The organism is Actinorugispora endophytica (genome assembly GCF_004363075.1).
GTDB classification, from domain to species: Bacteria; Actinomycetota; Actinomycetes; order Streptosporangiales; family Streptosporangiaceae; genus Actinorugispora; species Actinorugispora endophytica.
In genome coordinates, this window is sequence record NZ_SNYN01000006.1 from 227,691 (window position 1) to 274,043 (window position 46,353).

Consider the following 46,353-nt stretch of genomic DNA (forward strand, 5'->3'; position numbering starts at 1 on the left):
GGACACCCCCGGCACACCGAGGTGTTCAGCGCGGGCACCCGGCTGACCAGGCTCACCGGCCCCATGCGGCTGCGCGACCCCGACGCGGCGCTCGGCGCGGCGGGCGCGGCCATACCCGACTGGAGCGGGGGGACCCGGCTGGGAGAGGAGCTCAAGGAGTTCCTCGACCTGCACGGCCGGCGGGGCATGGCGCGCGGCGCGCTCGTGGTCATCGCCTCGGACGGCTGGGAGCGCGGGGACGCGTCGCTGCTGGGAGAGCAGATGGCGCGGCTGTCCCGGCTCGCGTACAGGGTCGTCTGGGCCAACCCGCACAAGGCCCAGCCCGGTTACGAACCGCTGGCGGCGGGGATGGCCGCCGCACTGCCGCACATCGACGACTTCGTGTCCGGGCACAGCCTGGGCGCGTTGGAGGAACTGGCCGCCGCCGTCATCGGCGGCCGGATCGGGAGAGGGAGTCCGTATGCGTGACATCCGCGACGCGGTCGCCGAACTGTACGCCACAGGGGAGACGTTCGCGCTGGCCACCGTGGTCGACACCTACCGCAGCTCACCCAGGGAGGCGGGGGCGGCCATGGCGGTCGGCGCCTCGGGAGAGGTCGTGGGCAGCGTGTCGGGAGGCTGCGTGGAGGGCGCGGTCTACGAACTGGCCCAGGAGGTCATCGCCACGGGGACCCCGGTGCGCCGACGCTACGGCGTCAGCGATGACGACGCCTTCGCCGTCGGCCTGACCTGCGGGGGAACCCTGCACGTCCTCGTCGAGCCGATCGACCCGGCCCGCTGTCCGGGCCTGGACGACGTCGTCGCCGCGATCAACGGGCACCGGCCCGTCGCGGTGGCCACCGTCGCCTCGGGGCCGGAGCTGGGCGCGCGCCGCGTCGTCTGGCCGGACCGGGGCGAGGGGAGCCTGGGATCGGAGCGGCTGGACGCCGCGGTCGACGACGACGCGCTGGGCCTGCTCGCCCAGGGGCGCACCGGCATCCTCCGGTACGGGGCCGACGGCCAGCGGCGCGGCGACGAGCTGGAGGTGTTCGTGCAGTCCTTCGCCCCGGCCCCGCGCATGCTCGTCTTCGGCGCCATCGACTTCGCGGCCGCGGTCGCCGACATCGGCGCGTACCTGGGCTACCGGGTGACCGTGTGCGACGCCCGGCCGGTGTTCGCCACCGCCAAGCGCTTCCCCCGGGCGGACGAGGTCGTGGTGAAGTGGCCGCACGTCTACCTCGGCGAGATCGCCGCGGAGATCGACGAGCGGACCGCGGTCTGCGTGCTCACCCACGATCCCAAGTTCGACGTGCCGGTGCTCAAGGCGGCGTTGTCCACCCGGGCCGGGTACATCGGGGCGATGGGCAGCCGCCGCACCCACGAGGACCGCCTGGAGCGGCTGCGCGAGGTGGGGGTCACCGAGGAGCAGGTGGCCCGGCTGCGCTCCCCGATCGGGCTGGACCTGGGCGCGCGCACCCCCGAGGAGACGGCCGTGTCCATCGCCGCGGAGCTGGTCCAGACCCGGTGGGGCGGCAGCGGGCGCCCGCTCACCACGGGTTCGGGGCCCATCCACCACGCGCCCCTGGCGCGCAGCCTCATCTGACGCGCGGCCGCGGGCGGGCCGGAACCGGAACGGGAGGGGAAGACCCTGGCCGGATCCGGCCAGCACGGCCTGTGGTGTGAGCGGCCCGATGGGGTAAGGCTTCGCCTTCTCGGATAGATACGTTGCTTATGGGCGGTTCAGGGCGGAGGACGGGCTGATGGGACCGCCGACCGATGCGTGGCATCATCGCGGGATGAACACCACGCGCGCGCAATCCCCCGACCGCAGTGTCATCGCTGGTCTGCTGCTGGCCGCGGGCCAGGGCAGCCGACTGGGCGTTCCCAAGGCGCTGCTGGAAGTGGCCGGCGAGCGGCTGGTCGACCGTGGCGTGCGCACCCTGCGTGAGGGCGGATGCGACCCGGTCTACGTGGTGACCGGGGCGGCAGAGGTGGCCGTGGACGGCGCGTCCGGGGTGCACAACCCCGACTGGGACAGCGGGATGGGCTCGTCGCTGCGGGCCGGGCTGGACGTCCTGTCCGAGGAGGTCGAGGCCGTCGTCATCGCGCTGACGGACCAGCCCCTGGTGTCTCCGCCCGCGGTGCGCAGACTCGTGGACGCCTTCGACGGCGGCGCCCGCGCGGTCGTGGCGACCTACGCGGGGAACCCCCGCAACCCCGTGCTGCTGGCCCGCGAGCACTGGCCGAGCGTGCACGCCCTGGCCGAGGGCGACGTCGGCGCGCGCCCCTTCCTGCGCGCCTACTCGCACCTGGTCACGGAGATCCCCTGCGACGACGTGGCCCGTCCCGACGACATCGACACCCCCGAGGACCTGGCCCGCCTCCGGGAGCTCTGCGAACCCCGGCAGTAGGGACCGGGCAGAAGACCCCTGTGGGGACTCCCGTTGCTCTCGGCCTTCCCGGGGTCCCCACCATCTCCGAGGCCCCGGAAAGGTCACGATCAGCGAGGAGAACGAGCACCTCCTACGGAGGTTCCGGCGCGGGGGTGGATTCGGGCACCGGTGGTTTTGTTGACGGTCGTGGGCTTTCTGCCCGTTTCGGGGCCGGGAAGGGCAGAAGGCCCAAGGCCGTCAACGGAACCCTCACGCAACGGACGTCGTGGGCGCGGCCCCGACCCGCACCCGCCGTCGCCGCCCGCCGTGACAGGCCCCGAGCGGACCCCGACCCGACAGAGCCCCGACCACCCCCGCGCCGAAGGTCCCCTAGCGCGGCGGGGTCGAGGTGATGCCGTAGGACGACCCGGTGTGCTCGCCCGGGGCCAGGGCGATGACGTCGGTGCCGGTCGCGAAGGCGTTGGGAGGGCAGGTCATCGGCTCCACCGCCAGGTGCCGCCGGCGTTCGGGGCCGGGGCGGTCGGCGCTGAAGACCTGGATCCACGGGTAGCTGTCGTCGCACCACAGGCCCACCGCCGAGGACTCGTCGCTCAGCACCGTCCAGATGCGGCCGTCCCCACTCGTGCTCAGCCCGGTGAAGGCGGTGTCCAGCACGGTCTCCCCGACACGGCGCGCGGAGCGGAAGTCGTACCCGGTGCCCGCGACGGACCGCGCCGGGCCCGTGGGCAGCAGCCGGTCGTCGGTGGGCAGCCACTCCGAGGCCGGGAGCAGCAGGGTGGTCTCGTCCACCGGCCGGTCCAGGGTGAGGAAGTTGTGGGTGCCGTGGCCGTAGGGCGCGGTCCGGTCGCCGGTGTTGTGCGCCTCGATCCGCGTCGTCAGGCCCTGGTCGGCGTCGAGCGCGTAGCGCACCGAGAGCTCCAGCTGGAACGGGTAGCCCGCGGAGCCCTCCAGGTGGAGGGAGAACACCGCGGAGGCCGGCGTGATCTCGCTCGGCTTCCAGGGCAGGGACCGGGTGAGGCCGTGGATGGCGTTGTCCAGGGCGGGCTCGTTGAGCTCCAGCTGGTACTCGGCGCCGTCGAAGGCGTACCGGCCCCGGTCGATCCGGTTCGGCCAGGGGATCAGGACCTGGCCCTGCGAGAGCTGGGGGCGGCCCTCGGGGTACCCCCAGACGAGGTCCCGCCCGTCCCGGGACAGGGTGCGCAGTGCCGCGCCGAGCGGGTCCACCACGGCCCGGTATCCGCCGGCCCCCAGTTCGATCGTCGGGTGTTGGTTCCCGCTCATTCCTACCGCCGTTCTAGATGTTTGGCGCCCAGCGGGCCGTTGGTGAGAACAGCCCGGTTCCGCTCTTCGGAAACTACTACGGTAAGGGCTTTCCCTGCGCTTCCCGTGCTTCTTCGAGAGCTCCGGGTTCCCCGGCCCTCCTCGTCCGCGGTCTGCTCCGCGAAGGGGCCGGGGATCAGCCCGTCAGCATCGTGTACGGGATCAGTGCCCCCATGAACAGGAAGAACACCCCGTTGGCGAGCAGCCGGACACCGACCAGGACGCTGCCCGCGACCGCGAGGCGGTACGCGACGAGCCGGGTCCGGGCCTTGCGGTGCGCGTTGGCCGCGACGCGGCCGAGGAAGAGCAGCCCCAGGCCCAGCAGGACCGGGAACCACCACACCAGGCCGACCCCGCCCGGGATCAGGCCCAGCAGCGAGGACGCCAGGTCCGCCAGCGCGCTGATCGGGGCGCTGTCGCGGAACGTCTGAAGGCCGGAGAGCGTCCCCGCGACCCACTCCTGGTCGCTGAACAGCCCGCCCCCGGACTCCCACAACCACAGCCCCACGCCGTCCAGGACGCCCGCGAACGCGGCGGGGCGGGCGAAGCGGCGGCAGTTCCCGGCCTTCATCGCGCGCTGCACCTGGTCCATGCCGCGCTGGACGCGGCGGGCCTCGCGCCGGCGCCTGCGCTCGGCGCGCGCCGCGTCGCGCTGGTCGCCCGGGCCGGGGCGGCCCCACGGCGAGTAGGGCGGGACGGCGCCGTCCCGCCGACCGGACGCGTCGGCGCGGCGCTCGTCGATCATCCCCGAGACCCGGCTTCGGGTGCCGGTCCAGCCCTCGCCGACCGCGGTGGTGAACCGCGTCCAGCGGTCCTGCCGCCGCTCGCGGGCGGCGGCGCGGTCGCGGTCGCGTTCGGCGGCCCCGGCCTGCACCGCGCTGGGCAGCAGCAGCACCGCGGTGACCAGGGCCGCGTTCGTGGCCTGCGCGCCCTTGGCGCCGCGCAGCGCGGTGTCGCGCTGCCCGCTCCACCACTGGGCGCGGGGCGCGTCGCTGCGCTGGCCCGGACGCCAGGACTGGGCCCGCAGCAGGGACCTGTACCGGCCCGTGGCCTCGGGGTCCAGCACGAGCTCGGTGGCGCGCGCCCAGGCCGCCTCCCAGTGGTGCTCCTCGGGGCGGGTGAAGCCCGCGGTGCGCGCCAGCCGGTCCACGGTGGAGCGGGCCTCGCGCATGATGAGCGGGACCTCGTGCTGGACCCGCTCCAGCAGGACGCACCGGTTGGTGCCCTGGGCGCGGCACTCGGCGTGGTCGCACCAGTGCCGGGCCGCCGACCCCAGCGCCCCGAACTCGACCGCCTCGCGCAGCGCCGCGTGCCTGCTGCCCTCGCCGACGGCCAGGGCCAGGACCCCCTCGGCGCTCACCTCGTGGCCGCGGTAGCGGGGGGCCAGGCCGGGGACGAACTGGGCGGCCAGCGCGCTGATCGCCGCGTGCGCGCGCTCGGGGTGGTCGTTCACCTGGGTCAGGTGGGCACGGTCGAAGGTGAAGTCGCGCACCTCCCGGTCCAGCCAGGTGCGCAGGATCTGGTTGTGCGTGCGCAGCCAGACGGCGCCCTTGTCGGAGCGGTCCATCAGGTCGAAGGCGAGGCTGGGCGGGTCGTCGTGGGAGACCCCCGCGAAGGTGACGGGGGCGTGCCGCCGCGGCCGGGACACCTGCGGGCGCTCGCCCCGCAGCCACTGGCGCACCTCGGCGTCGCCCCAGCGCGCGTCGGGGACGGGGGTGAGCAGGCCGCGCACGAGCAGCCGCCAGTGGTCGTCCGCGACGGCGGAGACGTCCAGCTCGGTGTTGCGCGCGGTCAGCCAGTTCTCGCCGCGCGGAGGGCGGCGCCCGGTGACCATCTCGTGCGCCATGACGCCCAGCGACCACCACGCGGCCGGGGCCTCCCGGCGGCCCTCGATGACCTCGGGGGCCGCGTAGTCCTCGGTGACGGCCAGCCCGCCGTAGACCCGGCTCATGGTGGCGCGCACCGCCCCGCCGAAGTCGGTCAGCGCGAACACCGGCGGGTCCAGGCTCCGGACCAGCAGGTTCTCCGGCTTGACGTCGGTGTGGTTGTGCTGCAGCGACTCCTGCCAGTGGTGCAGGCAGTCGGCGACGGCCTCGACGACCGCGCGGGCCCGCTCGTCGGGGAGCGGGGCCTGGTCGATGAGCGCCCGCAGGGAGCCCTCGGCGAAGTACTCCTGGGCCTCCCAGGCGATCTCTTCGCCCCAGGAGGTGCGCGCGCGGCCGTAGCCGTGGATGGCGGGGGTGTGCGGGTCGGTCGAGCCGCGGGCGCGCAGGCGGTCCAGCAGTTCGCGGTTGATGTCGTGGCCGGGCCGGTACAGCTTCAGGGCGATCCGGCGCCCCGTCTCGCCCTCGGCCACCGGTTCGGCCAGGTAGACCACTGCCTCGCCGCCGTTGCCGATGTAGCCCTGGACGTTGTAGACCGCCCGCAGCTCGGCGGGGATGGCGTACTCGAGCTCGCTGGCCGGGCCCTCCACGACCCGCCAGGTCAGCCGGGTGAACCAGCGCAGGAGGGGGCCCAGGAGCCGTTGCCACCAGGGCGCCCGACCGGGCCCGGCGGGACCGGTCCCGCCGAGGCGCCGCGTGCGCGGCTCCAGGACGGCGGTGCGGGTCGGGTCCCCGCCGGCCGGGGACACGCCGGGCCGCAGCAGGGCGGTCATCCGGCGGGTCAGCCCCGCGCCGGGGGCGATCCTGGTGGTCGGCCCGGTGGGGTCGATCCTGCGGGTGCGCGCGTTCGGGTCGGTCGGTTCGGGAGCTGCCATCGTGGAAGCGATGTCTTTCCGGTGGTCGGTGGGTCGGCTGATACGCCGGGCCCCTCTCAGCGTAGGCGACGGGCGGTCGGCGCACCGGTCGGGAAGACCCTGGTGTTTCCCTTAGATCCCCATCAGGCCACAAAGGTTCCCGGACGGTAGCCTCCCCGCAGCGGGCGGGGGCTTGTCCGCTTTCGGCCAACTGGCTAGATTGGCCCAGTGGCTAGTCCAATGGCGGAGTGGTTGAGGTGAAGGAGGCGCCCAGTGGTGGGTGAAGGCGGACCGCTGGCCGGTGTCGTGGTCCTGGATCTGTCCCGGGCCCTCGCCGGTCCGCACGCGGCGATGATGCTGGGCGACCTGGGCGCGCGGGTGGTGAAGGTCGAGCAGCCCGGGACCGGTGACGACACCCGGGGCTGGGGGCCGCCCTTCGTCGGTCCCGACGACGAGCCCGTCAGCACCTACTTCCTGTCCTGCAACCGCAACAAGGAGTCCATCGAACTGGACCTGAAGTCCGAGGACGGCAGGACCCAGCTGACCCGGCTGGTCCGGGCCTCGGACGTGCTGGTGGAGAACTTCCGGCCGGGGGTGCTGGACCGGCTGGGCTTCTCCGTGGAGCGGCTGCACGAGCTCAACCCGCGCCTGGTGGTGTGCTCGATCAGCGGGTTCGGCCACGACGGCCCCGAGGGGGGCCGGGCCGGGTACGACCAGATCGCCCAGGGCGAGGCCGGACTGATGAGCATCACCGGGTCCTCGGCGGCCGAGCCCACCAAGGTCGGCGTGCCCATCGGGGACCTGCTCGCCGGGCTGCACGGCGCGTACGGCACGCTCAGCGCCCTCTACGAGCGCGAGCACACGGGCAGGGGGCGGGTCGTGCGCACCTCGCTGCTGTCCTCCATCGTCGGGGTGCACGCCTTCCAGGGAACCCGCTACACGGTCGCGGGCGAGGTGCCCCGGCCCATCGGCAACCACCACCCGTCCATCGCGCCGTACGGCGCGTTCGCCTGCGGCGAGGAGATGCTCCAGGTGGCGGTGGCCAGCGAGGGGCAGTGGGCCAAGTTCGCGGGGCTGCTCGGGCTGGACGCGGAGGACCCGCGGTTCGCCCGCAACGCCGACCGGGTCGCCAACAGGGACGCGCTGACCGGCCTCATCGAGGCGGTGCTGGCCACCGGGGACAGGGACGAGTGGCTGAAGCGCATCGGCGCGATCGGCGTCCCGTGCGGCGCGATCCGCACCATCGACCAGGTCTACGAGTGGGAGCAGACCCGCTCCCAGGGGCTGCTGCTGGAGGTGGACCACCCGGTCCTGGGCCCGATCGAGCTGCCCGGCCCGCCGGTCCGCTTCGACGCCCACCCCGGCGAGGCGGCCGCCGGCCGCGTCGGCCACCGGCCGCCGCCCGGCCTGGGCGAGCACAACGAGAGCGTCCGCGCCTGGCTGGACGAACTGGACGCCGGGAGGGGTTAGCGCTCCGGCCGGAGGCGTCTGTTCTCCCTGCTGATCTCGGCCTTCTCGGGGTCTCGACCGCCTCCGAGGCCCCGGAAACGTCAAGACCAGAAGGGGGACCACCACGAACCGGAGGCCGCCGACGTGCTGGTCGGCGGCCTCCGGGGACGCTGGAGGGGTCCTCCTGGGGTCAGCCCTGCTGGAGGGTGAACTCGGCGTCGATCTCGATCTTGATCTTGTCGCCCACGACCACGCCGCCGCCGTCCATCGGCATCTCGATGTCCACACCGAACTCCTTGCGGCTGATCTCGGTCTCGGCGTGGAAGCCGGCGCGGTTCATGCCGTAGGGGTCGATGGTGGAGCCGTTGAACTCCAGGGCCAGCTCCACCGGGCGGGTGTTGCCCTTGATGGTGAGGTCGCCGGTCAGGACGAAGTCGTCGCCCTTCCGAGCCGCGCCGGTCGAGACGAAGGCGAACTCCGGGTAGGTCTCGACGTGGAAGAAGTCCGCCGAGCGGATGTGCTCGTCGCGCTGCGGCTGGTTGGTGTTGATCGAGGTGGCGTCGATCGTGGCGGTCACCGAGGACTGGAACGGGTCCTCGGCGACGGTCAGAGTGGCGTCGAACTTCTCGAAGCGGCCGCGGACCTTGCTGACCATCATGTGGCGCACGGAGAAGCCGACCTCCGAGTGCGCGGCGTCGATGGTCCAGGTGCCCGGAAGGAGCTTCTGCTCGGCCATGGTGTCCCCCAGCGTGTGTCGTCTCAAGGTGGATCGGGGGCGGCGTGTCCGGTGTCGGCCACCGCATCCCCGAAAGAATCTTCCTTGGAAGAGAATTTAGCGCCGAATCCGGAAACACGCAAGTACGATTGCCGCCATGAACGCGGTCAACTGGCTCGACGCGAGGGAGCAGCGCGTCTGGCGCGGTTTTCTCGCCGTCAACTCCCTGCTCCAGGAACGTCTCGACCGGGATCTGCAGCGCCGGGACGGGTTCACGCTCGTGGAGTACGCGATCCTGGTCCACCTCTCCGAAGCCGAGGGGCGGCGCATGCGCATGCGGAGTCTCGCCGACACCGTGATCGTCTCCAAGAGCCGCCTGTCCCACCAGGTCACGCGTCTGGAGAAGGACGGGTACGTGCGGCGGGAGAGCTGCGAGGAGGACCGGCGCGGCTCCTGGGCGGTGCTCACCCCCGAAGGGCTCAAGGCACTGCGCGGGGCCGCGCCCGGCCACGTCTCCGAGGTCAGGGCGAACCTGTTCGACCGGCTCACCGACGAGCAGGTCGACTCCCTCGGCGAGATCATGGCGGTCCTGGAAGAGGGGCTGCGCGGCGACTCGACCGCTTGAGGGCCGAAACACCGGTTTTCGGCGGGAGGAGCTCGGCTCCGCGGGGGTGGAGCAAGTAGAGTCACGCACGTGACCGGACCGACCATCATTGGCGCCCAGAGCTTCCGTGACGACGACGGAAGCGTCGACCCCGACGTGCGAGAGAAGCTCGACGCCTACGCCCAGGGGAGTATCGGCGACCGCCAGGTACTGGCGGCGCTGGGGCCCGCCCGGCTGCTGGTCCCGGTCGTCGCGATGGCGACCGAGGTCGAGGAGGGCGAGGACGGCCTCCGGCGCGACAAGAAGAGCGAAGTCGTGATGCCGGTCCTGGTCGGCAAGGACGGGCGCCGCGGCGTGCTCGCCTTCAGCTCCGTGGACACCGTCAAGCGCTGGCGCGAGGACGCCCGGCCGATCCCGGTCACCACCCTGGACGCCTGCCGCGCCGCCATCGACGACGGGGCCGACGCCGTCGTCGTGGACGTGGCCGGGCCCGTGACCTACGCGATCCAGGGGCGCTTCCTGACCAGCCTGGCCGAGCACGGACGGGTGCCCGAGCCCAAGGAGGACCCCCAGATCCTCTCGCTGATCTACCGCGTCACGCACACCGAGTTCGGGATCGAGCGCGTCCGCATCCACGACTCCAAGCACGCCGACATCGGCGTCCGGCTGGAACTGGACCGGCGCGACGACGAGTCCATCCGCCGCGTGGCCGAGCGCCTCGCCGCCGAACTCGCCGTCATGCTGCCCGGCGGCGTCGAGCTGAGCGCCGTGGTCCGCGCCCGCCGCGAGGGCTGACGGGCCCCGGCCGCCGCGGCCCACCGGATCGCGGCATCCCGCCGGCGACCTCGGGAAGCTCCGGCGCGGGGGTGATTCTTGTACCGGTGGTTCGGGGGGCTTCCGGCCTCACGTCACGCGGATCACAAGATGACAGCAGGCGGCGACGGCGGGTGCGGGTCGAGGCCGCGCCCACGACGTCCGTTTCGCGTGGTTTTCGTTGGTGATCTTGCGGTTCCCCCCCCCGAAGTCAAGGTTTCCGGAGGGGGGAACAGCAAGATCACCGGACATTCGAGGGCCGGTTCCGCCCTTGCTCGGAATGATCATGGGCTTTCCGCCCTTCCAGGCCCCGAAACGGGCGGAAAGCCCACGACCGTCAACGGAACCCTCACGCAACGGACATGATGGGCGCGGCCCCGACCCGCCCCCGCCGTCGCCGCCTGCCGTAACAGGCCCCGAGCGGACCCTGCTCCAACAGAGCCCGAACCACCCCCGCGCCGGAGACTCCATAGAGTTCACCTCATGCCCCCCTCCTCGGATCTTCTTCTCGGCCTCGGGCTGGCGCTGTCGGGTGCTGCCCTGGCCGTCTTCGTCGGGCGGACGGTTCCGCTGTTCCAGGCGTACGAGCCCGATCCGGACAGCGAGTCCGGGCCGCCTCCCCCGACCTTCCCCGGATCGGGGCGGCGGGTGCCGTGGGCGCGCTGGTCGCCGCTGCCGTGGCGGCTCGTGGCGACCGGGCGCGCCCCCGACGGGGAGCGGGTGCGCGCGCCGCTGGACGCGGTGCTCGGCGCGGCCGCCGCGTTCGCCGCGGTGGGCGCCTCCTCGGCGCAGCGATCGGCCGCCGAGGTCGCGGCCCTGGCCTTCCTGGCGCTGTGGGGGGCGGTGCTGGCCGCTATCGACACCCGCACCAGGCGTCTGCCCAACCCCCTGGTGCTGCCCGCCTACCCGGTCGCGCTGGCCCTGCTGGCCGTCGCCGCCCTCACCACCCCGGGCGGCCTCGACCAGGCCGCGGACGCGCTCGTCGGGATGGCCGGGCTGTGGGCGTTCTACTGGCTGCTGTGGTTCGTCTACCCGGCGGGCATGGGCTGGGGCGACGTCAAGCTCTCCGGCCTGCTCGGCCTCTACCTGGGCTGGTCGGGCCTCGGCTCGGTGGTCAGCGGCACCTTCGCGGCCTTCCTGCTCTCGGCCTGCGTCGGCCTGGTGCTGATGGTGCTCGGCAGGGTCGGACGCGGGACCCAGATCCCCTTCGGGCCCTTCATGGTCGTCGGGGCTCTCGCCGTGATCGTCGTGGGGGACCCGCTTCCGCTGCTCACAGGGTGAGACCGATGTCGGCTCCGGGCGCCGGGCATGGAAAGATCTAGGGCATGTTGCGCTGGCTGACCGCTGGGGAGTCCCACGGACCGGCACTCGTCGCGATCCTGGAGGGCCTTCCGGCCGGTGTGTCCGTCTCCTCGGACGACATCGCCGCCGCGTTGCTCCGCCGCCGCGCCGGGTACGGTCGGGGAGCCCGTATGAAATTCGAGCAGGACGAGGTCTCCGTCATCGGGGGCGTCCGCCACGGCCGCACCCTGGGCGGACCGGTGGCCATCGAGGTGGGGAACACCGAGTGGCCCAAGTGGGAGAAGGTGATGTCTCCCGACCCGGTCCCCGCCGAGGTGCTCGACGGGATCGCGCGCAACGCGCCGCTGACCCGTCCCCGGCCCGGGCACGCCGACCTCGTCGGCATGCAGAAGTACGGCCACGACGAGGCCCGCCCGGTCCTGGAGCGCGCCAGCGCCCGGGAGACCGCGGCCCGCGTCGCCGTCGGCGAGGTCGCCCGGCGGTTCCTCCGCCAGGCCCTGGGCATCGAGGTCCTCAGCCACGTGGTCTCCATGGGAGAGGTCGCCGTCCCCGAGGACGCGCCGCGGCCCGGTCCCGAGGACCTGGACCGCGTGGACTCCGACCCGGTCCGCTGCTTCGACCCCGGGACCAGCGCCCGCATGGTCGCCGAGGTCGACGACACCCGCAAGACCGGCGACACCCTCGGCGGCGTCGTCGAGGTCCTGGCCTACGGCCTGCCGCCGGGGCTGGGCAGCCACGTCCACTGGGACCGCCGCCTCGACGCGCGCCTGGCCGGAGCCCTCATGGGCATCCAGGCCATCAAGGGAGTGGAGGTCGGCGACGGCTTCCGCACCGCCGCGCGGCGGGGCTCCGCCGCGCACGACGAGATCGAGCCCGGCGAAGGCGGCGTGCGCCGCCGCACCAACCGCGCGGGCGGCGTCGAAGGCGGTATGAGCACCGGGGACCCGCTGCGCGTGCGCGCGGCGATGAAGCCCATCGCCACCGTGCCGCGCGCTCTGGACACCATCGACGTGGCCACCGGCGAGACCGCCCAGGCCCACCACCAGCGCAGCGACGTCACGGCCGTCCCGGCCGCGGGCGTGGTCGCCGAGGCCATGGTCGCCCTGGTCCTGGCCGAGGCCGCCATCGAGAAGTTCGGCGGCGACTCGGTTCCCGAGACCGCCCGCAACCTGCGCGGCTACCTGGAATCGCTGACCATCAGGTAGTCGCGCCCAACCACACGGGCAGAGGAGTCCTCCGATGAGCGGAGCCATCGCGGTCCTGATCGGTTCGCCCGGTTCGGGCAAGTCCACCGTCGGCCGGGCGCTGGCCGAGCGGCTCGGCGTCGAACTGGTCGACACCGACGCCGAGATCGAGTCGCGCGCGGGCAAACCCGTCAGCGACATCTTCGTCGAGGACGGCGAGGAGGCGTTCCGCGCGATGGAGCGCGAGGTCGTGGCCGAGGCGCTCGCCGGGGCCACCGGTGTCGTCGCCCTGGGCGGCGGCTCGGTGCTGGACGAGCGCACCCGCGCGGACCTGGCCGCGCACCACGTCGTCTACCTCCAGGTGGAGTTCGCCGACGCGGCCAAGCGCGTGGGCCTCGACGCCGCGCGCCCGCTCCTGATGGGCAACCCGCGCGCCCGGCTCAGGGCCCTGCTGGAGGAGCGCCTGCCCGTCTACCAGGGGCTGGCCACGACCACCGTGTCGACCAGCTCCCGGCACCCCGAAGAGGTCGTCGACCGGATCGTCGAGGCCGTCACCGCGGAGGACCGGCGATGAAGCCCACCCGGATCGGTGTCGGCGGCTCCTCCGCCCCCTACGACGTGGTCGTGGGCAGCGGCGTCCTGGGCGAGCTGCCCGGGCTGGTGGGGACGGGGGCGCGGCGGGTCGCGGTCGTGCACCCGGCCTCGCTCGAGGGGGTCGCCCGGCCGGTGTGCGCGGTGCTGGGCGCGGCCGGCTTCGAGACGCACCCGATGGCGGTCCCCGACGGCGAGGCCGCCAAGGACGTGTCGGTGGCCGCGGACCTGTGGTCGCGCCTGGGACGGGCCGCCTTCACCCGCACCGACGTCGTCGTGGGCGTGGGCGGGGGCGCCACCACGGACCTGGCCGGGTTCGTGGCGGCGAGCTGGCTGCGCGGCGTGCGCGCGGTCCTGGTCCCCACCACCCTGCTGGGCATGGTCGACGCCGCGGTCGGCGGCAAGACCGGCATCAACACCGCCGAGGGCAAGAACCTCGTCGGCGCGTTCCACCCGCCCGCCGGGGTCCTGTGCGACCTGGGAACGCTGCCCACGCTGCCGCGCGCGGACTACATCGGCGGGCTCGCCGAGATCGTCAAGGCCGGGTTCATCGCCGACCCGGTCATCCTCGACCTGGTCGAGGCCGACCCCCAGGGCGCGACCCGGCCCGAGGGCGAGCACACCCGGGAGATCATCGAGCGCGCCATCGCGGTCAAGGCCGAGGTCGTCTCCTCGGACCTGCGCGAGAGCGGCCGCCGCGAGTTCCTCAACTACGGGCACACCCTGGGCCACGCCATCGAGCGGGCCGAGAACTACACCTTCCGGCACGGCTACGCCGTCTCCATCGGCATGGTCTTCGCCGCCGAGCTGGCCCGCCTGGACGGCCGCATCGACGAGGCCACCGCGCTCCGGCACCGCCGGGTCCTGGAGTCGGTCGGCCTGCCGGTGCACTACGCCGCGGAGGCGTGGCCCGCCCTGCGCGACACCATGCGGGTGGACAAGAAGACCCGCGGCGCGACGCTGCGCTTCGTGGTCCTGGACGGGATCGCCGAACCCGCGATCCTGGCCGGTCCGGAGGCCGGGCTGCTGGACCGGGCGTACCGCGCGGTGAGCGGCACAGCGCCGGTCGCGCCCGACACCCACTAGACTGGCCTCTCAGGGCGTGTTCCGGCTCTTCGCGACATAAGAGGCCCGCCCGGCTCGCGCCGGGAGCGGCGTGCGCCGGAACACCGAGACTCCTGCCGCGTGCGTCGCGGCGCCCCGTAGGGCGCGGGCGGCCGCGGCACGCGGATCACCGAATTTTTCGCCTTACTGCTTGGAGAGACGACCGAAGTGGCGACGACGAACGACCTCAAGAACGGCATCACTCTGAAGCTCGACGGCGGCGAGCTCTGGAGCGTCGTTGAATTCCAGCACGTCAAGCCGGGCAAAGGCGGCGCCTTCGTGCGCACCAAGCTGAAGAACGTCACGTCCGGCAAGGTCGTGGACAAGACCTTCAACGCGGGCGTCAAGGTGGAGGTCGCCAACGTCGACCGCCGCGACATGCAGTACCTCTACGCCGACGACGAGTCCTACGTGTTCATGGACACCGAGACCTACGACCAGCTCTACATCCCGCGCGAGGTCGTCGGCAAGAACGCCGACTACCTGCTGGAGAGCGCCACCGCGGTCGTCGCCGTCAACGAGGGCAACCCGCTCTACATCGAGCTGCCCGCCTCGGTCGAGATGGTCATCTCCCAGACCGACCCCGGCCTGCAGGGCGACCGCTCCACCGGCGGCACCAAGCCCGCCACCCTGGAGACCGGCGCCGTCATCCAGGTGCCGCTGTTCATCAGCACCGGCGAGAAGATCAAGGTCGACACCCGTTCCGGTGATTACCTGGGCCGCGTCAACTGATGAGCGGAGCACGACGAAAGGCCCGCCGGCGCGCGGTGGAAGTGCTGTACGAGGCCGAACTCCGCGGGGTCACCGTCGAGAAGGTGATCCAGCGCCGCCGGATCCAGACCGAACCGCCGATCAACGAGTTCACCGAGCGGCTCGCCGCCGCGGTGGACGAGCGGCGCGGGCGGATCGACGAACTCCTCGACGCCTACGCCATCGGCTGGACGCTGGAGCGCATGCCGGTGGTCGACCGGAACATCCTGCGGATGGGCGCCTACGAGCTGCTGTGGGCCGAGGACATCCCCGACGGGGTCGCGATCGCCGAGGCGGTGGCGGTGGCCAAGGAGCTGTCCACCGACGAATCGCCCACCTTCATCAACGGCCTGCTCTCGCGGCTGATGGAGAACAAGGCCTCGCTCGCCCTGTAGGGCGGGGGCAGGGAAAGGACCCGTTCGTGTCAGACCCGCTCGGCGCCGTCGCCGCCGCGTCCACCGGTTCCAGGCGCGCCGCCAACGTCGCGCGCACCGCCGTGCTCTGGGAGGTGCTGAGCGCCGAACTGGCCCGGGCCGGCGAGGGGGCCGACGGCCCGCTGGAGATCGTCGACGCGGGGGGCGGCACCGGCGGTGCCGCCGTTCCGCTCGCCGCCCTCGGGCACCGCGTGACCGTCGTGGACCCCAGCCCCGACTCACTGGCCGCGCTGGAGCGCCGCGCCGCCGAGGCGGGGGTCCGGGTGCGCGGGGTCCAGGGCGACACCCGGGACCTGCGCGACCTGCTTCCCGGGGACCACGCCCACCTGGTCCTCGTGCACAACGTCCTGGAGTACGTGGACGACCCGCTCGCCGCGCTGCGCGACGTCGTGGCCGTCACCCGGCCCGGCGGGGCGGTCAGCCTGCTCGCAGCCAACGCCGTGGCCGCGGTGCTGCACCGGGCCCTCGCCGGGCACCTGGCCGACGCGCTGGCCCTGCTCGACTCGCCCGACGGCCGGTGGGGGCGGGGCGACCCGATGCCGCGCCGCTTCACCGCCGAGGGGGTCGTCGCGCTGGCCCACGAGGCGGGGCTCCCCGTGGCGGAGCTGTGCGGGGTCCGGGTCCTGGGCGACCTGCTGCCCGGCCGGGTCTTCGAGGACCCGCAGGTCCCCGACACGCTCGTGGCGCTGGAGAGGGCCGCCTCGGCCCATCCGGAGCTGTCCGGCATCGCCACCCAGCTGCACGTGCTGGCGCGTCGGCCGGACTGACCGGAATCCGCCGTCGCGGTGTCCGCGCCGCTCGGTGGAACGGCGGGGTGGGAGCGGTTCGGGTGGGAAGTCCAGGAGGTGTCCCATGAGTCGGCGGCAGCTCGAGCGCGGCCGGGCCGTGCGCGGGACGGTGACCGCGGACGGCATCGCGCCCCTCGGCCGGGCGGACCCCGACGACGCCGACTGCGTCGTCCTGCACATCGACATGGACGCCTTCTTCACCAGCGTCGAGGAGCTGCGCAGCCCCGGGCTCCGGGGGCGCCCGGTGATCGTCGGCGGCACCGGACCGCGCGGGGTCGTGGCCGCCGCCAACTACCCGGCCCGCGAGTACGGCGTGCACTCGGCGATGCCCATGTCCAGGGCCCTGCGGATGTGCCCGGACGCGGTCGTGCGCCCGCCCGACGGCGCCGCCTACCGGCGGGTCTCCGCGGCCGTCATGGACATCCTGCGCTCGGTCACCCCCGAGGTGGAGCAGCTGTCCGTGGACGAGGCGTTTCTGGACGTGTCGGGCGCGCGCCGCCGCCTCGGCGGCCCGGTGCGGATCGCCGAGCTCATCCGCTCCCGCGTCCACGGGGAGCAGGGCCTCACCTGCTCGGTCGGGGTCGCGGCCACCAAGTTCGCCGCGAAGCTCGCCTCCACCCGGTGCAAGCCCGACGGACTGCTGCTCATCCCCACCGCGCACGTCGCCGCCTTCCTGCACCCGCTGCCCGTCGGGGCGCTGTGGGGCGTGGGGGACAAGACCGAGCAGGCCCTCAGACGCCTGGGTCTGCGCACGGTCGGCGACGTCGCGCGCACGCCGCCCGAGACGCTGCGCCACGAACTGGGCCAGGCGCTGGGCGCGCACCTCGCCGAACTGGCGTGGGGGCGCGACCCCCGCCCCGTCACCACCGAGACCGCCGACAAGAGCGTCGGCGCGGAGGAGACCTTCGACAGCGACGTGCGCGATCCCGAGACGATCCGCCGCGAACTGCTGCGCCTCACGGAGAAGGTCGCGCGGCGGCTGCGCGCGAGCGGGCAGGCCGGGCGCACGGTCGTGGTCAAGCTGCGCCGCGCCGACTTCCGCACCGTCACCCGGTCGCGCACCCTGGGCGAGCCCACCGACGTGGCCCGGGAGGTCTTCACCGCGGCCGGGGAGCTGTACGAGGCCTCGGGGCTGTCGGGGGTGCCGCTGCGGCTGGTGGGGGTGCGGATGGAGGGCCTGGTGCCCGCCGGGCAGATCCACCACCAGTTGGCGCTGGACGAGCCGGACCAGGGGTGGCGGGCCGCCGAGCGGGTCCAGGACGAGGTGATCCGCCGGTTCGGCGCCGGGGCGATCGGCCCGGCGGCGTTGGCGTTTCGTGATGAAGACGACGTATGATCCGGCATCTTTCCGCGCCGGTTCGCGTTGCACGTGTCAGGGACGACCGGGGAGCCACCCCGGTCCGCGACGGTTCCCCAGGTCCAAGGGGAGAGAAGGACGGAGGTCCCGTGAGAGCCGGTGTAGTCGGGGGTACTGTGGTCGATGTGGGTGGTCCAGGCGCGCATCTTTTCTTTTCACCGAGCGCTAAGTCCCCGTATTCTGGGCATACCACTGGCCATCAGATTGTTGTTCAGCACCCGTTGCCCCAACCGGGGACTGTTTTTGGGAGGCGCCGTGCCGCTCTCTGAACATGAGCAGCGCATGCTCGAGCAGATCGAGCGGGCGCTGTACGCGGAGGACCCGAAGTTCGCGAACACCGTTCGGCAGACGAACCCGCAGGTCCACTACAAGCGCCGGCTAATCAAGGCTTCTATCGGCTTCGTGGTTGGCATCTGCCTCCTGCTCGGAGGGATGGTCTTCCAGGCGGTTCCGGTCAGCGTCGCCGGTTTCATCGTCATGCTGGCATGCGCGCTGTGGGGCCTGTCCGGGTGGCGGCGGGCCGCCGGCGGGCAGACCGAGAGCGATCAGGCAACGGTCCGGCAGCGCAAGCAGCAGCGCCCCGGAATGATGAACCGCTTCGAGGAGCGCTGGCGCCGCCGCCAGGAGGGCGAGCACTAGCCGGACAGGTGACACCCCGCCGGAGGGCGGGTTCTCCTCCGACAACGCGAGTGGGCCGCGGTGCGAACCGCGGCCCACTCGCGTTGGTTTCCGGCGTGGCGGTTGTTCGGGGCCCGGGGAACCGCGGATTCGCGGGCCGGTCCCGCCCTCGCTCGGAATGATCACGGGCTTTCCGCCCTTCCCGGCCCCGAGACGGGCAGAAAGCCCAAGACCGTCGACGAAACCCCCACGCAGCGGACGCCGTGGGCGCGGCCCCGACCCGCACCCGTCGCCGCCGCCCGCCGTCACCTCGCGATCCGCGTGGCGTGAGGCCGAAAGGTCCCCGAAGCACCGCCGCCCGAACCACCCCCGCGCCGGGGCTTCCCTAGACCGTTCTACGGCTGTTCCTGCGGGGGCGTTTCCTCGTGAACAGGGACCGGGGCAGCAGCAGGGCCAGGGCGCGGGTGCGGGGCGGGCACGCGGCGGCGAGAGCGCGGCGGACGGCGCGGCTGTCGTCGGCCAGGTCCCGGGCCGGGAGCGGCTCGGGAGCGTACCGGGCGGCCTCCTCGGCGGCCACGACGCGCCGCAGCGCGGCGCGCGCGTGCTCGGCCGGCCGCTGCCCGTCCTCCAGGCGGCGGCCGACGGCGCGCGGACTCTCCGCGGGGTTCCACCCCAGGCCCAGGTCCAGCAGGTCGTCGCGCAGCTCCAGCCAGGCGGCCCGCGCCCGGCGCCGGGCGTCGGAGGCGCGGCCCCAGCGCAGCCCGCGCACGATCCGCCGGACCAGTGCGGGCAGCGCCAGCAGGACGGCCAGCGCCGCGGCGACGGCGGCCGCGACCGGCGGGGCGTCGCTCCCCTGACCGGCGCCGCCGCCCGCGGTCCGGTCGGCGGGGGCCGCCTCCTGGCCGGGGCCGGGCGTCTCGGCGTCCTCGGGCTCCCGCTCCGGTCCGGCGCTCTCCCCGGGCGTCCCGGCGGCCTCCCGCCCGGCGTCCTCGGGCGTCTCCTCCCGGGCGGGGGCGGCGTAGTCGGGCACGTCCGCGCTCGGCTGGCCGCCCGAGGCGCTCGGGGTCGGCTCGAACCGCAGCCAGCCCTGCCCCTCGAAGTACAGCTCCGGCCAGGCGTGCCCGTTCCGCTGGGTCACCACCCAGTGGTCCCCGCCGACGTTCTCGCCCGCGGTGTAGCCCACGGCGACCCGCGCGGGGATGCCCGCGTACCGCGCCATGACCGCCATCGCAGCCGAGAAGTGCTGGCAGTAGCCGGTCCTGCTCTCCAGCAGGAAGTAGGACAGCGGGTCGGTGCCGGCGGGGACCCCGGGCGGGCGCAGGTCGTACTCGAACCCGCCGCCGGTGAACCAGTCCTGGAGGGCGACCGCCCGCTCGTACGGGTTCCCGGCGTCCGCGACGACGGAGTCGGTCAGCGCGGCCACCTCGTCCGGGACGGGCGGCAGCTCCAGGTACCGCCCGTCGACCGAGGCCGGTTCGCCGGACGCGGCCAGGTCGCCGGGGTCGGGCGCCGGGCGGCTGCCGGTCACCTGGTAGGTCAGTCCACCGGCCTCTTCCTCCGGGGAGAACACCATGAGCGTGTCGGGGTCCGCGAACCACTCGCCGGGCACGAGCAGGCCGCTGCTGGGGTAGGGCAGCGGCAGGAAGTCCATCTGCCGGACGGCGGCGGAGACGGTGATGTCCGTGGTCACCGGCTCGTCCTCGGGGCCGGGGACGAACCCCGGGGCCTCGGGCAGCGCGCCGTCCACCCGGTGGCGCTGGGACGCCTGCACCGGCGACATCGTCCAGTCCGCGCCGTCGAAGGCGTCGAGCACGTGCGTCCGCAGGTACTCGGGACTGCTCTCGGTGGTCCGGTACTCCAGGACCTGGCGGTCGCCCGCCGCGGTGAGGTCGTTCCGCAGGCTCGCCAGCGGGTTCACCGTGGTCACCGTCCGGCCGTCCCCGCGCACCCCGCTGGTCAGCGCGAACATCGCGTCGCTGACCAGGCCGGGCACCGCCAGGGGGAGCAGCAGGGCCAGCGCCACCGCGACAGCGGCGACCCGGGTGACATCCAGCGCCTGCCGGGCCGCGTCGGCCGCCGGGGCCCGGCCCCGGCGGGGCGGCCACCGGTCCGAGCGGACCCGGACGCCCCAGGCGGCGGTGCGCACGGCCGACTCCACGCCGAGCAGCAGCAGGAAGCCCAGCGCGGTCACCGTGAAGGCGCCCCAGGCCACGCCCTCGTGGTGCACGGTCAGCGGGACGAAGACCAGGGCCAGCAGCGCCGGCCCGGCGAGCCCCGCCAGCCGCAGCGTGACCGCCACCAGGTGGACGAGGACCGCCAGCAGCCCCAGGCACAGCGTCACCAGCACGGTCAGCCCGGGGGAGGCCGGAACCGGCGTGGTGCCCACCCGGATCTCCTCCAGGCCCGCCGCACCCAGCGCGGTCAGCCGTCCGACCGAGGCCGGGGTGGGGACGACGCCGAGGAGCGCGGTGTCGGGCGCGTGGTAGCCGGTGACCGCCGGCGCCAGCGCGGCCAGTTGCAGGAGCGGCGTCAGCGGGCCGAGGACGCGCACCCACTGGGCGGCGGCGCCGACCGCGGCGACGACGCACACCGCCAGCACCGGGCCGGTCCACCAGCCGGGGGTCGAGAAGACCGGGTCCAGCAGGGAGAACGCGCACAGGGTGGTGACCGCCGCGGCCAGGGTGAGCAGGGTCCGCGGGCCCGCGTCCGCGCCCGGCCTCATCGGGCGTCCGCCGTCGCGCCGCCCCACAGGCCGGGCAGCGCCCCCGGGTGGTCCGGCGCCAGGACCCGCCAGCCCGCGTCGGCCAGGCGCCCGGCGGCGGCGTCGCGCGCCTCCGGGGACGGCCAGGCCGCTCCGGGGGCCAGCACGGCCACGCGCCCGCCGGAGGGCCCGGGGCGGCACGCGGCGAGCGCGTCCACCTCGTCCACGCCCAGCGCGCCCACCACCGCCACCAGCACGCCCCGGCCGTTCACCGGGGCCCGCGCCAGCAGGCCGATCCCGGCCCGGAGCGAGGCGGACGCGGACGGCCGGACGACCGCGAGCGCGTCCAGGACCTCGTCGCGACGGTGCAGCGGGCCGAGTTCGGTGCCGGCCACGAACCGCAGCTCGTGGTTCCGGTCCAGCAGGTGCACGGCGACCGACGCGGCCATGGTGACCGCGCCCTCCAGCGACGAGGCGGGGCCGCCGCCCGCGTGCGCGCCCGAGCGCGTGTCCAGCAGGACGGTGCTGTGGTCGCGCCACCGCTGCTCCTCGCGCCGGACCATGAGCCGGCCGCGCCGCGCGGTGGAGCGCCAGTGCACCCGGCGCAGGCCGTCGCCGTGCCGGTACTCGCGCGGTACGGCGTCGTCGTCGCCGAGGCTGGCCGCGACGCGGGCCCGGCTCTGCCCGGCCTCGGTGGAGCCGCCGTGCCCGGGGGCCTCGGGCAGCGCCACGACCGACGGGGTGACCAGCAGCGAAACACCCGTCCCGACCTCGTCGGCGAACCGGGCGCAGCCCAGGGGGTCGGTGAAGTACAGGGTGAGGGGGCCGACCGGGTAGCGCCCGCGCATGTGCGAGCGCAGCCGGTAGGAGACCGTCCGCCGCTCGCCGGGCCGCAGGCGGCCGATGGTGAACCGGGGCGGGGCCCCGAGCGCGTACGGCAGGCGGTCCTCGACCAGGACCGTCCCGGTCGGTCTGGTCCGGGAGGTGTTGGCCAGGGTGAGCACCACCCGGCAGTCGCCGCCCACGGGGACGCGGGCCGGGGTCAGCTCGCGGGTGTGCTCGACGCGGCCGGGGGCGCGCGCGGCCATCAGCGCGCAGACCGGCGGGAGCACGGTGACGAGGACCGCGATCCGCAGCAGGTCCCGCTCCCCGACGAGGAGGGCCCCGACGGCGAGGGCGACGCCCACGCACAGGAAGACCCGTCCGCGCAGGGTGAAGGAGCGCAGCACGTTCACGTTTCCGCCTTGTCGGTGGGGAGGGCGGTCAACCGCGGTCGGGAACCGGGAGGCGGGCCACCAGCTCCCCGACCACCTGCTCGGGGGTGCGCTGCTGCTGCTGGGCCTCGGGGCTGGGCAGCAGACGGTGCGCCAGGACGGGGACCGCCAGCGCCTGGAGGTCGTCGGGCAGCACGTGGCCGCGGCCGTCCAGGGCGGCGTAGGCGCGGGCGGCGCGCACCAGGTGCAGGGTCGCGCGGGGGGAGGCGCCCAGCCGCAGCGCCGGGGAGGACCGGGTCGCCGAGACGAGCTCCACCGCGTACCGCTTGACCGCGGGGGAGGTGTGGACGCCGCGGACCCGCTCGATCATCGCGCTCACGTGCCCGGTGTCCGTCACCGGGGTGAGCCGGTCCAGCGGGGAGCGGGCGGTGTGCGTGTCGATCATGTCGAGTTCGGCCTGGGCGTCGGGGTAGCCCATGGCGACGCGCGCCATGAAGCGGTCCCGCTGCGCCTCGGGCAGCGGGTAGGTCCCCTCCATGTCCACGGGGTTCTGGGTGGCGACCACCATGAAGGGCGGGTCCAGCCGCCGCGTGACCCCGTCGACGCTGACCTGTCCCTCCTCCATGCACTCCAGCAGCGCGGACTGCGTCTTGGGGGAGGCCCGGTTGATCTCGTCGCCCAGCACGATGTTGGCGAACACCGGGCCGGGCTGGAACTCGAACTCGCGCCGCTGCTGGTGGTAGACGCTGACGCCGGTGATGTCGCCGGGCAGCAGGTCCGGGGTGAACTGCACGCGGTGCACCGTGCAGTCGATGGTGCGGCCCAGGGCCTTGGCCAGCATGGTCTTGCCGACCCCCGGGATGTCCTCGACGAGCAGGTGCCCCTCCGCGAGCAGCACGGTCAGCGCGATCCGGATGATCTCGGACTTGCCCCCGATCACGGTCTCGATCGCCGACCGGATCCGGTCGGCCGCGTCGAGGACGCCGTCGCCGCGGCCGGAGGGGTCGTCGCCATGGCCGTTCAACCGCGTGTCGAGCGACACGTGTCCCCTCTCGCAGCGCCTGCCGTGTCGAAACGAGGCTAGGCCGAAAGCGGTCTTTTGCAAATCAGGGAGGGAGGACCCGGACGGCCCCCGGGGGGTGCGCGGTCGAGGGGGGCGACACCCCCGGCCGGGCGCCGCCCGCTCCACACGGCTCCCCCTTGGTGACCTGCGGATTCCCCGCGTCCGTAGGGCTTTCGGCGGCGTCGAATCTGTTGACCGGGGAGGAGAGTGGAGTACAGTGGGGCCCCGTGGAGCAGGGGACTGCTCCACGCGAGGTTTCGGGAGGTGGGGCCGGTGTTCCTCGGCACCTACTCACCGCGCCTCGACGAGAAGGGGCGCATGTTCCTTCCCGCGAAGTACCGCGACGAACTGTCGGGGGGTCTGGTGGTCACGAAAGGCCAGGAGCGCTGTCTCTACGTCTTTCCGCTGCGCGAGTTCGAGCGCGTCACCGAAGCCCTCCGCGCAGCCCCCGTCACCGCCAAAGCAGTGCGCGACCACAGCCGCGTCTTCTTCGCCAGCGCGTCCGACGAACTGCCCGACAAGCAGGGCCGGGTCACCGTCCCGGCCAACCTGCGCGCCTACGCGGGCCTGGACCGGGACTGCGTGGTCATCGGGGCGAACACGCGCCTGGAGATCTGGGACGCGAAGGCCTGGGCCGAGTACGAGGCCGAACAGGAGCAGGTGTTCGCGGGACTGGCGGAGGAGGTGTTGCCGGGGGTGCTGTGATCCCACGGCACCGCCGCGTCGGCTTCGACAACCGGCACCGCGGGCCGGACAGGGTCACGATCGTCGATCCCTGTCGGGTCCAGGCCTTCAGGCGCGACCGATCAGGTCAGCTGGCGCATCTTCCCCGGTGCCAGGTGACCACCGCGCGGGCGACGACCGCCGCCGTCGGCGGCGCGTCTGAAGGCCGGACCGGGCCGCTCCGGTCCGGGAGGGGACCGCCGCCGCGGGCGGCGAACGGGGACGCGACGACGAGGGGGAAGCGTGCTGATGGGGAACGACGTGCCGGGCGACGGCGCACGGACGCACCGGGAGGCGCCCGAGCCCTCGCACGTGCCGGTCATGCTCGACCGGATCCTGGACGTCCTCGCGCCGGCGCTCTCCGGGCCGGGCGCCGTCGTCGTGGACGGCACACTCGGCCTCGGCGGCCACTCCGAGGCGCTTCTCAAGGCCCACCCCGGCGTCCGGCTGGTGGGCGTGGACCGCGACACCACCGCCCTGGAGCGCAGCGGGCGCCGCCTCGCGCCCTTCGCGGACCGGACCCACTTCGCCCACGCGGTCTACTCCGACATCCCCCGGGTCCTGGACGACCTCGGCATCGGCCGGGTCCACGGAGTCCTGCTGGACCTGGGCGTGTCCTCGCCCCAGCTCGACGAGGCCGACCGGGGCTTCGCCTACTCCTACGACGCGCCGCTGGACATGCGCATGGACCGCACCCAGGACCGCACCGCGGCCGACGTCGTCAACACCTACTCCACCGGCGAGATCGCCCGCATCCTCAAGGTCTACGGCGAGGAGCGCTTCGCCACCCGGGTGGCCCAGGCCATCGTGCGCGAACGCGCCAGGGCGCCCCTGAACTCCACTCGGGCCCTGGCCGAACTGGTGCGCGACGCCATCCCCGCCGCCACCCGCCGCACCGGCGGGAACCCCGCCAAGCGCACCTTCCAGGCGCTGCGCATCGAGGTCAACGCGGAACTCCCCATCCTGGAGCGCACCCTGCCCGCGGTGATCTCCCGGCTCGCGGTCGGCGGGCGCGTCGCGGTGCTGTCCTACCACTCCCTGGAGGACCGCATCACCAAGCGCGCCCTGACCGCCCTCAGCGTCGACACCACCCCGCCGGACCTGCCGGTCCCCCTGCCGGACCGCCAGCCCGAGCTCCGGCTGCTCACCCGCGGCGCCGAACTGCCCTCGGAACGGGAGAGCGAGCACAACCCCCGCGCGGCGTCGGCCCGGCTGCGGGCCGCCGAGAGGATCCGGGAGCCGTGACCGGCGGCTCCCACACCAGAGCACCAGGGCGCCCCGGGCCGCGGGGCGCCGACGGCGTCCGGGAGAAGACCGCATGAGCACCAGCAGCACCGAGGACCCCCTCCGCAGCAGGCCCCGCGCCCGCGCGGCGGCACCGGCCGGGCCCCGCAGGGCCCCCGCGCGACGGACCGCGGCCACCGCCCCCGCCGGGGCGCGCGCCGCGGAGGCCGCGCACCCGAACGCGCCGCGCATGCCGTTCGTGCTGCTCGTCCTGGGCCTGCTCGGCGGGGCCCTGGTCACCCTGCTGATGCTGCACGCCGTCCTGGCCGAGGACACCTTCGAGATCTCCACCCTCCAGCAGGAGAACCGCGAGCTCGCCCAGGAGGAGCAGGCGCTGCGCGAGATGATCCTGCACGCCGAGTCGCCCGACAGGATCGCCGAGGCCGCCGAGGAGCTCGGCATGGAGCCGGGCGAGGCGCCCGAGTTCATCGACCTGGGCGAGGGCGGCACCGGGCGGGACGCCGAGTGACGGGCGCGGAGCGCGGCGGTCCGGGGCCGGAGGGGGAGGCGGCGCGCCGCTCCCCCCGTCCGCGGGTCCGGAGGGGAAGCCGACACAGACCCGCGCGGTCCGGGAACGGGGGAGGGGACCGCCCTTGAGCACGCCACGCGACCGCAGTCCCCGGGACCCGCGCCGCCCGTCGTCCTCGGCGCGCAGCCGGCGCGGCCCCGGGCCGCGCTCCACCGATCCCAAGGGACGCCCCCGCCCGGCGCCCGAGGCCGCCCGAAGGCGCGGCGGCGCGGGGACGCCCCCGTCCCGCGCCGCCGCGCCGCCGCGCCGCCCTTCGGGCGGGGAGCCGGTCTCGCCGCTGCGCCGCAAGTTCCGCCGCAGCGACCCGGGGCCCCGCATCAAGGTCGCGCTGGGCATCCTCGTGGCCGTGCTGCTCGTCTTCGGCGGGCGGCTCGTGCAGATCCAGGGGTTCGAGGCCGCCAGCTACGCCGAGGAGGCCTCGGACCTGAGGCTGAGCACCATCGACATCCCCACCTTCCGCGGCGACATCACCGACGCCTCGGGGCGGCCCTTCGCCATGTCGGTGGAGGTGCGCACCGTCTTCGTCGACCCGGCCGAGGTCCGCGAGGAGCAGCGCGAGGAGGTCGTCCGGGAGCTGTCGGGGCGCTTCGACCTGCCCGCCGAGGAGGTCGAGGCCAAGCTCGACGCCACGGTGGACGGGGAGCCGAGCCGCTACGAGGTCGTCGCGCGCAAGGTGTCGCAGGCGGAGTGGAGGGAACTCGACGCGCTGGACCTGCAGGGCGTCTCCTCCGAGCGCGACTACAAGCGGGTGTACCCGGAGGAGACGGGCGCGGCCAACCTGATCGGGTTCGTCGGCTCCGAGGGGTACGGCCTGGAGGGCCTGGAGGCGGTCCTGGACCAGACGCTCGCCGGGGAGGCGGGCAAGCAGCAGGTCGAGGTGGGCCGGGGCGGCACCCGGATCCCGATGGTGGGCGGCCTGGCCAGCGAGCCGGTGCCCGGCCGGACGGTCCGGCTGACCCTGGACCAGGACCTGCAGTGGTACGCCCAGCAGGCCATCACCGAGCGCGCCGAGGAGCTGGAGGCCGAGGCCGGGACGGTGGTCGTGATGAACCGCGACGCCGAGATCAGGGCCATGGCGAGCTACCCCACCTACGACCAGAACGACTTCGGCTCCTCGACCCCCGAGCAGCGGCGCAACGGCGCGGTCGCCGACGCCTTCGAGCCGGGCAGCACCAACAAGGCCATCACCGCCGCCGCGGCCCTGGAGGAGGGGGTCACCACCCCCGACACCGTCTACACCGTCCCGTACTCCGTCAAGCGCTACGACCAGGTCTTCCGGGACTCGCACGAGCACCCCACCCAGCGGCTCACCCTCAACGGGATCATGGCGACCTCCAGCAACGTCGGCACCATCCAGGTCGCCGAGCAGCTGGGGGAGGAGCGCATGCACGAGTACCTGCGACGGTTCGGGTTCGGCCGGCCCACCGGACTGGACCTGCCGGGGGAGAACGCGGGCGTCCTCACCGATCCGGCGGACTGGTCCGGGACCCACCTGCCGTCCGTCTCGTTCGGCCACGGCCTCTCGGTCAACGCCGTGCAGCTGGCCGGCGTGTACGCCACGATCGCCAACGACGGGGTCCGGACGGAGCCCACCCTGGTCGCCGGGACGGTGGGGGAGGAGGGCGACTTCGCCGCCGCGCCCGAGGCCGCGCGGGAGCGGGTGGTCAGCGCGGACACCGCCGCCGACCTGAGGCTGATGCTGGAGGGCGTCACCGGCGAGGCGGGCACCGCGCAGGGCGCCCGCATCGACGGCTACCGGGTCGGCGGCAAGACCGGCACCGCGAACCGGATCGACCCGGAGACGGGCAGCTACGAGGGCGGCGGCTACGTAAGCTCGTTCGTGGGGATGGCCCCGATCGACGACCCCGAGCTGATCGTCCTGGTGGTGCTGCACGGTCCCCAGGAGGAGTACTACGGCGGCGAGGCCGCGACCCCGGTCTTCACGGACGTGATGTCGTTCGCGCTGAGCACCATGCGCGTCCCGCCGACCGGGACCGAGCCGCCGCAGCTGCGCCTGGAGGAGTAGGACCGCGCGGGCCCGGACCCGTCCGCGGCCGTTCCGGCGTGGAATTAACCTCCTTCCCCCGCCAGCCGATAACCTCACGAGGTGTCACCCGTAATGCGACCCGAACATGTCCAGCCGCGCACGTTGTCCGAGCTCGTCCCCCTCCTCGGGGACGACGCCTTCATCACGTGCGTGGACCCCGCCGAGCTCCCGCTGGGGACGGTGGCGATCCCCGGCGACTCCGAGCCCGTCCCCGAGCGCGACATCGCCGAGACCGCCATCAGCGGCATCACGCACGACTCGCGCGCGGTGCGGCCCGGCGACCTCTACGCGGCGCTGCCGGGCGAGCGCGCGCACGGCGCGGACTTCGCCGTCCAGGCGGCCAGGGCCGGGGCGGCGGCCGTTCTCACCGACCCCGCCGGGTACGACCGCGCGGCGGCCACCCGGCTCCCGGTGGTCACGGTGCCGGACCCGCGCGCGCTGCTCGGCGAGGTGTCGGCCTGGGTCTACGGGCGCCCCTCCGACGACCTGCTGCTGATCGGGACCACCGGCACCAGCGGCAAGACCACCGTCAGCTACCTGGTGGAGTCGGGGCTGCGCGCGGCGGGGCTGCGCACCGGACTGATCGGCACCGTGGAGATGCGGGTGGACGACGAGCGCGTCGACTCCTCCCTCACCACGCCCGAGTCCACCGACCTGCACGGCCTGTTCGCGCTCATGCGCGAGCGCGGGGTGAGCGCCGCCGCCATGGAGGTCTCCAGCCACGCCCTGGCGCTGGGCCGGGTCAGCGGCGCGCGCTACGACGTCGCGCTGTTCACCAACCTCTCCCAGGACCACCTGGACTTCCACTCGGACCTGCGCGACTACTTCGAGGCCAAGGCGCTGCTGTTCACCCCGGAGTTCGCCGGGGTCGCCGTGGTCAACCGGGACGACCGGTTCGGACGCGCGCTCGTCGACATGGTCGAGGCGCGCGGTGAGATCCCGGTCACCACGTTCTCCGCCGAGGGCGACCCGGAGGCGGACTGGCGCGCCACCGATGTCGTACTGGGTCCGGAGGGGAGCCGGTTCCGGGTGGTCGGTCCCGGCGGGCTGGAACTGGACGCCTCGGTGCGCCTGCCCGGCCCCTTCAACGTCTCCAACGCCATGGCCGCGATCGTCGGCCTGGTCGAGGCGGGGATCCCGCTGCACACCGCCCTGGACGGCGTCGCGGACGCGCCGGGCGTGCCCGGCCGCATGGAGCGGGTGGACGAGGGCCAGAACTTCACGGCCATCGTCGACTACTCGCACAAGCCCGGCGCGGTCGAGGCCGTCCTCGGCGCCCTGCGCTCCATCACCGAGGGGCGGCTCACCATGGTCGTGGGCTGCGGGGGAGACCGCGACCGGGGCAAGCGCCCGCTCATGGGCGAGGCGGCGGCACGGCTCGCGGACGCGGTGATCCTCACCGACGACAACCCGCGGACCGAGGACCCGGTCACGATCATCACCAGCATGCTGGAGGGCGTGGCCAAGGTCCCCGCCGGGCAGCGCGCCCGCGTCACGGTCGAACCGGACCGGCACAGCGCGATCGAGCTCGCGGTGGAGCGCGCCAAGCCCGGCGACGTCGTCGTCGTGGCCGGCAAGGGCCACGAGCGCGGCCAGTACGTGGGCGACCGGGTGCTGCCCTTCGACGACCGCGCGGTGCTGCGCGACGCCCTGCGCTGGCGGGTCGGCGGGGACTGAGCGGCCCGGAAGCCGAAACGGACCGAAAAGTCCGAAAACCCCGGGGGAATCGCCGAGGACGGGCGGTTCCCCCGGTCCGCGCTGGTGGGCCGCCCGGAGCCGGGCCGCGCGCGGGTCTCACTCGTGCCACATTCCGGGCGGGACGCAACCCCGGTAAGCAAACATGTTCTAAGGTAGGTGCGGCAATCGCAGCCCGGCACTGTGGCGTTTCCACGCCGCGCCTCGCGGCTCTTGTACAGCATCCCCGTTTTCCGCACGCTGTCCACTGTCATGGCGCTTTGAGCACGGTGGACCGGGCCCGACATGAGGAGTGGATTTGATCGCGCTGACGCTCGATCGGATCGCCGAGATCACCCGATCCCGAATACGCGGATCGGCGCAGCCCACGGACACCGTCAACGGTCCCGTCGTCGTCGACTCGCGCCAGGTGGCCCCCGGCTCGCTGTTCGTCGCGCTCGGCGGGGAACGGGTCGACGGCCACGACTTCGCCGCGGCCGCCGTCGAGGCCGGAGCGGTGGCGGTCCTGGGCTCCCGCCCGGTGGACGCGCCCCATCTGCTGGTCGAGGGCGGCGACGACGAGGTCGTGGCCGCGCTGGCCCGCTTGGCCCGCGCGGTCGTGGACGGCCTCCCCGACGCCGACATCATCGGGGTCACCGGCTCGTCCGGCAAGACGACCACCAAGGACCTGCTCGCCCAGGTGCTGCCCCGGCTCGGCCCCACGATCGCCCCGCCCGGCTCGTTCAACAACGAGATCGGACACCCGCTGACCGTGCTGCGCGCGGACGAGACCACCCGCTTCATCGCGCTGGAGATCGCCGCGCGCGGCGTGGGGCACATCGCGCACCTGTGCGAGGCCGCGCCGCCGCGCATCGGCGTGGTGCTCAACGTCGGCAGCGCCCACATGGGCGAGTTCGGCAGCCGCGCGGTGATCGCCCGGGCCAAGGGCGAGCTCGTCGAGGCGCTGCCCTCCGCCGACGAGGGCGGTGTCGCGGTCCTCAACACCGACGACGACGCGGTGATCGCGATGGCCTCGCGCACCACCGCCCGGGTGGTGGGCTACGGCCTCGCCGAAACCGCCGACGTGCGGGCGCGGGAGGTCGACGTGCGCGCTTCGGGCCGCGCCGGCTTCACCCTCGACATCGGCGGCCGCTCCGCCCGCGTCGACCTCGGGCTGATCGGCCGCCACCAGGTGCACAACGCCCTGGCCGTCGCCGCGGTGCTGGCCGAACTCGGGATGGGCGTCGACGACATCGCCGCCGCCCTGGGAGAGGCCACCCCCCGGAGCCGCTGGCGCATGGAGGTCACCGAGCGGGCGGACGGCGTGACGGTCGTCAACGACGCCTACAACGCCAACCCCGAGTCCATGAGCGCGGCGCTGGACACGCTGGCCGCCCTGGGCGCCGGGCGCCGCTCCTTCGCCGTCCTCGGCCACATGGCCGAGCTCGGCGACGCCCACCGGGCCGAGCACGAGCGCGTCGGGCGGCTGGTGACCCGCAGCGGGGTGGACGTCCTCGTCGTCGTCGGGGAGCAGGCCGCGGCTGTCGCGGAAGGAGCCGCGGCCGTCGCGGACTGGCACGGCGAGACCGTCGCCGTCGCCGATGTCGCGGAGGCCGTCGCGGTGCTGAACGAGCGCCTGCGACCCAAGGACATCGTCATGTTGAAGGGATCCCGAGTGGCCGGGCTGGAAAAGGTAGCCGAGCAGCTGACCGGTGCGGAGGCCGCCGAATGACCGGCATTCTCGTCGCGGCGGGGCTGTCCCTGCTGGTGTCCTTCGTCCTCATGCCGCCGCTGATCAAGATCCTGTACCGGTTCAAGTTCGGGCAGGAGATCCGCGACGACGGGCCCCAGGGCCACAAGACCAAGCAGGGCACGCCCACCATGGGCGGCATCGTCATCATCCTGGGCGCCGTCATCGGCTACTTCGGCGCGCACGTGGCGACGATGACCCCGCCGACCGTCTCCGGCCTGCTGGTGATGTTCCTGTTCGTCGGGATGGGCTGCGTCGGCTTCCTGGACGACTTCATCAAGATCTACAAGCGCCGCAGCCTGGGCCTGCGCAGCGGCGCCAAGATGCTCGGCCAGGTCATCGTGGGCGTCGGGTTCGCCATCGGCGTCACCATGTTCCCGAACAACTACACCTACACGCCCGGCTCCACGCACCTGTCGCTGCTGCGCGACTTCGGCCCGCCCATGGCGGTGTGGCTGTTCGTGATCTGGGCGCTGATCCTGATCGTCGCCACCTCCAACGCGGTCAACCTCACCGACGGCCTCGACGGCCTGGCCACCGGCGCGATGATCCTGTCGCTGGTCGCCTACGTCGTCATCGGCAACTGGCAGCTGCGCCAGAGCTGCGTCAACGCCCTCGAACCCAACTGCTACACCGTGCGCGACCCCCTGGACCTCGCGGTGGTGGCGGCGGCCGCGCTCGGCGGCTGCATCGGCTTCCTCTGGTACAACGCCCCGCCCGCCAAGATCTTCATGGGCGACACCGGCTCCCTCGCGCTGGGCGGCCTCCTGGTGGGCCTGGCCATCACCACCCGCACCCAGCTGCTGCTGCTGGTCATCGGCGGCCTGTTCGTGCTCATCACCGCCTCGGTGATCATCCAGGTCGGCTCGTTCCGGCTCACCGGCAAACGGGTGTTCCGAATGGCGCCCCTGCAGCACCACTTCGAACTCAGGGGCTGGGCCGAGACCACCATCGTGATCCGGTTCTGGATCATCCAGGGCCTGTTCGTCGCGTTGGGCATCGCCCTGTTCTACCTGGAATGGATGCCCCGCTAGATGGACGACACCGCGATGGAGCTGAGCGGGCGCGCCGTCTGCGTGACCGGGCTGGGCGTCACGGGACCCCCCGTCGTCCACGCGCTGCTCGCCAAGGGCGCCCGGGTGACGGTCGTGGACGGACGCGACGACGAGGCGAACCGGGAGCGCGCGGAGGAGCTGCGGGCCGCCGGGGCCGGGGTCGGGCTCGGCGCCGCCGCGGTGCTGCCCGGGGACACCGGACTCGTGGTCACCACACCCGGCTGGCGGCCCGACTCGCCCCTTCTGGTCGGGGCCGCCGAGGCCGGGATCGAGGTCATCGGGGACGTGGAGCTGGCCTGGCGGCTCAAGCCCGCCGAGCAGGTGTGGCTGGCCGTCACCGGCACCAACGGCAAGACCACCACCGTGCGCATGCTGGAGGCGATGCTGCGCGCCGACGGCCGCCGCGCCCTGGCCGTGGGCAACGTGGGAACCCCCGTCATCGAGGCGGTGCTCGCGGAGCCGTCCTCGGCGGAGTACCGCGACGTGCTCGCGGTGGAGCTGTCCAGCTTCCAGCTGCACTGGTCCGACACGGTGCGCCCGCACGCCGCCGCGATCCTCAACATCGCCCCCGACCACCTCGACTGGCACGGCGGGATGGACCCCTACGCCGAGGCCAAGGCCAAGATCTACGGCCCCGGCACCATCCGGGTGGCCAACACCGCGGACCCGGTCGTCCGCGCCCTCGCCGAGACGCGCGGGGACCCCGGGGCCCCGCTGGTCGGCTTCGGCCTGGGCACCCCGCGGGCGGGCGAGCTCGGCGTGGTCGAGGACCTGCTGGTGGACCGGGCGTTCGTCGCCGACCCGCGCTCCAGCGCCGAGGAGCTGGCGTCGCTGGCCGACGTGGTCCCCGCCGCGCCGCACAACGTCGCCAACGCCCTGGCCGCCGCGGCGCTGGCCCGCTCCGTCGGGGCGGACCCCGGGTCGGTGCGCGCGGGCCTGCGGGACTTCGCGCCCGAACCGCACCGCATCGCGCACGTGGCCACCGTCGGGGGCGTGGACTACGTCGACGACTCCAAGGCCACCAACCCGCACGCGGCCGCGGCCTCGCTCGCCGCCTACCCCTCCGTGGTGTGGGTGGCGGGGGGACTGCTCAAGGGCGCCGACGTCAACGACCTGGTGGCGGGCGCGGCCGGGCGGCTGCGCGCGGTCGTGCTGCTGGGCGCGGACCGGTCCCGGCTGCGCGAGGCGCTGGCCGAGCGCGCGCCCGACGTCCCGGTGGTCGACGTCGACCGCGCCGACGACGGAGCGATGGCCGAGGTCGTCGCGGCCGCCGCGGGGCTCGCCGCCCCCGGCGACACCGTTCTGCTCGCCCCCGCGGCGGCGTCCATGGACATGTTCGTCAACTACGCCGCCCGCGGCGAGGCCTTCGCCCGCGAGGTGCGGGCGCTGGCGGGCTGATCCTCCCGTCGGTCGTTCCCTTTCCGGGGTCTCAACCACCTCTGAGACCCCGAAAGGGTCACGCCCAACGGGAACCGCCGAACAGTGGGCACTTCTCCGGCGGATCGCAACACAATCGTCGCCGGGGCGCGGTGAACCTTTTCCGGCTTCGCGCGTCCCCGGCCCGTGCCGCGCCAGAAAAACCCCAACACGCCCGGTTATGTACGACGTCGCAAAGCCTCTTGCAGCCAGACTTGTTCGACGCTAGGGCGTGTTCCGGCGAGGATTCCGGGACCGCCAGGGGACAGCGTGGTCGGGAGGCAGCACGTGGCGGTGACGACATCGATTCCCTCGGCCACCAGGACGCGGGGGAACAGGGTACGGCGTCCCAGCGGGGGCGGCGGTGCGGTGCTCGACCGTACCCGCGAGTTCACCAGGCTGCTGGACCGGCCCCTGACCTCCTACTACCTGATCTTCGGCAGCAGCTCCCTGCTCATCGCGTTCGGCCTGGTCATGGTGCTGTCCTCGTCGATGGTCGACTCCTACACCGAGACCGGCTCGGCGTTCTCCCTCTTCCAGAAGCAGGTGTTCGCCGCCGCGATGGGGGTCCCGCTGATGCTGGTGGCCTCCCGGACACCGGTCAGGATGTTCCGGCTGCTGGGCAGCGCGCTGATGCTGGTCTCCGTCGCGCTGCTGGTCCTGACCGTCTTCCAGGGCGTGGAGTACTACGGCGCCACCCGGTGGCTGGAGATCGGCGGCGTCACCGTGCAGGCGTCCGAGCCCGCGAAGCTCGCCTTCGCGCTGTGGGGCGCGAGCGTGCTCGCCCGCAGGGACGAGCTCAGGGAGCTGACCGAGTGGCGGCACCTGCTGATGCCGCTGCTGCCCGGCTGCGGCGTCCTCGTGCTGCTCGTGCTGCTGGGCAGCGACCTGGGCACCTCGTTCGTCCTGATGGCGATCTTCGTGGTGCTGCTGTGGATCGTCGGCGCGCCCGGCAAGCTGTTCCTGGGCGTGCTCGGCCTCGTCGGCGCGCTGGTCGCCATCATGATCGCCGTCGAGCCCTACCGGATGAAGCGCCTGACCTCCTTCCTCAACCCCGAGGCGGACCCGCTCAACAGCGGCTACCAGCTGCTGCACGGCCTCTACGCGCTGGGCACCGGTGGCCTGTTCGGGGTCGGCATCGGCGCCAGCCGGGAGAAGTGGGGCCACCTGCCGCACCCCGAGAGCGACTTCATCTTCGCCATCATCGGAGAGGAGTTCGGACTGATCGGCACCCTCCTGGTGGTCGGCCTCTTCGGGGTCCTGGGCTACTCGGGTCTGCGCGTGGCCGCCCGGGTCCGGGACCCGTTCGTGCGCCTGAGCGCGGTGTCCGTCACCACCTGGATCGTCGTCCAGGCGCTGGTCAACATCGGAACCGTCATCGGTGTGCTGCCCATCACCGGCATCCCGCTGCCGCTGGTCTCGGCGGGCGGATCCGCCCTCGTGCCCACGATGCTGGGCCTGGGCATCCTGCTCGCGCTCGCCAGGAGCGAGCCCGCCGCGCACAAGGCGCTGGCGGCCCGGGGTCCTACACACACGCAAAGGGCTCTAAGCTGGCTGAGCCCGGGTATCGGCGCCGGCGGTCGGTCCGCCCCCGTGAACCGGGCCACCAAGACACGTCCGACGCAGGTCCAAGCGAGGAGGAATCGGCGACGATGAGGGTAGTCCTCGCCGGCGGCGGCACGGCCGGGCACGTAGAGCCGGCACTGGCTCTGGCCGACGCGCTGCGGCGCATCAACCCCGACACCCAGGTGCTCTGCCTGGGAACGGAGCGGGGGCTGGAGCAGCGGCTCGTCCCCCTGCGGGGGTACGAGCTGGGCGAGATCCCGGCGGTGCCGCTGCCGCGTAAAATCACCCCCCAGCTGCTGTCGGTCCCCGGCAAGCTGGCCAGCGCCATCAGCGCCGCGGCGGGACACCTGGACCGCATGCGGGCGGACGTCCTGGTGGGCTTCGGCGGCTACGTCGCCACCCCCGGGTACCTCGCCGCGCGCAGCCGCAAGGTCCCGATCGTGGTGCACGAGGCGAACCCCCTGCCGGGCCTGGCCAACCGCCTGGGCGCCCGGCTGACCCCGCACGTGTTCACGGGGCACCCGCACACCGAGATCCGCCACGGCCGCTTCGTCGGCATCCCGCTGCGCGAGCAGATCTCCTCCCTGGACCGCCTGGCCCTGGGGGACAAGGCCCGCGCCCACTTCGGGCTGCGCTCGGACCTTCCCACCCTGCTGATCTTCGGCGGCTCCCAGGGGGCCCAGACCGTCAACCAGGCCGCCTTCGACAGCGCCGACGACTTCCACCGCTCCGGCGTCCAGGTGCTGCACGTGGTCGGCCCCAAGAACGCCGAGGGCCCCGAGGACCGCACCCGCGACGGCATCCCCTACGTGGTCGTGCCGTACGTGGACCGGATGGACATGGCCTACGCCGCCGCTGACATGGCCATGTGCCGCTCGGGCGCGCTCACCTGCGCCGAGCTGACCGCGGTGGGCCTGCCCGGCGCGTTCGTCCCGCTGGCCATCGGCAACGGCGAGCAGCGGCTCAACGCCGAGCCGATCGTGCAGGCGGGCGGCGGCCTCATGGTCGCCAACGCCGAGCTGAACCCGCAGTGGATCCGCGAGACGCTCATCCCGCTGCTCACCGACACCGACCGGGTCGTGGCGATGTCCGAGGCCACCTCCACGATGGGCCGCCGCGACGCCGACATGGCGCTGGCCCGCGAGGTCGTCGCCATCGCCACCGGCGACCGGTCCGGCGTGGAGATGCCCATCGACGACTCCGACGACGACTACGGCGATCCGGGGAGGACCGCCCGATGAGCCTGGTCGAGCCGACCGAACCGGTCGAGGTCGACAAGCTCGGCCGGGTCCACTTCGTGGGGATCGGCGGGGCCGGGATGTCCGGCATCGCGCGGGTGCTGCTGCAGCGCGGGATCGAGGTCTCCGGCAGCGACGCGCGCGACGGCGACCTGCTGCGCGAGCTCGCCGAACTCGGCGCGACCGTGCACGTGGGGCACGCCGCCGAGCACGTGGGCGCCGCCGAGACGCTCGTCGTGTCCTCGGCGATCAGGGACGCCAACCCCGAACTGGCCGAGGCCAGGGCGCGCGGCCTGCGTGTGCTGCCGCGCGCCGCCGCGCTCGGCGCGCTGCTGCTGGACCGGCGCGGGGTCGCGGTCTCGGGCACCCACGGGAAGACCACCACCACGTCGATGATCACGGTGATGCTCCAGCACCTGGGCGCCGCGCCCGGCTACGTCATCGGCGGCAAGCTGGTGACCACCGGCCTGGGCGCCGACGCGGGCTCGGGCGACGTCATCGTGGTCGAGGCCGACGAGAGCGACGGCTCCTTCCTCATGCTCTCGCCCCGGATCGCCGTCGTCACCAACGTCGAGGCCGACCACCTCGACAACTACGGGGGCCTGGAGGAGATCCACGCCAACTTCGCCGCGTTCGTCGACCGGGTGTCCGAGACCCTGGTCGTCGGCGTCGACGACCCCGGCGCCCGCCGGGTCGCCGACGTCGCCCGCGAGCGGGGCAAGCGGGTCGTCACCTACGGCGAGGCGGCCGGGGCCGACTACCGGGTCGGCGCCATCGAGGCCGACGGATTCGCCACGGACTTCACCCTGACCCCGCCCTCGGGCGAGCCGATCCGCTGCTCCGTCGCCGCGCCGGGACGGCACAACGTCCTCAACGCGGCGGCGGCGGTCGCGGTGGCCGACGAGCTCGGCCACGACCCCGAGGTCGCCGTCGAGGGGCTCGCCGGGTTCACCGGCGCGGCCCGCCGCTTCGAGTTCAAGGGCGAGGCCGGCGGTGTGCGCGTGTACGACAGCTACGCGCACCACCCCACCGAGCTCGCCGCCGACCTGGCGGCCGTGCGCGCCGCGCTCGACTCCCAGAAGGCCAAGAGCGGCGGCGACGCGCCGGCGGGTCGGGTCGTGGCGCTGTTCCAGCCCCACCTGTACAGTCGCACGCGCATCTTCGCCGCCGAGTTCGCCGAGGCGCTCACCCGGGCGGACGAGGTCGTCGTCCTGGGGATCTACGCCGCGCGCGAGGACCCCGAACCAGGGGTCGGCGCCGAGCTGATCACCGACCGGGTCGGCCACGACCGGGTGTACCACCACCCGGACCGGGCCGACGCCGTCGCCCGGGTCGCGGCCGTCGCCCGGCCGGGCGACGTCGTGCTGACGATGGGAGCCGGAGACGTCACCGAGCTCGGCCCGGTGATCGTCGCGGCGCTCGGCTGACCGCGGAGCGGGCGCGTTCGGGACGCCGAGACAGGAGGGGCAGGGTGACGGTCGAGGACCAGCGGCCCCGGGCGTCCGGACGGACCGGCGCGCCCCCCTCCGAACGCCGCGGATCGGACCCGTGGAAGGTCGCCTTCGTGGCGCTCCTCGTGGTGGGACTGCTCGCGGTCGTCACCTGGGTGCTGCTGGGATCGCGGCTGCTCGTCGTGCGCCAGATCGAGGTCGGTGGCCTGGGCCGGCTCACCGAGGACGAGGTCGCGGCGGCGGTGGACGTGGCCACCGGAACCCCCCTGGCCAGGGTGGACACCGACGCCGCCGCGGAGCGGGTGGAGGAGCTGAGGCTGGCCGAGTCCGCCGAGGTCTCGCGAGGCTGGCCCGCCACCCTCGTCGTCGAGGTCGTGGAGCGCACCCCGGTGGTCAGCATCCAGGCCGGCCACGGATACCTCCTGGTGGACCGCGAGGGGGTGCGCGTCGAGGACTCCGAGACCCGGCCGTCGGGATACCCGCTGGTGAGCGTCAGGGGCGAGGTCGAGGGGAACCCCGCGATCGCCGAGGCGGCCCGGATCGCCCGCGAGCTGCCCGGACCGCTCCTGGACGAGGTCGACACCATCGAGGCCACCGACCGCGCCACCATCACACTCGGGCTCAGCGGCGGGGCGACCGTGGTCTGGGGGGACGCCGAGCGCGGCGCGGACAAGGCGCGGGTGCTCCAGGTGCTCATGCGCGAGCACCCTCAGGAGGAGGGGCTCCGGTACGACGTGAGCGCCGCGGGAGTGGCGGTCGTCGGATGAGCCCGGAGGACGACACCGATCGCAAAGGGCGACGCGCGCGGCGTGCCCAGCACTCCGCCGCGCGACACGCCGATAGTCTGAAGTCGTGGTTAGTTGCCCGTCCCCGGGGTGGCGGCCTACTGTCAGGAAGCAGCACCCTTGGTTGACATAAGTAAAGAAAACCGACCGCATCGCACGTGATGCGGATGGGATGACGCCGTGCCCCCGTGGTCGCGCGGCCCCACCGCCCCGGACGGAAGCCAGAACCGGGGCACCACGTGCAGCAAGCAGAACCGGACAGCTTTCGAGCCGGTCCAGACCGGGAACGCGCGCTCGGCGCCCTTTCCCGGAGGAGCCGGCAGAGTAGCAAGAAGCGAGCGGAAAGGCCCCTCGTCGTGGCAGCACCGCAGAACTACCTCGCGGTCATCAAAGTCGTCGGCATCGGCGGCGGCGGTGTCAACGCCGTCAATCGCATGATCGAAGAGGGCCTCAAGGGCGTCGAGTTCATAGCGATCAACACCGACGCCCAGGCGCTGCTCATGAGCGATGCCGACGTCAAGCTCGACGTCGGGCGCGAGCTCACCCGCGGCCTCGGCGCGGGCGCCAACCCCGACGTGGGCCGGAAGGCGGCCGAGGACCACCGGGAGGAGATCGAGGAGGTCCTCAAGGGCGCGGACATGGTCTTCGTCACAGCGGGCGAGGGCGGTGGGACGGGCACCGGCGGCGCGCCGGTGGTGGCCAACATCGCCCGCTCCCTGGGGGCGCTCACCATAGGGGTCGTCACCCGCCCGTTCGGATTCGAGGGCAAGCGCCGCGCCACCCAGGCCGAGTCGGGCATAGCGATGCTGCGCGAAGAGGTCGACACGCTCATCGTCATCCCCAACGACCGGCTCCTGTCCATCTCGGACCGCCAGGTCAGCGTCCTGGACGCGTTCAAGGCCGCCGACCAGGTACTGCTGTCCGGTGTCCAGGGCATAACGGACCTGATCACCACGCCGGGCCTGATCAACCTGGACTTCGCCGACGTCAAGTCGGTCATGTCGGGGGCGGGGTCGGCCCTCATGGGCATCGGCTCGGCCCGCGGCGACGACCGCGCCGTGGCGGCGGCGGAGATGGCGATCTCCTCGCCGCTGCTCGAGGCCAGCATCGACGGCGCGCACGGCGTGCTGCTGTCCATCCAGGGAGGCTCGGACCTCGGCCTGTTCGAGATCAACGAGGCGGCCCAGCTCGTGGCGAACTCCGCGGCGCCCGAGGCCAACATCATCTTCGGCGCGGTCATCGACGACGCGCTCGGCGACGAGGTGCGGGTCACGGTCATCGCGGCCGGGTTCGACGAGCCCCAGGTGGAGGCAGTCCCCCCGTCCCGGGCGGTGACCGCGCCTAGTCCTCCACCCGTGCAGCGGCCCGCGCCCGCCCCGGCGCCGGTCCGCCCGGTCGAGCCCGCGCCCGAGCCGGTGCGCGAGCCCGAGCCCCCGGTGCACCGCGCCCCGGAGCCCCCCGTGTACCGCGCGCCCGAGCCGGTCCGCGAACCCGAGCCCGAGCCCGAGCCCGAGCCCGAACCGACCCGGGTGATCGAGCCCGAACCGGTCGCCGAGCCGGAGGAGCCCGAGGAGAGGCCGTACCGCCCGGGCGGCATCCACGCGGTGGGGGAGAACGGCTACAACCGTCCCCGCACGTCGGAGAGCCCGTTCTCCCGGACCAGCGAGATCCCGACGCCGCGGCGCAGGGTGGTCTTCGACGAGGGTGACGACCTCGACGTCCCGGACTTCCTCAAGTAACCGCAGTACCGCGTCGCCCGGCCTGGGATCCCAGGCCGGGCTTCGCGCGCTCCGCCCCTCATCCCCTCTGCCCCCACCAACGGACAAGGAGGTGCTCGCGCCGATGAGCACCGTGATCGAACTGGCGCCCGGCGTCCGGGCCGGGTTCACCCAGCGCGGTGGCGGGGTCAGCCGGGACCCCTACACCAGCCTGAACCTGGGCGGCCACGTCGGCGACGACGCCGAGGCCGTCGCCGAGAACCGGGAGCGGGCCGCCCGCGGGTTCGGCCTCGACCCCCGCCGCGTCGCGTGGATGAACCAGGTGCACGGCTCCGACGTCGCGGTCGTGGCCGATGGCGGCCATGCCGGCGACGCGGACGCCGTCGTGACCACCGAGGCCGGACTGGCGTTGGCGGTCCTGGTGGCGGACTGCCTTCCGCTGCTGGTCGCGGACCCGGAGGCGGGCGTCGTCGGCGCGGCGCACTCGGGGCGGCCGGGAACGGCCGCGAACATCGCCTCGGCGCTGGTGGGGGAGATGACGCGGCACGGCGCCGACCCGGCGCGGTGCACCGCGCTGCTGGGGCCGGTGATCTGCGGACGCTGCTACGAGGTGCCCGCCGAGCTGCGGGAGGAGGTGGCCCGGTCCGCGCCCGAGGCCTGGTGCGACACCGCCGAGGGCACGCCGGGTGTGGACATCCGCGCGGCGGTCGCCGCCCAGCTGGAGCGGGCGGGCGTGGGAGCGGTCAGGCACGACGCGCGGTGCACCAGGGAGAGCGCCGAGCTGTTCTCCTACCGCCGCGACTCCGCCACCGGCCGGTTCGCCGGATACGTCTGGAGGGTCTGACATGGGCGGGACGAACGCGCGGCGGGCCGAGATCGCCGCGAACCTGGAGCGGGTGCGGGAACGGGTGGACGCCGCCTGCGCGGCGGCCGGGAGAGCGCCGGAGGAGGTCCGCGTCATCGCGGTCACCAAGAACCATCCGGCGTCCGACGTGCGTATCCTCGCGGAGCTCGGCCTGCGCGACGTGGGCGAGAACCGGGACCAGGAGGCCGCCGGGAAGGCCGCCGAGTGCGGTGATCTCGATCTCACCTGGCACTTCGTCGGGCAGCTGCAGACGAACAAGGCGCGCTCGGTGGCCCGGTACGCCGACATGGTCCACTCGGTGGACCGGGGACGGCTGGTCGCGGAGCTGGCCAGACGCGCCCGGAACGAGGGGCGTGAGCTGGGCTGCCTGGTCCAGGTCAACCTGGACCCGGACTCGGAGCGGGGGCTGATCGGTCCGCGCGGCGGGGTCGACCCCGCGGACGTGCCCGCCCTGGCGGACGCGGTCGCCGCGGAGGAGGGCCTCTCGCTGGGCGGGGTGATGGCGGTCGCGCCGAGGGGGTCCGATCCGGAGCCGGCCTTCGACCGGCTCTACTCGGTCGCAGCCGACCTCAGGGCTCGCTACCCTCGTGCCACGGTGATTTCCGCGGGGATGAGCGGGGACCTGGAGGCCGCGATCCGCAGGGGTGCGACACACCTGCGGATAGGTACGGCGTTGCTCGGCGACCGTGTGGCGATCGTGGGGTAATGTCCCCACATGGACCTTGGGGCTCACGCTGTGGCCTCCGCCAGCGGGGTCAACCGGGCCTGAACCAGCGATAAGTCATCTGCGGTACATCACCACAGGGACGACGGAAGGCAAGAGATGGCCGGCGCTATGCGCAAGATGGCGGTCTACCTCGGCCTCGTGGAGGACGACCGTTACGATCACCGCTATGCGGATGAATACGATGACTTCGATGACTTCGATGAGGGCGTCGAGGAGCGGTCCGGCCGAGAGCACGGACCCCGGGACGCCGACTCTCGAAGTGACTCCGTGACGGATTCGGGCGATTACACCGTGTCTCACAATGAGCGACGTAATGTCTCCGTCACCGCCCCCGCGACAGCCGATCTCGCGCGAATCACGACGCTCCATCCCCGGACGTACAACGAAGCGCGTACTATCGGAGAGCATTTCCGGGAGGGCATCCCGGTGATCATGAACCTGACCGAGATGGTCGACAGCGACGCCAAGCGCCTCGTCGACTTCGCGGCGGGGCTGATCTTCGGGCTGCATGGCAGTATCGAACGCGTGACGAACAAGGTGTTCCTGTTGTCTCCGGCTAATGTTGAGGTGACCGCTGAAGACAAAGCACGTATCGCTGAGCGAGGGTTCTTCAATCAGAGTTAGAACAGCACAGACGTCCAGTGAGGCAGCCGGAGTACGAGTGTGAACATCGTCCAAGTCGTGCTCGGCAACGTTCTGTACTTTGTCCTATACATCTTCCTGTTCGTTCTGATCGGGCGGTTGGTGTTCGACTTGGTCCAGTCCTTCGCCAGATCATGGCAGCCCACCGGATTCGTATTGGTCCTGGCCGAGACGACGTACACGATCACGGACCCTCCCCTGAGGTTCCTGCGACGCTTCATCAAGCCCATCCGGCTGGGGAGCATCGCGCTGGACCTGAGCTTCACGGTCCTGTTCATCGTGGTGATGGTCCTCATCCAGTTCGTGGCACTGATCCCGACCATGTAGCAAGGCCCGAGATGTCGGAAAGGTAGGCTCCGGTTCCGATACGTGAGTCTTGGTCATGATCTGGATTGCCGTAAGGTCACGATCAGGTAGCGTCCCTACGGACAGAGTCCAAGCGCGCCAAGGAGACGAACATGCCGCTGACACCCGCGGATGTACGGAATAAACAGTTCAGTACGACCCGGCTCCGGCCGGGGTATGACGAAGAAGAGGTCGACGCCTTCCTCGACGAGGTCGAGTCCGAGCTCGACCGCCTGATCCAGGAGAACGAGGAACTGCGCGGCAAGCTCGCCGAGTGCTTGCGCGGCAAGGTCCCCCCTGCGGGAATGAACGACTTCCAGCCCCAGGAACCCCCGCAGCAGATGGCGCCCCCCGAGCCCCCCAAGCCCGAGCCGATGCAGATGCGTCAGCCCGAGCCCATGCAGATGCGCCAGCCCGAGCCCATGCAGCAGAGCATGCCCGCCATGGGCCTGCCCGGCGGCGGCGAGGACAACATGGACACCGCCGCCCGGGTGCTCGCCCTCGCCCAGCAGACCGCCGACCAGGCGATCTCCGACGCCCGACGCGAGGCCGACGAGACCCTGGGCCGCGCCCGCCACGAGGCCGACGACATCCTCGGCAAGGCCCGTCGCCAGGCCGAGCAGATCGTCAACGAGGCGCGCGCGCGTTCGGAGAACCTGGACCGGGACGCCCAGGAGCGCCACCGCCAGGTGATGGGCACGCTCGTGCAGCAGCGCGACGAGCTGGAGCACAAGGTGGCCGGGCTCAAGGACTTCGAGCGCGAGTACCGCAGCCGGCTCAAGGACTACTTCGAGCGGCAGCTGCGCGAACTCGCCGAGGGAGCGAACGAGCACAACAACCCGAACGTCACCGGCGGCTTCCAGACCATGGCTCCCCCCACGGGCGCCAACCCGTCCCTGCAGCACGCGGGCCCCGGCGGTCCTCCCGGAAACCCCTTCGCCTCTCCCGAGCCGACTCCGCACGGCAGCTACCACCCGGGCGAGCCGCACGACCGCCACTGAGACCCAGTGGTCGGTGAAGACACAATTGAACCCCTGAGTTCGTGAAAAGGCATCCATCCCGGTGATCATCGTTTGCCTGGTGCTGGTCCTCGCGGCGTTCGCCGTGATCGGTACGGCACTGGCGCTCGCAGAGCTGTCCCTGGTCTATGTCGCGCTGGGGCTCGGCGGACTGTCCGCCGCCCTGCTCGCGGTCGAGGCCGTCCGAAGCAGGAGAACCCTGTTCGGAGGGGACCGGGCGAAGCCGCTCGCTGGTCACCTGGCTGCCGACACTCGGGAATCCGTGACAGGGCTGCCACGGACGGACGGTTTGGGGAAGGCGTCCGTCCGCACCATCCCTGTCCCGGAGCCTGTCGGCACCGGAAGCTCACCCGCGCGCCCCGAGGACTCAGGGGAACCGGTCGGCCAGGCCGACACATCCGCACCCGCGCCGGTTTCCGAACCGGTGCGGGCGGCCGTTTTCACGCGGCCCGACTCCCGGCCCGTGCCCCCGGTCGACGAGGCCGAGGAATCCACCGTCAAAACGCCCGAGCCGGTGGACGACGAGGAGACCGTCGACCTCGCTCCGGAGAAGGGCGCGGAGGACGACGAGGAGACCGAGCGGATCACCCCGGCCCCGTCGGGCTCGTCCCCGGACGAGGCGACGACGGTCGTCCGGATCCCCGTCGCGGTGCCGGTGGACGACGAGGAGACCGAGCGGATCACCCCGCCCCCGGCCGAGGCGGACGAGGACGACGAGGCCACGGTCCGCTTCGTCCCGCCGGGCGAGGACGACGAGGAGACCGAGCGGATCACCCCGCCCCCGGTCGGGGCGGACGACGAGGACGAGCACGCCCCGGCGGCGGTCGCCTTCAGCGAACCCGCCCGGTGGGACCCGCCCGTCCACGCGCCGGACCAGCGCGGCGAGGGGGACGAGGAGGCCGTGACCCCGGCGAACGAACCCCCTGCGGATCTCGCGGACGACGCGGAGGAGACCGAGCGGATCACCCCGCCCCCGGTCGGGGCGGACGACGAGCCCGACGACGAGCCCACGGTCCTGCTGGTTCCGGCTCCGGTCGAGGAGACCGAGGAGACGGCCGCGGTCCCCGCTCCGGTCGAGGCCGAGGACGACGAGGCCACGGTCCGCTTCGTCCCGCCGGGCGAGGACGACGAGGAGACCGAGCGGATCACCCCGCCCGAGGAGGACCCGGACCGCACGGCGGACGTCCGGCGCTCCCCCGGGTCGGAGGACTGACCGGCCCCTCTCCGGTGTGTCAGGGCTGAGGGGTCTAGAGAGGTTCCGGTTTGGGGGTGTTTTTCGCTGTTGTGGGGTGACGTTTTGGCTTGGCGTGGGCTAGGCCGAAGAGATGAGATATCCCGATGGCGGTGGACTGACCGCCTCCGAACGAGAACAGCGTGAACAGATCCGGCTGGCCGCCGCCGACCTGTTCGAGCACGGGGCCACCGCCGCCCAGGTCGCGCGTCGCTTCCGCGTCTCCGTGTCCTCGGTCAACCGCTGGCGCCAGGCCCTCGCCCACGGCGGCCGGCCGGCACTGGCCTCCAAAGGCCCCGGCGGCGCGGCGTGCAAGCTCGACCCCGACCAGACCGAGGAACTACAACGCGTCCTGGAGGCCGGACCCGCCGCCCGAGGCTTTGCCGACCAACGCTGGACACTGGCGCGCGTCATCGAGGTGATCCACGAGGAGTTCGACGTCACCTACAGCTCCTCGGGACTGGACGAGCTGCTGCACCGGCTCGGATGGAGCGTCCAGACCCCCACCCGGCGCGCCAGCGAACGCGACGAGGACGAGATCGCCTTCTGGCGGGGAAAGCAGTGGGAACTCGTAAAAAAACCGCGGCGGACCTGGGCGCCTGGCTCTGCTTCGAAGACGAGGCGGGCCAGGGCCTGAGGCCCCCCAAAGGCCGAACCTGGGGACGACGCGGCCACACCCCGATCGTGCGGGTGGGCGCCGCCGGATCGGACCGCGTCGCCCTGGCCGCACTGGTGTGCGTCAAGGCGGGCCACCGCCCGCGCCTGTTCTACCGCACCCACATCCACCACGGCCACCGCAGAAACGACCCCAAGGGCTTCACCGCCACCGACCACGTCCACCTGCTCGACGCCGCCCACCAACGCCTGGGCGGCCCCATCGTGCTCGTCTGGGACAACCTCAACACCCACACCAGCAAAGAGACCCGCGCCCTCATCGACGCCCGCCCCTGGCTGACCGTGCACCGCCTTCCCCCCTACGCGCCCGAACTGAACCCGGTCGAGGCGGTGTGGGCCCACCTGAAACGATCCCTGGCCAACTTCACCAAACGCACCATCGACCAACTCGCCGCCCTGACCAGAACCCGACTCGCCCACATCCAACGCCACCCCGACCTCATCACCGGATTCCTCGCCAAAACCCCCCTCAACCCCACACCACCCCTATAACCCCC

The 46,353-nt window shown here is 73.2% G+C and carries 42 protein-coding genes (1 of these 42 cut by a window edge); 36 read left to right on the plus strand and 6 right to left on the minus strand.

The features are described from left to right. The 3 genes from EV190_RS11310 to EV190_RS11320 form a co-directional block, all read left to right on the plus strand. Window positions 1-468, plus strand: the end of a protein-coding gene (locus tag EV190_RS11310; protein ID WP_243742505.1) for a vWA domain-containing protein. 669 nt of this gene lie to the left of the window's left edge; 468 of the gene's 1,137 nt are visible here — the last part of the coding sequence; its start codon lies off the left edge, out of view; the stop codon is at window positions 466-468. After that, window positions 461-1,582, plus strand: a complete 1,122-nt coding sequence (locus tag EV190_RS11315; RefSeq protein WP_133741463.1) for an XdhC family protein — start codon at window positions 461-463, stop codon at window positions 1,580-1,582. Before EV190_RS11310 ends, EV190_RS11315 begins: the two co-directional genes overlap by 8 nt. A 232-nt stretch (window positions 1,583-1,814) precedes the next feature. After that, entirely contained in the window at window positions 1,815-2,390 is a 576-nt protein-coding gene (locus EV190_RS11320) for a nucleotidyltransferase family protein (RefSeq protein WP_133741522.1), read from the plus strand. 351 nt (window positions 2,391-2,741) lie between these two features. Here the strand turns inward: EV190_RS11320 and EV190_RS11325 are convergent, their stop codons facing one another. Both EV190_RS11325 and EV190_RS11330 read right to left on the minus strand, forming a co-directional pair. Continuing rightward, window positions 2,742-3,653 carry an aldose 1-epimerase family protein gene (locus EV190_RS11325; RefSeq protein WP_133741464.1) on the minus strand — a complete coding sequence of 304 codons (912 nt, stop codon included), beginning with the start codon at window positions 3,651-3,653 and terminating at the stop codon, window positions 2,742-2,744. A gap of 175 nt (window positions 3,654-3,828) precedes the next feature. Then, the gene (locus EV190_RS11330) at window positions 3,829-6,450 is read right to left on the minus strand and encodes a protein kinase domain-containing protein (protein WP_133741465.1); all 2,622 of its coding nucleotides are present in this window, start codon (window positions 6,448-6,450) and stop codon (window positions 3,829-3,831) included. A gap of 255 nt (window positions 6,451-6,705) precedes the next feature. Here EV190_RS11330 and EV190_RS11335 point away from each other — a divergent pair, with 255 nt between their 5' ends. Further along, window positions 6,706-7,899, plus strand: coding sequence for a CaiB/BaiF CoA transferase family protein (locus EV190_RS11335; protein WP_133741466.1), 1,194 nt, complete (start codon window positions 6,706-6,708; stop codon window positions 7,897-7,899). A gap of 169 nt (window positions 7,900-8,068) precedes the next feature. On the opposite strand, the gene EV190_RS11340 is transcribed toward EV190_RS11335, so the two are convergent. After that, window positions 8,069-8,614, minus strand: coding sequence for a YceI family protein (locus EV190_RS11340; RefSeq protein WP_133741523.1), 546 nt, complete (start codon window positions 8,612-8,614; stop codon window positions 8,069-8,071). A 136-nt stretch (window positions 8,615-8,750) separates the two neighbouring features. Here EV190_RS11340 and EV190_RS11345 point away from each other — a divergent pair, with 136 nt between their 5' ends. From EV190_RS11345 to EV190_RS11395, 11 genes are all read left to right on the plus strand, one after another. Beyond that, on the plus strand, window positions 8,751-9,218 hold the full coding sequence (locus EV190_RS11345) for a MarR family winged helix-turn-helix transcriptional regulator (protein WP_133741467.1): 468 nt from the start codon (window positions 8,751-8,753) through the stop codon (window positions 9,216-9,218). Window positions 9,219-9,287: 69 nt separating this feature from the next. Further along, complete coding sequence (locus tag EV190_RS11350) at window positions 9,288-9,992, plus strand: SseB family protein (protein WP_133741468.1); 705 nt, start codon at window positions 9,288-9,290, stop codon at window positions 9,990-9,992. Between the two features lie 501 nt (window positions 9,993-10,493). After that, window positions 10,494-11,291, plus strand: a complete 798-nt coding sequence (locus EV190_RS11355) for a prepilin peptidase (protein ID WP_133741469.1) — start codon at window positions 10,494-10,496, stop codon at window positions 11,289-11,291. Window positions 11,292-11,335: 44 nt separating this feature from the next. Further along, complete coding sequence (gene aroC, locus EV190_RS11360) at window positions 11,336-12,517, plus strand: chorismate synthase (RefSeq protein WP_133741470.1); 1,182 nt, start codon at window positions 11,336-11,338, stop codon at window positions 12,515-12,517. Between the two features lie 34 nt (window positions 12,518-12,551). Next, window positions 12,552-13,070, plus strand: a complete 519-nt coding sequence (locus EV190_RS11365) for a shikimate kinase (RefSeq protein WP_133741471.1) — start codon at window positions 12,552-12,554, stop codon at window positions 13,068-13,070. Then, on the plus strand, window positions 13,067-14,173 hold the full coding sequence (aroB, locus tag EV190_RS11370; RefSeq protein ID WP_133741472.1) for a 3-dehydroquinate synthase: 1,107 nt from the start codon (window positions 13,067-13,069) through the stop codon (window positions 14,171-14,173). Before EV190_RS11365 ends, aroB begins: the two co-directional genes overlap by 4 nt. Before the next feature lie 186 nt (window positions 14,174-14,359). Beyond that, entirely contained in the window at window positions 14,360-14,923 is a 564-nt protein-coding gene (efp, locus tag EV190_RS11375) for an elongation factor P (protein WP_133741473.1), read from the plus strand. Beyond that, a complete protein-coding gene (gene nusB, locus EV190_RS11380) occupies window positions 14,923-15,336 on the plus strand; it encodes a transcription antitermination factor NusB (RefSeq protein WP_133741474.1) in 414 nt (137 codons plus the stop codon). Before efp ends, nusB begins: the two co-directional genes overlap by 1 nt. A gap of 26 nt (window positions 15,337-15,362) precedes the next feature. Then, the gene (locus EV190_RS11385) at window positions 15,363-16,142 is read left to right on the plus strand and encodes a methyltransferase domain-containing protein (RefSeq protein ID WP_133741475.1); all 780 of its coding nucleotides are present in this window, start codon (window positions 15,363-15,365) and stop codon (window positions 16,140-16,142) included. 85 nt (window positions 16,143-16,227) lie between these two features. Next, complete coding sequence (locus EV190_RS11390) at window positions 16,228-17,499, plus strand: DNA polymerase IV (RefSeq protein WP_133741476.1); 1,272 nt, start codon at window positions 16,228-16,230, stop codon at window positions 17,497-17,499. Between the two features lie 276 nt (window positions 17,500-17,775). Further along, complete coding sequence (locus EV190_RS11395; RefSeq protein ID WP_133741477.1) at window positions 17,776-18,159, plus strand: DUF3040 domain-containing protein; 384 nt, start codon at window positions 17,776-17,778, stop codon at window positions 18,157-18,159. A 364-nt stretch (window positions 18,160-18,523) separates the two neighbouring features. On the opposite strand, the gene EV190_RS11400 is transcribed toward EV190_RS11395, so the two are convergent. From EV190_RS11400 to EV190_RS11410, 3 genes are read right to left on the minus strand one after another with little or no spacing between them, the layout of a single operon-like run. Further along, complete coding sequence (locus EV190_RS11400; RefSeq protein WP_133741478.1) at window positions 18,524-20,860, minus strand: DUF3488 and transglutaminase-like domain-containing protein; 2,337 nt, start codon at window positions 20,858-20,860, stop codon at window positions 18,524-18,526. Continuing rightward, window positions 20,857-22,074 (minus strand): DUF58 domain-containing protein, encoded by a 1,218-nt coding sequence (locus EV190_RS11405; RefSeq protein ID WP_243742506.1) that lies wholly within the window; start codon window positions 22,072-22,074, stop codon window positions 20,857-20,859. Before EV190_RS11405 ends, EV190_RS11400 begins: the two co-directional genes overlap by 4 nt. 28 nt (window positions 22,075-22,102) lie before the next feature. Beyond that, a complete protein-coding gene (locus EV190_RS11410) occupies window positions 22,103-23,095 on the minus strand; it encodes an AAA family ATPase (protein ID WP_133741479.1) in 993 nt (330 codons plus the stop codon). A gap of 294 nt (window positions 23,096-23,389) precedes the next feature. On the opposite strand from EV190_RS11410, the gene mraZ reads away from it, so the two are divergent. The 21 genes from mraZ to EV190_RS11515 all read left to right on the plus strand — a co-directional run bounded on the left by mraZ (window position 23,390) and on the right by EV190_RS11515 (window position 46,348). After that, window positions 23,390-23,821, plus strand: a complete 432-nt coding sequence (mraZ, locus tag EV190_RS11415; protein ID WP_133741525.1) for a division/cell wall cluster transcriptional repressor MraZ — start codon at window positions 23,390-23,392, stop codon at window positions 23,819-23,821. 267 nt (window positions 23,822-24,088) lie between these two features. Next, complete coding sequence (gene rsmH / locus EV190_RS11420; RefSeq protein ID WP_133741526.1) at window positions 24,089-25,084, plus strand: 16S rRNA (cytosine(1402)-N(4))-methyltransferase RsmH; 996 nt, start codon at window positions 24,089-24,091, stop codon at window positions 25,082-25,084. A 73-nt stretch (window positions 25,085-25,157) separates the two neighbouring features. Beyond that, on the plus strand, window positions 25,158-25,592 hold the full coding sequence (locus EV190_RS11425) for a hypothetical protein (RefSeq protein ID WP_133741480.1): 435 nt from the start codon (window positions 25,158-25,160) through the stop codon (window positions 25,590-25,592). A 124-nt stretch (window positions 25,593-25,716) separates the two neighbouring features. Beyond that, the gene (locus tag EV190_RS11430) at window positions 25,717-27,678 is read left to right on the plus strand and encodes a peptidoglycan D,D-transpeptidase FtsI family protein (protein ID WP_133741481.1); all 1,962 of its coding nucleotides are present in this window, start codon (window positions 25,717-25,719) and stop codon (window positions 27,676-27,678) included. Between the two features lie 93 nt (window positions 27,679-27,771). Then, window positions 27,772-29,376, plus strand: a complete 1,605-nt coding sequence (locus EV190_RS11435; RefSeq protein WP_133741482.1) for a UDP-N-acetylmuramoyl-L-alanyl-D-glutamate--2,6-diaminopimelate ligase — start codon at window positions 27,772-27,774, stop codon at window positions 29,374-29,376. A gap of 316 nt (window positions 29,377-29,692) precedes the next feature. Further along, entirely contained in the window at window positions 29,693-31,105 is a 1,413-nt protein-coding gene (locus tag EV190_RS11440) for a UDP-N-acetylmuramoyl-tripeptide--D-alanyl-D-alanine ligase (RefSeq protein WP_133741483.1), read from the plus strand. Continuing rightward, window positions 31,102-32,157, plus strand: a complete 1,056-nt coding sequence (gene mraY / locus EV190_RS11445) for a phospho-N-acetylmuramoyl-pentapeptide-transferase (RefSeq protein ID WP_133741484.1) — start codon at window positions 31,102-31,104, stop codon at window positions 32,155-32,157. Before EV190_RS11440 ends, mraY begins: the two co-directional genes overlap by 4 nt. After that, the gene (murD, locus tag EV190_RS11450; protein ID WP_243742507.1) at window positions 32,158-33,576 is read left to right on the plus strand and encodes a UDP-N-acetylmuramoyl-L-alanine--D-glutamate ligase; all 1,419 of its coding nucleotides are present in this window, start codon (window positions 32,158-32,160) and stop codon (window positions 33,574-33,576) included. 306 nt (window positions 33,577-33,882) lie between these two features. Further along, the gene (gene ftsW, locus EV190_RS11455; RefSeq protein ID WP_133741485.1) at window positions 33,883-35,250 is read left to right on the plus strand and encodes a putative lipid II flippase FtsW; all 1,368 of its coding nucleotides are present in this window, start codon (window positions 33,883-33,885) and stop codon (window positions 35,248-35,250) included. Further along, window positions 35,247-36,401: an undecaprenyldiphospho-muramoylpentapeptide beta-N-acetylglucosaminyltransferase gene (murG, locus tag EV190_RS11460; protein ID WP_133741486.1), complete on the plus strand. Its 1,155-nt coding sequence runs from the start codon at window positions 35,247-35,249 to the stop codon at window positions 36,399-36,401. Before ftsW ends, murG begins: the two co-directional genes overlap by 4 nt. Then, window positions 36,398-37,825, plus strand: coding sequence for a UDP-N-acetylmuramate--L-alanine ligase (gene murC, locus EV190_RS11465; RefSeq protein ID WP_133741487.1), 1,428 nt, complete (start codon window positions 36,398-36,400; stop codon window positions 37,823-37,825). Before murG ends, murC begins: the two co-directional genes overlap by 4 nt. Before the next feature lie 44 nt (window positions 37,826-37,869). After that, on the plus strand, window positions 37,870-38,616 hold the full coding sequence (locus EV190_RS11470) for a cell division protein FtsQ/DivIB (protein ID WP_133741488.1): 747 nt from the start codon (window positions 37,870-37,872) through the stop codon (window positions 38,614-38,616). A 374-nt stretch (window positions 38,617-38,990) separates the two neighbouring features. Then, entirely contained in the window at window positions 38,991-40,373 is a 1,383-nt protein-coding gene (gene ftsZ / locus EV190_RS11475) for a cell division protein FtsZ (RefSeq protein ID WP_133741489.1), read from the plus strand. Window positions 40,374-40,476: 103 nt separating this feature from the next. Further along, window positions 40,477-41,196 (plus strand): peptidoglycan editing factor PgeF, encoded by a 720-nt coding sequence (pgeF, locus tag EV190_RS11480; RefSeq protein ID WP_133741490.1) that lies wholly within the window; start codon window positions 40,477-40,479, stop codon window positions 41,194-41,196. A 1-nt stretch (window position 41,197) separates the two neighbouring features. Continuing rightward, window positions 41,198-41,923: a YggS family pyridoxal phosphate-dependent enzyme gene (locus EV190_RS11485; protein WP_133741491.1), complete on the plus strand. Its 726-nt coding sequence runs from the start codon at window positions 41,198-41,200 to the stop codon at window positions 41,921-41,923. A 117-nt stretch (window positions 41,924-42,040) separates the two neighbouring features. Then, window positions 42,041-42,568 (plus strand): cell division protein SepF, encoded by a 528-nt coding sequence (locus tag EV190_RS11490; protein ID WP_133741492.1) that lies wholly within the window; start codon window positions 42,041-42,043, stop codon window positions 42,566-42,568. Window positions 42,569-42,607: 39 nt separating this feature from the next. Further along, window positions 42,608-42,913: a YggT family protein gene (locus EV190_RS11495; RefSeq protein ID WP_133741493.1), complete on the plus strand. Its 306-nt coding sequence runs from the start codon at window positions 42,608-42,610 to the stop codon at window positions 42,911-42,913. Window positions 42,914-43,044: 131 nt separating this feature from the next. Then, window positions 43,045-43,932 carry a DivIVA domain-containing protein gene (locus EV190_RS11500; RefSeq protein ID WP_133741494.1) on the plus strand — a complete coding sequence of 296 codons (888 nt, stop codon included), beginning with the start codon at window positions 43,045-43,047 and terminating at the stop codon, window positions 43,930-43,932. A gap of 61 nt (window positions 43,933-43,993) precedes the next feature. Continuing rightward, window positions 43,994-45,163, plus strand: a complete 1,170-nt coding sequence (locus EV190_RS11505; RefSeq protein ID WP_133741495.1) for a hypothetical protein — start codon at window positions 43,994-43,996, stop codon at window positions 45,161-45,163. Window positions 45,164-45,275: 112 nt separating this feature from the next. Then, window positions 45,276-45,818: a winged helix-turn-helix domain-containing protein gene (locus tag EV190_RS11510; protein ID WP_133741496.1), complete on the plus strand. Its 543-nt coding sequence runs from the start codon at window positions 45,276-45,278 to the stop codon at window positions 45,816-45,818. Further along, window positions 45,743-46,348: an IS630 family transposase gene (locus EV190_RS11515; RefSeq protein WP_133741497.1), complete on the plus strand. Its 606-nt coding sequence runs from the start codon at window positions 45,743-45,745 to the stop codon at window positions 46,346-46,348. The genes EV190_RS11510 and EV190_RS11515 overlap by 76 nt, the downstream gene beginning before the upstream one ends. The last annotated feature ends 5 nt before the right edge of the window (window positions 46,349-46,353 follow it).

Bases quoted from the DNA above. Each gene is read 5' to 3' on its own strand.
- EV190_RS11485 (WP_133741491.1), top strand. From the start codon at position 41,198: ATGGGCGGGACGAACGCGCGGCGGGCCGAGATCGCCGCGAACCTGGAG.
- mraY (WP_133741484.1), top strand. From the start codon at position 31,102: ATGACCGGCATTCTCGTCGCGGCGGGGCTGTCCCTGCTGGTGTCCTTC.
- murC (WP_133741487.1), top strand. From the start codon at position 36,398: ATGAGCCTGGTCGAGCCGACCGAACCGGTCGAGGTCGACAAGCTCGGC.
- EV190_RS11425 (WP_133741480.1), top strand. From the start codon at position 25,158: ATGAGCACCAGCAGCACCGAGGACCCCCTCCGCAGCAGGCCCCGCGCC.
- EV190_RS11365 (WP_133741471.1), top strand. From the start codon at position 12,552: ATGAGCGGAGCCATCGCGGTCCTGATCGGTTCGCCCGGTTCGGGCAAG.
- nusB (WP_133741474.1), top strand. From the start codon at position 14,923: ATGAGCGGAGCACGACGAAAGGCCCGCCGGCGCGCGGTGGAAGTGCTG.
- EV190_RS11330 (WP_133741465.1), bottom strand. From the start codon at position 6,450: ATGGCAGCTCCCGAACCGACCGACCCGAACGCGCGCACCCGCAGGATC.
- EV190_RS11390 (WP_133741476.1), top strand. From the start codon at position 16,228: ATGAGTCGGCGGCAGCTCGAGCGCGGCCGGGCCGTGCGCGGGACGGTG.
- EV190_RS11340 (WP_133741523.1), bottom strand. From the start codon at position 8,614: ATGGCCGAGCAGAAGCTCCTTCCGGGCACCTGGACCATCGACGCCGCG.
- rsmH (WP_133741526.1), top strand. From the start codon at position 24,089: ATGGGGAACGACGTGCCGGGCGACGGCGCACGGACGCACCGGGAGGCG.
- EV190_RS11435 (WP_133741482.1), top strand. From the start codon at position 27,772: ATGCGACCCGAACATGTCCAGCCGCGCACGTTGTCCGAGCTCGTCCCC.
- EV190_RS11325 (WP_133741464.1), bottom strand. From the start codon at position 3,653: ATGAGCGGGAACCAACACCCGACGATCGAACTGGGGGCCGGCGGATAC.
- pgeF (WP_133741490.1), top strand. From the start codon at position 40,477: ATGAGCACCGTGATCGAACTGGCGCCCGGCGTCCGGGCCGGGTTCACC.
- EV190_RS11345 (WP_133741467.1), top strand. From the start codon at position 8,751: ATGAACGCGGTCAACTGGCTCGACGCGAGGGAGCAGCGCGTCTGGCGC.
- EV190_RS11500 (WP_133741494.1), top strand. From the start codon at position 43,045: ATGCCGCTGACACCCGCGGATGTACGGAATAAACAGTTCAGTACGACC.
- murG (WP_133741486.1), top strand. From the start codon at position 35,247: ATGAGGGTAGTCCTCGCCGGCGGCGGCACGGCCGGGCACGTAGAGCCG.
- EV190_RS11400 (WP_133741478.1), bottom strand. From the start codon at position 20,860: ATGAGGCCGGGCGCGGACGCGGGCCCGCGGACCCTGCTCACCCTGGCC.
- murD (WP_243742507.1), top strand. From the start codon at position 32,158: ATGGACGACACCGCGATGGAGCTGAGCGGGCGCGCCGTCTGCGTGACC.
- EV190_RS11510 (WP_133741496.1), top strand. From the start codon at position 45,276: ATGAGATATCCCGATGGCGGTGGACTGACCGCCTCCGAACGAGAACAG.
- aroC (WP_133741470.1), top strand. From the start codon at position 11,336: ATGTTGCGCTGGCTGACCGCTGGGGAGTCCCACGGACCGGCACTCGTC.
- aroB (WP_133741472.1), top strand. From the start codon at position 13,067: ATGAAGCCCACCCGGATCGGTGTCGGCGGCTCCTCCGCCCCCTACGAC.
- EV190_RS11355 (WP_133741469.1), top strand. From the start codon at position 10,494: ATGCCCCCCTCCTCGGATCTTCTTCTCGGCCTCGGGCTGGCGCTGTCG.
- EV190_RS11490 (WP_133741492.1), top strand. From the start codon at position 42,041: ATGGCCGGCGCTATGCGCAAGATGGCGGTCTACCTCGGCCTCGTGGAG.
- EV190_RS11315 (WP_133741463.1), top strand. From the start codon at position 461: ATGCGTGACATCCGCGACGCGGTCGCCGAACTGTACGCCACAGGGGAG.